45 protein-coding genes, 3 tRNA genes and 2 rRNA genes (2 of these 50 running past the window's edge) are annotated in these 57,671 nt (G+C 56.6%); 34 read left to right on the top strand and 16 right to left on the bottom strand.

Going from position 1 to position 57,671, the window contains the following annotated elements; all coding sequences use genetic code 11:
- Together WCX49_RS11395 and miaA are read right to left on the bottom strand one after the other, a co-directional pair.
- Positions 1 to 383, bottom strand: the start of a protein-coding gene (locus WCX49_RS11395; RefSeq protein ID WP_345985205.1) for a diguanylate cyclase. 802 nt of this gene lie to the left of the window's left edge; only the first 383 of its 1,185 coding nucleotides appear in the window; the start codon lies at positions 381 to 383; its stop codon lies beyond the left edge, outside the window.
- Positions 384 to 471: 88 nt separating this feature from the next.
- Positions 472 to 1,368: a tRNA (adenosine(37)-N6)-dimethylallyltransferase MiaA gene (miaA, locus tag WCX49_RS11390; RefSeq protein ID WP_345985204.1), complete on the bottom strand. Its 897-nt coding sequence runs from the start codon at positions 1,366 to 1,368 to the stop codon at positions 472 to 474.
- A 62-nt stretch (positions 1,369 to 1,430) separates the two neighbouring features.
- Here miaA and WCX49_RS11385 point away from each other — a divergent pair, with 62 nt between their 5' ends.
- The 3 genes from WCX49_RS11385 (at position 1,431) to mqnP (ending at position 5,168) form a co-directional block, all read left to right on the top strand.
- Positions 1,431 to 2,300, top strand: a complete 870-nt coding sequence (locus WCX49_RS11385; protein ID WP_345985203.1) for an alpha/beta hydrolase — start codon at positions 1,431 to 1,433, stop codon at positions 2,298 to 2,300.
- 229 nt (positions 2,301 to 2,529) lie between these two features.
- On the top strand, positions 2,530 to 4,167 hold the full coding sequence (locus WCX49_RS11380) for a hypothetical protein (protein WP_345985202.1): 1,638 nt from the start codon (positions 2,530 to 2,532) through the stop codon (positions 4,165 to 4,167).
- 140 nt (positions 4,168 to 4,307) lie between these two features.
- Positions 4,308 to 5,168: a menaquinone biosynthesis prenyltransferase MqnP gene (mqnP, locus tag WCX49_RS11375; protein ID WP_345986810.1), complete on the top strand. Its 861-nt coding sequence runs from the start codon at positions 4,308 to 4,310 to the stop codon at positions 5,166 to 5,168.
- Between the two features lie 163 nt (positions 5,169 to 5,331).
- On the opposite strand, the gene WCX49_RS11370 is transcribed toward mqnP, so the two are convergent.
- Positions 5,332 to 5,628 carry a c-type cytochrome gene (locus tag WCX49_RS11370; RefSeq protein ID WP_345985201.1) on the bottom strand — a complete coding sequence of 99 codons (297 nt, stop codon included), beginning with the start codon at positions 5,626 to 5,628 and terminating at the stop codon, positions 5,332 to 5,334.
- 181 nt (positions 5,629 to 5,809) lie between these two features.
- Between WCX49_RS11370 and rfaD the strand changes: the two genes are divergently transcribed.
- Genes rfaD through WCX49_RS11355 form a run of 3 tightly spaced genes read left to right on the top strand, consistent with a single transcriptional unit; the run spans position 5,810 to position 8,846 of the window.
- Positions 5,810 to 6,817, top strand: a complete 1,008-nt coding sequence (gene rfaD, locus WCX49_RS11365) for an ADP-glyceromanno-heptose 6-epimerase (protein ID WP_345985200.1) — start codon at positions 5,810 to 5,812, stop codon at positions 6,815 to 6,817.
- Positions 6,814 to 8,250: a D-glycero-beta-D-manno-heptose-7-phosphate kinase gene (gene rfaE1 / locus WCX49_RS11360; protein ID WP_345985199.1), complete on the top strand. Its 1,437-nt coding sequence runs from the start codon at positions 6,814 to 6,816 to the stop codon at positions 8,248 to 8,250. The genes rfaD and rfaE1 overlap by 4 nt, the downstream gene beginning before the upstream one ends.
- Positions 8,244 to 8,846 (top strand): YfaZ family outer membrane protein, encoded by a 603-nt coding sequence (locus WCX49_RS11355; protein WP_345985198.1) that lies wholly within the window; start codon positions 8,244 to 8,246, stop codon positions 8,844 to 8,846. The genes rfaE1 and WCX49_RS11355 overlap by 7 nt, the downstream gene beginning before the upstream one ends.
- A gap of 21 nt (positions 8,847 to 8,867) precedes the next feature.
- Here WCX49_RS11355 and waaF read toward each other — a convergent pair whose 3' ends face one another.
- Together waaF and WCX49_RS11345 are read right to left on the bottom strand one after the other, a co-directional pair.
- Entirely contained in the window at positions 8,868 to 9,839 is a 972-nt protein-coding gene (gene waaF, locus WCX49_RS11350; RefSeq protein WP_345985197.1) for a lipopolysaccharide heptosyltransferase II, read from the bottom strand.
- Positions 9,836 to 11,098 carry a glycosyl hydrolase gene (locus WCX49_RS11345; RefSeq protein ID WP_345985196.1) on the bottom strand — a complete coding sequence of 421 codons (1,263 nt, stop codon included), beginning with the start codon at positions 11,096 to 11,098 and terminating at the stop codon, positions 9,836 to 9,838. Before WCX49_RS11345 ends, waaF begins: the two co-directional genes overlap by 4 nt.
- Before the next feature lie 116 nt (positions 11,099 to 11,214).
- Between WCX49_RS11345 and WCX49_RS11340 the strand changes: the two genes are divergently transcribed.
- The 5 genes from WCX49_RS11340 (at position 11,215) to WCX49_RS11320 (ending at position 17,484) form a co-directional block, all read left to right on the top strand.
- On the top strand, positions 11,215 to 12,537 hold the full coding sequence (locus WCX49_RS11340) for a UDP-glucose/GDP-mannose dehydrogenase family protein (RefSeq protein WP_345985195.1): 1,323 nt from the start codon (positions 11,215 to 11,217) through the stop codon (positions 12,535 to 12,537).
- Between the two features lie 3 nt (positions 12,538 to 12,540).
- Positions 12,541 to 13,410: a glucose-1-phosphate thymidylyltransferase RfbA gene (gene rfbA, locus WCX49_RS11335; protein WP_345985194.1), complete on the top strand. Its 870-nt coding sequence runs from the start codon at positions 12,541 to 12,543 to the stop codon at positions 13,408 to 13,410.
- The gene (gene rfbB / locus WCX49_RS11330; protein WP_345985193.1) at positions 13,407 to 14,420 is read left to right on the top strand and encodes a dTDP-glucose 4,6-dehydratase; all 1,014 of its coding nucleotides are present in this window, start codon (positions 13,407 to 13,409) and stop codon (positions 14,418 to 14,420) included. The genes rfbA and rfbB overlap by 4 nt, the downstream gene beginning before the upstream one ends.
- On the top strand, positions 14,417 to 16,348 hold the full coding sequence (locus WCX49_RS11325; RefSeq protein ID WP_345985192.1) for a YrbL family protein: 1,932 nt from the start codon (positions 14,417 to 14,419) through the stop codon (positions 16,346 to 16,348). Before rfbB ends, WCX49_RS11325 begins: the two co-directional genes overlap by 4 nt.
- 122 nt (positions 16,349 to 16,470) lie before the next feature.
- A complete protein-coding gene (locus WCX49_RS11320) occupies positions 16,471 to 17,484 on the top strand; it encodes a glycosyltransferase family 9 protein (RefSeq protein ID WP_345985191.1) in 1,014 nt (337 codons plus the stop codon).
- Positions 17,485 to 17,488: 4 nt separating this feature from the next.
- Here the strand turns inward: WCX49_RS11320 and WCX49_RS11315 are convergent, their stop codons facing one another.
- Positions 17,489 to 18,541 carry a glycosyltransferase family 4 protein gene (locus WCX49_RS11315; protein WP_345985190.1) on the bottom strand — a complete coding sequence of 351 codons (1,053 nt, stop codon included), beginning with the start codon at positions 18,539 to 18,541 and terminating at the stop codon, positions 17,489 to 17,491.
- Between the two features lie 134 nt (positions 18,542 to 18,675).
- On the opposite strand from WCX49_RS11315, the gene WCX49_RS11310 reads away from it, so the two are divergent.
- On the top strand, positions 18,676 to 19,710 hold the full coding sequence (locus WCX49_RS11310) for a glycosyl transferase family 90 (RefSeq protein ID WP_345986809.1): 1,035 nt from the start codon (positions 18,676 to 18,678) through the stop codon (positions 19,708 to 19,710).
- 6 nt (positions 19,711 to 19,716) lie between these two features.
- On the opposite strand, the gene WCX49_RS11305 is transcribed toward WCX49_RS11310, so the two are convergent.
- On the bottom strand, positions 19,717 to 20,460 hold the full coding sequence (locus tag WCX49_RS11305; RefSeq protein WP_345985189.1) for a lipopolysaccharide kinase InaA family protein: 744 nt from the start codon (positions 20,458 to 20,460) through the stop codon (positions 19,717 to 19,719).
- A 68-nt stretch (positions 20,461 to 20,528) separates the two neighbouring features.
- On the opposite strand from WCX49_RS11305, the gene WCX49_RS11300 reads away from it, so the two are divergent.
- The 4 genes from WCX49_RS11300 to rffA are packed head-to-tail and all read left to right on the top strand — an operon-like array spanning position 20,529 to position 24,040.
- Positions 20,529 to 21,296, top strand: a complete 768-nt coding sequence (locus WCX49_RS11300) for a glycosyltransferase family 2 protein (RefSeq protein WP_345985188.1) — start codon at positions 20,529 to 20,531, stop codon at positions 21,294 to 21,296.
- A complete protein-coding gene (locus tag WCX49_RS11295; protein ID WP_345985187.1) occupies positions 21,293 to 22,348 on the top strand; it encodes a TDP-N-acetylfucosamine:lipid II N-acetylfucosaminyltransferase in 1,056 nt (351 codons plus the stop codon). The genes WCX49_RS11300 and WCX49_RS11295 overlap by 4 nt, the downstream gene beginning before the upstream one ends.
- A gap of 2 nt (positions 22,349 to 22,350) precedes the next feature.
- Positions 22,351 to 22,923: an acyltransferase gene (locus WCX49_RS11290; RefSeq protein WP_345985186.1), complete on the top strand. Its 573-nt coding sequence runs from the start codon at positions 22,351 to 22,353 to the stop codon at positions 22,921 to 22,923.
- Complete coding sequence (rffA, locus tag WCX49_RS11285; protein WP_345985185.1) at positions 22,910 to 24,040, top strand: dTDP-4-amino-4,6-dideoxygalactose transaminase; 1,131 nt, start codon at positions 22,910 to 22,912, stop codon at positions 24,038 to 24,040. The genes WCX49_RS11290 and rffA overlap by 14 nt, the downstream gene beginning before the upstream one ends.
- Positions 24,041 to 24,057: 17 nt before the next feature.
- On the opposite strand, the gene WCX49_RS11280 is transcribed toward rffA, so the two are convergent.
- Positions 24,058 to 25,881, bottom strand: coding sequence for a sulfatase-like hydrolase/transferase (locus tag WCX49_RS11280; RefSeq protein WP_345985184.1), 1,824 nt, complete (start codon positions 25,879 to 25,881; stop codon positions 24,058 to 24,060).
- A 74-nt stretch (positions 25,882 to 25,955) separates the two neighbouring features.
- On the opposite strand from WCX49_RS11280, the gene WCX49_RS11275 reads away from it, so the two are divergent.
- The 4 genes from WCX49_RS11275 to WCX49_RS11260 all read left to right on the top strand — a co-directional run bounded on the left by WCX49_RS11275 (position 25,956) and on the right by WCX49_RS11260 (position 33,462).
- Complete coding sequence (locus WCX49_RS11275; RefSeq protein WP_345985183.1) at positions 25,956 to 27,962, top strand: LTA synthase family protein; 2,007 nt, start codon at positions 25,956 to 25,958, stop codon at positions 27,960 to 27,962.
- Positions 27,959 to 29,668, top strand: coding sequence for an ABC transporter ATP-binding protein (locus WCX49_RS11270; protein WP_345985182.1), 1,710 nt, complete (start codon positions 27,959 to 27,961; stop codon positions 29,666 to 29,668). Before WCX49_RS11275 ends, WCX49_RS11270 begins: the two co-directional genes overlap by 4 nt.
- 222 nt (positions 29,669 to 29,890) lie before the next feature.
- Complete coding sequence (locus WCX49_RS11265) at positions 29,891 to 31,864, top strand: fused protease/ribonucleoside-triphosphate reductase (RefSeq protein WP_345985181.1); 1,974 nt, start codon at positions 29,891 to 29,893, stop codon at positions 31,862 to 31,864.
- 284 nt (positions 31,865 to 32,148) lie between these two features.
- Entirely contained in the window at positions 32,149 to 33,462 is a 1,314-nt protein-coding gene (locus tag WCX49_RS11260) for a DUF5074 domain-containing protein (protein ID WP_345985180.1), read from the top strand.
- 138 nt (positions 33,463 to 33,600) lie between these two features.
- Here WCX49_RS11260 and WCX49_RS11255 read toward each other — a convergent pair.
- The 6 genes from WCX49_RS11255 to gyrA all read right to left on the bottom strand — a co-directional run bounded on the left by WCX49_RS11255 (position 33,601) and on the right by gyrA (position 39,854).
- Positions 33,601 to 33,675, bottom strand: a tRNA-Asn gene (locus WCX49_RS11255).
- Between the two features lie 42 nt (positions 33,676 to 33,717).
- Positions 33,718 to 34,662 carry a radical SAM protein gene (locus WCX49_RS11250; RefSeq protein WP_345985179.1) on the bottom strand — a complete coding sequence of 315 codons (945 nt, stop codon included), beginning with the start codon at positions 34,660 to 34,662 and terminating at the stop codon, positions 33,718 to 33,720.
- Positions 34,663 to 34,685: 23 nt separating this feature from the next.
- Positions 34,686 to 35,735: a uroporphyrinogen decarboxylase gene (gene hemE / locus WCX49_RS11245; protein WP_345985178.1), complete on the bottom strand. Its 1,050-nt coding sequence runs from the start codon at positions 35,733 to 35,735 to the stop codon at positions 34,686 to 34,688.
- A gap of 34 nt (positions 35,736 to 35,769) precedes the next feature.
- Positions 35,770 to 36,285, bottom strand: a complete 516-nt coding sequence (locus tag WCX49_RS11240) for a YqhA family protein (RefSeq protein WP_345985177.1) — start codon at positions 36,283 to 36,285, stop codon at positions 35,770 to 35,772.
- Complete coding sequence (locus WCX49_RS11235; protein WP_345985176.1) at positions 36,278 to 37,312, bottom strand: aspartate-semialdehyde dehydrogenase; 1,035 nt, start codon at positions 37,310 to 37,312, stop codon at positions 36,278 to 36,280. The genes WCX49_RS11240 and WCX49_RS11235 overlap by 8 nt, the downstream gene beginning before the upstream one ends.
- A 22-nt stretch (positions 37,313 to 37,334) precedes the next feature.
- Complete coding sequence (gene gyrA, locus WCX49_RS11230) at positions 37,335 to 39,854, bottom strand: DNA gyrase subunit A (protein ID WP_345985175.1); 2,520 nt, start codon at positions 39,852 to 39,854, stop codon at positions 37,335 to 37,337.
- A gap of 235 nt (positions 39,855 to 40,089) precedes the next feature.
- On the opposite strand from gyrA, the gene WCX49_RS11225 reads away from it, so the two are divergent.
- From WCX49_RS11225 to WCX49_RS11210, 4 genes are all read left to right on the top strand, one after another.
- A complete protein-coding gene (locus WCX49_RS11225) occupies positions 40,090 to 41,400 on the top strand; it encodes an ammonium transporter (RefSeq protein ID WP_345984635.1) in 1,311 nt (436 codons plus the stop codon).
- A 67-nt stretch (positions 41,401 to 41,467) separates the two neighbouring features.
- Complete coding sequence (locus WCX49_RS11220; protein WP_345984634.1) at positions 41,468 to 41,806, top strand: P-II family nitrogen regulator; 339 nt, start codon at positions 41,468 to 41,470, stop codon at positions 41,804 to 41,806.
- Positions 41,807 to 41,950: 144 nt separating this feature from the next.
- A complete protein-coding gene (locus tag WCX49_RS11215; RefSeq protein WP_345985174.1) occupies positions 41,951 to 42,289 on the top strand; it encodes a P-II family nitrogen regulator in 339 nt (112 codons plus the stop codon).
- Positions 42,290 to 42,297: 8 nt separating this feature from the next.
- Complete coding sequence (locus WCX49_RS11210) at positions 42,298 to 43,479, top strand: ammonium transporter (protein ID WP_345985173.1); 1,182 nt, start codon at positions 42,298 to 42,300, stop codon at positions 43,477 to 43,479.
- 254 nt (positions 43,480 to 43,733) lie between these two features.
- Here WCX49_RS11210 and glmS read toward each other — a convergent pair whose 3' ends face one another.
- Positions 43,734 to 45,548 carry a glutamine--fructose-6-phosphate transaminase (isomerizing) gene (gene glmS / locus WCX49_RS11205; RefSeq protein WP_345985172.1) on the bottom strand — a complete coding sequence of 605 codons (1,815 nt, stop codon included), beginning with the start codon at positions 45,546 to 45,548 and terminating at the stop codon, positions 43,734 to 43,736.
- Positions 45,548 to 48,064 carry an HD domain-containing protein gene (locus tag WCX49_RS11200; RefSeq protein ID WP_345985171.1) on the bottom strand — a complete coding sequence of 839 codons (2,517 nt, stop codon included), beginning with the start codon at positions 48,062 to 48,064 and terminating at the stop codon, positions 45,548 to 45,550. The genes glmS and WCX49_RS11200 overlap by 1 nt, the downstream gene beginning before the upstream one ends.
- A 100-nt stretch (positions 48,065 to 48,164) precedes the next feature.
- Here WCX49_RS11200 and mqnE point away from each other — a divergent pair, with 100 nt between their 5' ends.
- The 10 genes from mqnE to WCX49_RS11150 all read left to right on the top strand — a co-directional run.
- Complete coding sequence (mqnE, locus tag WCX49_RS11195; RefSeq protein WP_345985170.1) at positions 48,165 to 49,214, top strand: aminofutalosine synthase MqnE; 1,050 nt, start codon at positions 48,165 to 48,167, stop codon at positions 49,212 to 49,214.
- 14 nt (positions 49,215 to 49,228) lie between these two features.
- Positions 49,229 to 49,798 (top strand): aminodeoxychorismate/anthranilate synthase component II, encoded by a 570-nt coding sequence (locus tag WCX49_RS11190; RefSeq protein WP_345985169.1) that lies wholly within the window; start codon positions 49,229 to 49,231, stop codon positions 49,796 to 49,798.
- Entirely contained in the window at positions 49,795 to 50,988 is a 1,194-nt protein-coding gene (locus WCX49_RS11185; RefSeq protein WP_345985168.1) for a hypothetical protein, read from the top strand. Before WCX49_RS11190 ends, WCX49_RS11185 begins: the two co-directional genes overlap by 4 nt.
- Positions 50,989 to 51,074: 86 nt before the next feature.
- A complete protein-coding gene (locus tag WCX49_RS11180) occupies positions 51,075 to 52,394 on the top strand; it encodes an ATP citrate lyase citrate-binding domain-containing protein (protein WP_345985167.1) in 1,320 nt (439 codons plus the stop codon).
- Between the two features lie 10 nt (positions 52,395 to 52,404).
- Positions 52,405 to 54,222: a citrate/2-methylcitrate synthase gene (locus tag WCX49_RS11175; RefSeq protein ID WP_345985166.1), complete on the top strand. Its 1,818-nt coding sequence runs from the start codon at positions 52,405 to 52,407 to the stop codon at positions 54,220 to 54,222.
- A 163-nt stretch (positions 54,223 to 54,385) separates the two neighbouring features.
- Complete coding sequence (locus WCX49_RS11170; RefSeq protein ID WP_345985165.1) at positions 54,386 to 54,991, top strand: type II secretion system protein; 606 nt, start codon at positions 54,386 to 54,388, stop codon at positions 54,989 to 54,991.
- Positions 54,992 to 55,321: 330 nt separating this feature from the next.
- A 16S ribosomal RNA gene (locus WCX49_RS11165) occupies positions 55,322 to 56,824 on the top strand.
- A 127-nt stretch (positions 56,825 to 56,951) separates the two neighbouring features.
- Positions 56,952 to 57,028: transfer RNA gene (locus WCX49_RS11160), tRNA-Ile, on the top strand.
- Between the two features lie 12 nt (positions 57,029 to 57,040).
- Positions 57,041 to 57,116: transfer RNA gene (locus WCX49_RS11155), tRNA-Ala, on the top strand.
- A gap of 189 nt (positions 57,117 to 57,305) precedes the next feature.
- Positions 57,306 to 57,671 (top strand): 23S ribosomal RNA (locus WCX49_RS11150) (it continues 2,500 nt past the right edge of the window).
- The 16S and 23S rRNA genes sit together here with 2 tRNA genes alongside, the layout of an rRNA operon.

The raw sequence follows: 57,671 nt of genomic DNA, 5'->3' as shown, positions 1-57,671 counted from the left end.
GGATAGGGGGCATTCCCGGCGCGGATCGGCTTGAGGCTGGTAATATGGATCTGCACTCCGTCGTAGTTTTCCGCCAGTTCGGAGAGCTGGCGCGTCATATAGGCGGGGTTTACGAGGGTCAGCGTCCGGTTGTCTTCGAGAGGGATATCCCGCAGTACACCTTTGAGGTAGGGGTTGGGCGGTGTCGAAGCGTCGGCGAAGACGTAGACGCCGCCGTGGCGTGCATTCCACTCCCGTGTGAGAAGGATCTGCTGGAAGAACGCCCGTCCGCTTTTGAGCATGGCCTCCTCGTCGAGTTTTTTGTGGTGGGCGAACTCCCATGCCCATGAAAAGAGAACAACGAGTATCCACCCCGTCGCCAGCAATGTTATCTTCCCTATCATCTTCTTCCCTGTAGGTTCATAGTATCTGATGTATGTATATCTATAGATTATAGCTTAGATCGTGATGAAAGGAGGCGTTGAGTCTGTTTCAGTTTGAGAGCGCGGCAGTGAGGTGCGGGAGCAACACGTCGTACGGCAGAACTGTCTTGGCGGCAAACTGGTTCCGGTTAAAGGTCTGCTGCCGCTTGGCCAGTTGTGCCGTGTGGGTAATGATCTGCTGCGTCATCTCCGCTTTGGAGACTTTCCCGTCAAGGAACTCCAGCACTTCGGTGATGCCGATCGCCTTCATGGGGTTGGGCGTGCGCCCGTATTGCTGCTCGAGACGGGCAACTTCATCGATGAGGCCGGAGGCAACCATCTTCTCGGTACGCCTCGTGATACGCTCACGCAATACGTCGCGCGGTACGTCGATTGCGAAGAGGGGCGCGTCGGCCAGGACCGGTTCGGGGGGGTGGACTGCGAACCATGCCGAGGGGGGCGTGCCCGTCTGCAGGTAGATCGTCAGCATCTTTTCGGTGCGGTAGCGGTCGTTGGGGTCAATCCCGGCCATATAGGCAGGATCGACGCGCTGCAGCAGCCCGTAGGCATTCGCCTGATCCTGCAGCATTGCCGCGACCTTTTGGCGGGTGCTCTCATCGGTAACGGGGGTTTCGGAAATCCCTTCCAAGAGGACTTTGAGGTAAAAGGAGGTGCCGCCGACGATGATCAGCGGGACACCGGCGGCTTCGCAGTCTCTGAGGGCCTGCCGGTAGAGGTCGACGAAGGTCGTGACGTCAAAAGGCCGGTCCGGCGTCAGGACGTCGATGCCGTAATGGATGATCTCCCCGCGCTCTTCTACGGTGGGCTTGGCCGAGGCGATGTCGATCCCTTTGTAGATGCTGAGAGAATCAAGCGAGAGGATGCGCGCGCCCGTGACGGCGGCGGCCTGCAGGGCGAGGTCGCTCTTGCCCGAGGCCGTGGGTCCGATGAGGGCGATCGTTTTCATGACGACAGTATACGCTACAATCGCTGTTAAAGTTGCGTGCAACGGGCACAAGGAGAAGCAGGATGAAACTGGCTGCATACGCGGTTGCAATTGCGGTATTGCTGGTGTTGTCGGGGTGCGAAGCGATGGTGTTCCAGCCCGATTCGAGGGTCTACGCGACGCCGACGGATCTCAATCTCAGCTACCGTGAAGTGCGCTTCGACTCCCGGGACGGTACACGGCTGTCGGGCTGGTGGCTTGAACCCGGCGGCGTACCGCGTGGAACGGTGATGGTCGTACACGGCAATGCGCAGAATATCTCGGCGCATTTTTTGGGATTCGACTGGCTGGTACGGGCGGGATACGAGGTGTTCATCTTCGATTACCGGGGGTACGGCGCCTCGGAGGGAAGCCCGGGGCTGGAGGGGGCGGTGGAGGATACCGAGGCCGCCCTGGCCTACGTGCTGGCCCGGCGCGGGGGCAGGGTGACCGTCATCGGGCAGTCGCTGGGGGGCGCGCTGCTGTTCAATGCCCTGGCACGGCAGGGGACGGAGCGCATCGCGCTGGCCGTTTTCGACAGTACCTTCGCCTCGCTGCCCCAGGCGGGCAGGGAGGCGCTTGACCGCTCCGTCGTGGGGTGGCCCGTGCAGTGGGGTGCGTCGCTGGCCCTGACGGACCGCTTTGATCCCATCGGGATCGCCCCGTCGCTGGCGGTTCCGAAGCTCTACATTGCGGGCAGCAAGGACAGCATCATCTCCCCCAACCACAGCTGGCAGCTCTTTGACGCCTCGACCCGGCCGCGTGCGTTCTGGCTGGTGACGGAAGCGGGACACATCGCAACGTTCAACGCCCCCCTTGTCCGGGCGCGCTTTCTCGCCTTTATACGCCGCCCGGTTTTCGACCCGGATGCCTCGGCCATGCTGATTTTCGACCGTTCCGAGCCTGCGCGTTAGACGGAACAGCTTCGGCGCGACGACAGCTTTCTGTTATAAGTTATTACAATTTTATACGCGCCGATTAAGTCAAGAGGGACTATAGTGAATTATTAGGAAAAAGCCAAACCGCGTGTGACGGTACGGAAAGCCACGGAGCAAGTTTTGAAACGCCGGGCTGCCCTTTAAAAAAGAGGCAGTAGTGTTGAGATGAGTGTAACCGAACTGCCTATTTCAAAAGGAGTTCACAATGTGTTGCGCAACGCGTGTATCCAAAGTGGCTAAAACGTTAATGGTGGCGGGGAGTCTTTTAGTCGGAAGTGTGGCTGTATATGCATCTGATTATGTTCCCGGATCAGCCCAGGTAGAACTGGATGGGAATGTTGTAGATAACAGTGGGCCGGGTGATCCTGTAGACTGGGTCAATATCGGGACGGGTACGAATGAGTACCAGACGACTGTCATTCAAGACAATGGTCCCACAACAGACAGGGTTGACCAAGACATCTTCGATAAAGGTTCGAAAGATGATATGTATATAAGTAAAGCCGAAGCGGAAGCAGCGGGGGGTGGAGGTTATTGGCAGTGGAAAATTCCGAATAACCATAAGGCGACGGACAAAGTCGATATTGTGCATGCCTCCGCATCCATCTACGAAGAAGATGGAGACATGATCATTTATCTCCAGGCTGACCGTTTTGACAACAGAGGGGATGCCTATCTGGGCGCTTGGCTCTTCAAAGATAAAATCATCCCTGTTAGCACAGGGCCTGACAAGGGAACCTTTTACGGCAGCCATCAACCGGGTGATGTCTTGATGCTGTTGAATTTTATCAACGGCGGTGCTGAGTATACGATTCAATTCTTTGTCTGGACAGAAACCGGACTGGATACAACAGGCGTAGACGGGACGCTGTTTGGGAGTGTAAACACTAATCTTTCACCTGTCAGTACAGGAGGTCCAACGAGCCCCTATTATAACTATGTCACCAAAGACAAGTCTGCGCCGGCCGGGGAGTTTCCGACGTTTACGTTTTTCGAAGGGGGCTTCAATCTCTCCAAATTTTACCGATATATTGAACAGGACGTACCCTGCTTCACGACGGTCATGATCGAGTCACGCAATTCATCCTCCATCGATGCAGCATTGGAAGACTTTGCGATCGATAACGACTTCAGTACCTGTAGCTTCAGTGTGGCTAAAACTTGTGTCGGCTCTGCGATCAATGCGACCGGTACCGGAGTAGACTACGACTATAACATTACCCTTACCAATACAGGTTTCGGTACACTGGATGTGAATTGGACCGACGATTACGGTACGCCAAATAATGGTAGCGATGACCCCAGCGGGAGCGTGTCGGTGTCTAATGCTTCACCTGCAATTATCGAAGTATCAATCCTGGGTGCTCCGCTTGGTATAACGAACGGAGTTAAAGCAACAGGACTGGGAGTGGAAAAAACAGCTTCTGCAGATGAGCCGAATGAGTGCCCGGTTGCGGTTGACCAGAATGTGACGGTAACCAAACAGTGTAAAACGACACTGGATGGCAATGAAAGTAGCGGTTATACGGTGGTGAGAGTCGACTTTGACGGTACCGTATGTAATGACGGGAATACGAAAGTGGGGAACCTCAGTCTGAGTGACTCAACGGAAAGTGAAACAGGCTATACAGCCGATCTGAATCAGACTGAATTGTTACCGGGAGAGTGTGCGTCGTATAGCGGTACATACTATCCGAATACACCGGGTATTACCTGTGCGAAAGATAATGCGCATTCGGATGTAATCACGGTATATTATGATGAAAATCTGACGGGCGAAAGCAATTCGACATTGCCGGTGTCCTCGGGAACATGTCCTCTGTGTGATGAGAACTGTCAGTGATTAGAAGGCGGCATTCCGCCGCTCTCCGTCTATTCTTTTCTTCAAGGGTTTCTTTCCGAGAGTTTTTGCAGCCTATCTAGAGGCTGATACCTCGGCTATGCTGATTTTTGATACAATTAAACAAAAAAGTGAGTAGCCGGGTGAAACGCATCGTCGCCAAACTGCATGATTTCAATGAGCTGGTGATGTTCCAGCACTCCATCTTCTCTCTCCCCTTCATCTTTATCGCGATGATCGTCGCGGCCGAAGGGTGGTTCGGTTTTTCGCTGCTGCTGCTGGGGATCCTTGCGGCAATCTCGGCGCGCAACTTCGCCATGGGGGTCAACCGCTACGCCGACCGTGATATCGATGCGCAGAACCCGCGGACCCAGGGGCGCCCCAATGCCGACGGCAGGCTTGACAGTACGACGATCCTGCTCTTTTCCGCCGTCAATGCGCTCGTCTTTATCATTGTCGCCTACCTGATTAACGATCTGGCCTTTACGCTGGCGATTCCGGTACTGGCGGTGCTGGGGAGCTACTCGTATTTCAAGCGTTTCAGCGAGCTGGCCCACGTCGTGCTGGGAATCTCCCTGGGCCTGGCACCCCTGGCCGGGGTGGTCGCCGTGAGCGAGAGCGTACCGCAGTGGTCCGTGCTGCTCTCCCTGGGGGTTCTCTTTTGGGTCGCAGGGTTCGATCTGCTCTATTCGCTGCAGGATATCGAGTTCGACAAGCTGCACGGCCTGCACTCCGTTCCCTCCGTGTACGGTCCGAAGGCGACGCTGTTCATCTCGACCCTGTTTCATCTCAACACGGTGCTGTTCTGGTGGATGTTCGTCTGGGCGGCGGAGCTGGGCTTTTTCGCATGGATGGCGGTCGCGGTCAGCACAGTGATGCTGGGGTATGAACACTATCTTGTCCGCAAGGACTTCACGAAGATCGACCGCGCTTTCTTTACGGTCAACGGCTACCTTGGGATCGTTTTCCTGGTGCTGATCATTCTGGATCAGTGGCTGGGCTAGACTTTTATTGCTGAAATCGTTTCGGTAGGCATCGCTTCGGGTCAGGTGTGATGATGGATGAGGTCTGTACCGGTTCGGTTGAATGTTTCGTTAAAGCAGATCAGGGAAAAAAATGGGGTGGTAGAAAAGAGGTGTTCCGCAGGAGCGCGGAACGGAGCCGGAATTACTTCAGGCCAGCGATGTAAGCTGAAACAGCTTTGATGTCTGCTTCAGAGTACGGAGCAACCTGACCTTTCATCAGTGCACCCATACCGTGAATGTTGCGTGTACCGGCTTTGTATTCAGTCAGAGCCGCTTCAGTTTTAGCAGCATCCCAGCCTTTAATGATCTCAGATTTACCGAGGGCTTTTTTCTCGCCGCTTGCACCGTGGCATGCAGCACATTTTTTGTACAGAGCAGCACCGTCAGCCGCCATCAGAGATACGCTAGCAACAAGCAGAGTCAGAGCGATTTTTTTCATTTTTAGGTCTCCAAGTGAAAATTTCGGGGTTCATTATACAGATTTGACTCTTAAACATTGTTAATCATTCCTATTAGTTTCGCTTAACGAGATGTTCACTTCTGCTGAACAAAAGGGGCTCTTAGAGGGTTGTTACGTTCAAAATGGTAAAATCCCCATTATTTTTAACATGGGGAAAACGATGCGCTATATTGATGACGACCTGAAAGACAAGACGATTCTGATCACAGGGGGCGCGGGCTTTATCGGCGCGAACCTGGCCTTCTATTTTCAGGAGAATCATCCCGATGCCCATGTCGTCGTCCTCGACAGTTTCCGCAGCGGCGAGACGCTCAGCAACGGCAACCTCAAAAGCTTCGGCCACTTCAAGAACCTGGTCGGCTTTACGGGCGAGGTGATCAGCGGCGACATCAACGACAAGGCGCTGCTGGCCAAGCTGGAAAACGATTACGATTTCGACTACATCTTCCACGAAGCGGCCATCTCCGACACGACGGCGCTGGAGCAGGACCTGATGATCCGCACCAACCTCAACGCCTACAAAGACCTCCTGGATATGGCGGTGCGCCAGGGGGCGAACATGATCTACGCCTCTTCGGGCGCGACGTACGGCGATGCCCCCTCGCCGCAGCGCGTCGGGGTCGAGGCACCGCAGAACGTCTACGGCTTCTCCAAGCTGATGATGGACCACCTCAGCCGTGACTACATGAAGCGCGAGAAGATCGGCATTGTCGGCCTGCGTTACTTCAACGTCTACGGGCCGCGGGAGTTCTTCAAGAACAAGACCGCGTCGATGGTGGTGCAGTTCGGCCACCAGATCCTCGCCGGCAAGAACCCGCGCCTCTTCGAAGGCTCGGACAAGATCGTGCGCGACTTCATCTACATCGAGGATATCATCCAGGCGAACATCCTCGCGATGCAGCCCAGGGAGAACGGGATCTACAACGTCGGTACGGGTAAGGCGCGCTCCTTCCAGTCCATCGTCGACACACTCCAAAAAGAGCTGGGGACTTCCATGCCGTGCGAGTATATCCCGAACCCCTTCGTCGGGCGCTACCAGTTCCACACCGAGGCGGATATCGAGAGCACCAAGCAGGGGCTCGGGTATGCGCCGCGCTATGAACTCGAAGACGGTATCAAAGCCTATATCCCCGAGATCAAGCGCCTCTTTGAAGAAGAGGTCAAATGATCCCGATCCTGCGTGACAGCCGTCCCAATATTCTCGTCATCGGGGACCTTATGATCGACCACTACCTTTGGGGCCGGGCGGAACGCATCTCGCCCGAAGCGCCGGTACAGGTCGTCGACGTCGCCAACGAGACGACGGTGCTGGGCGGGGCGGGCAACGTTATCAACAACCTGATCGCCCTGGGTGCCTCCGTCAGCGTCGCCTCGGCCATCGGGGATGACGCCAACGGCAAGGAGCTGACGCTGATGCTCAAAAGCATCGGCGTGAAGACGGAGGGGCTGGTGACGCAGGCCGGCCGCAAGACGAGCAAAAAGAGCCGCGTCATCGCCGCGAACCAGCAGATCCTCCGTTACGACAAGGAGTCCAAGGACGCCATTACGGAGTCCTCCGAGGCGAAGATCCTCGCCGCCGTGGAGAAAGACCTTTTTCTCTACGACATCATTATCCTCTCCGACTACGGCAAGGGAGTCCTGACCCCGGCACTGGCCCAGGGGATTATTTCCCGCGCACGCCGGGGAGGCAAGAAAGTGCTCGTCGACCCCAAAGGGCGCGACTACTCGAAGTACCGCGGCGCGCACCTGCTGACCCCCAACAAAAAAGAGGCGATCGAGGCGACCGGCATCGAGATCACGGACAGTGAAAGCCTGCAGGCGGCGCTGCTGTGGCTCAAGAACGAATGCGACCTCGACCGCTCCATGATCACCCTCTCCGAGGACGGGATCGCGATTTTCGACGAGAAGCTCAAGCGTTTCCCGACCGTGGCGCAGGAAGTTTACGACGTGACAGGGGCGGGCGATACGGTCATCGCCTCCATCGCGTTCGGCCTCAGCTCGGGCCTCAGCATCGACGATGCGGCCCGCTTTGCGAACCTTGCCGCCGGCGTCGTCGTCGGCAAGATCGGTTCGGCCACGGTGACCCTCGATGAGATCGAAGAGTACGAGGCGATGCTGCACCAGAGCAGCTCCGATGCGCACATCAAGAGTTTCGAGGAGATCGACCGGATCGTCAACCGCTGCCGTGCGGGCGGCAAACGCATCGTCTTTACCAACGGCTGTTTCGACATCCTGCACGTCGGCCATGTCAAGTACCTGCAGGTGGCCAAGAGCTTCGGCGACATCCTCATTGTCGGGCTCAACTCCGACGCCTCCGTCCGCGCGCTCAAAGGGCCGTCCCGCCCGGTCAACAGTGAAAACGACCGCGCCTATATTCTCGCCGCGCTCGAGTCGGTGGATTATGTCGTCAAGTTCGGCGACGACACGCCCTACGAGCTGATCAAGATGCTCCGCCCCGACGTCCTTGTCAAAGGGGGGGATTACGAGGGCAAAGCCGTCGTCGGAACCGAATTTGCAGGGGAACTCAAACTCGTCGATTTCGTCGAAGGCAAAAGTACGACGAAAACCATAGCCAAAATCCAGGAGGGAACAACATGCTGAAAACTTTGGTAGCTACGCTGGCGCTCGGCTGCTCGCTGTTCGCGATGCACGAAGCGGAACTGAACCTGAACAACTACGATCTCAATCTGAAACTCGATCTTGATATGGGGCAGTTCAACGATGCCGTTGATCCGGATACCGTCTTTGTCGGTGCGCGTTATCTGCACGGTTCCTACCACCACAGCGACGAACTGCGCGACAAGGATCATGATCTTGTCGACCTGCATTTTGCCGTCGGGGAGCACCTGGATGCCAACCGCGCGCTCAAGCTCGGGCTCGGGGCCAAACTCGTTTACACCTCTATTGAAGGGTATGACTATTACGCCATGCCGCTCGGACTCTTCGCGCGCTACACGCTGCCGCTGAACCTGCCGATCCCCTTCGTCGTGGGAGCCGATCTTTACTACGCGCCGCAGGTGCTTGCCTGGCAGGATGCGAAGAACTACCTGGAGTATGACGTGTCGCTCGATATCCAGATCATCGAACGTGCCGCGGTGACGGCGGGGTACCGCAAGATCGATACGGACTTCGACCTTCCCGGCGGGGATTTCACTTTCAATGAAGCCTGGTTCGCCGGCGTCAAGTTCCGCTTCTAAATCTCTCTGCTTTCGGCGGGCTCAGCCGATGAGCCGTTCCGCCGCCTCGATCACTTCATAGGCCTCAATCGATTTCATACATTCGTGATGTTTGAGGGGACATTCGCGCTTCATGCAAGGGGCACACTCCATGTCGTGGCGGACGATGGCGCTTTTGGGGTTGCCCCACTGGCAGGTCTCTTTGTGGCGCGTCGGGCCGAAGATGGCGACGGTGGGCACGCGGTAGGCGGCCGCGACGTGCATGGGACCGCTGTCGTTCGTGACGAAAAGCGAAAGGCCCCCGATCGCTGAACAGAGTTCCGGGATGGTCGTTTTTCCCGCGAGGTTGCGGTAGTTCTCAACCCCCTGTTCCTGCAGATCCTTTTCAATCGCCTCCGCCATCGCCGTTTCACCGGGACCCCCGAAGATAACGATGTCGTAGCGGTCTGAAAAATGGGCGGCAACGGCGGCGAACTTTTCGGGATACCACCGTTTGGCCGAACCGTAGGTCGCTCCCGGGTTGATGCCGAGCGTCGGTCTGTCAAAGGTCTGCGGTGTCATGAAAAGGCGCAGCGGTCCCGGTGTTGTTTCGCCGCCGCAGAGACGGTCGGCGAGCCGCTGGTACTGCCGGGTGAGATGCTCTTCGCGGGAGAGGGCAACAGCGTCGCTGAGCAGCAGCTGCGCATGCCAGCTTTTACGGGCGACGGTCCTGGGGGTTCCTGTCCAGCGCAGCAGCAGCGAGGCGTGCAGCTGGTTACGGAAACTGACCGCGGCGTCATGGCGGCCGATCGTTTTGGCGAAGCGGTAGGTGTTGGCGAGGCGGTTTCCTCCCTTTTTCGTCTCGTCAACGTAGGCATTGACACACATAGGGTGGTATTTGAGGGCCTCGACGGAGACGAAGGAGCCGACCAGGGTCAGCCGCGCCTGGGGGTAGCATTCGCAGAGCGACTCGATGGCGGCCGTGGCCATCACCGCGTCGCCGAGCCAGTTGGGGAGGATGACCAGCAGCTTCACGCTTCGTCCTTTTCAATGAGATAGACCGGGGCGCCGGTGACAGTCAGGGCATTCGTCGTAAAAGTGTTGCCGTCACGGTCGATAAAGTGGCGGGGTTCGGCAAAGTGCCGGGTATACGACTCCCCGTTCGTCCAGAAGATGCGCATCAGGCCTTCGGGGCGCTGCAGCAGCATTTCAAACTGTTCTCGCCGCTGCTGAAGTGCGATATGATGCGCATCTTTCAACAGGGAGATCATGGTCTTGAACGCACGAAACGCAGGACGCTCATGCCACCCCTCACGGGTATCGACGAGGCCGTAGCCGGGGGCGGCGAGCTGGTGCCAGTAGACGGTGGCAACCTGCTGCGTTGCCAGGGCGAGCAGGTAGTAGCGCACCATGTACGAGGCGTAGGTCTCCTCGTCGACGCACTCCTTTTCGCTGGTCGGCGCGTAGGGGGCCGTCCCGCTCAGGGGCCAGTTCGTCTCGGTGAGATAGAGGGGGTATTTCGCCCGGGGGGAGAGCATCACCAGTGAAGAAAGGAAATTGATCTTGCACGGCAGGTCGCACCCCGCCTGGGTGTTTTCCGGGGCCCCGCGGCGGTCGACGTAAAGAAGGGCATTGACGGCGTCGAACCGGACACCGCGGAGGTTGAAAAGGGCGTGGGCGGCGAAGTGGTATTCAAAATCGATCACGCCGGGGCCGATCAGCTTCAGCTCCGGAAAACGCTCGTCGCGGAGCTGCTGCGCCGTTTTGAAAAAGTCCAGGTATTCGTTGACGCTTGCAAACCCCCATTTGGCACGGTTGATGGTTGTGCCGATCTGGAAGCGGTCGCCGAAGGGGGCGAGGGCGCTAAAGGTGCGTTCGAATGCTTGCCGTCGCAGCGCTGTATCTTCAATGTGCTCGCGGTCCTGCATCAGCACGAAGAGCAGTTGCTTTCCTTCGAGTTTCCGGGCAAAGGCGGTGATCTGCTCCAGGGTGTCCGGCTCCCAGAGTTTGACGCGGATCAGCAGCTCGTCGACATCAAGCTCGGCAACGGCGTCGAACGTGGCATCGGGCTCGCGGAGAGGGTCGATGACGAGGCCCGTAAAACGGGAGGACTCAACCGGGCGGCGGCGCAGGAAAGGCATGGCCAGCAGCCCGAGCGGCAGCCAGAACAGGCCCGAGAGCGCCGTTTTGGCAAGGGAACTCCGCTGCGCTTTTCGTAGGCGGCGTTTGAGGGCGCGGTCTTTGAGCTGATAGGGCTGGTCGGAGTGGAAATCCCAGGCGTACGGCAGTTTCATGTCGGCATTATATCGTGTATCGCACGGCCTTCGTAACCGCGGAGTAATCGCCTCAATGGGCTTCTAACCGGGGATGAGATAAAATATCCCCCATTAAAACAGCAGCAAGGACACTCATGAAAATCTCCGTCATCGGAACGGGCTACGTCGGACTGGTCAGCGGGACCTGTTTTGCACAGATGGGCAACAGCGTCACCTGTGTGGATATCGATGAGGCGAAGATCGCGAAACTGCGCGAGGGGATCATTCCGATCTACGAACCGGGTCTGGAAACGATGGTCCTGGAGAACCATGAGAAGGGGACGCTGACGTTCACGACCGACATCAAAGCGGCGATCGCCTCGACGGATGTCGCCTTTATCGCCGTCGGTACCCCGATGGGCGAAGACGGCAGCGCGGACCTGCAGTACGTCCTGGCCGTCGCCAAGAGCATCGGCGAGCATATGCAGCACTACATGGTCGTCGTTGACAAGTCGACGGTGCCCGTCGGGACGGCGGACAAGGTCAAAGCCGCGATCCGGGCGGAACTGGACAAGCGCGGTGCCGACATCGATTTTGACGTCGTTTCCAACCCGGAGTTCCTCAAAGAGGGTGCCGCCATCGAGGACTTCATGCACCCTGACCGCGTTGTCATCGGCGCCGAGAGCGAGCAGGCGATGGCGGTGATGCATGACCTCTACGCACCGTTCATGAAGAAGAGCGACCGCTTCATCGGGATGGACATCAAGAGCGCCGAGATGACCAAGTATGCCGCGAACGCGATGCTGGCGACGAAGATCAGCTTCATGAACGAGATGGCCAATATCTGCGAACGCGTCGGTGCGGACGTCAACAAGGTGCGCCACGGTATCGGCAGTGATGCCCGTATCGGCTACAGCTTCATCTACCCGGGCTGCGGCTACGGCGGCAGCTGCTTTCCCAAGGACGTCCAGGCCCTCGCCAAGACCTCCAAGGACTTCGGTTATACCCCGAGGATTCTCGACGCCGTCGAGGCCGTGAACTACGATCAGAAGATGGTCATTGCGAACAAGGTGATCAAGCGCTTCGGCGAGGACCTCTCGGGCCTCACCTTCGGCATCTGGGGCCTGGCGTTCAAACCGGAAACCGACGATATGCGTGAAGCCTCCGCCATCACGATCATCAATGCCCTGACAACGCGCGGCGCGAAGATCAAGGCGTACGATCCCAAAGCCCGCCACGAGGCGGAGAGCCACTACCTCAAGGGCAATGAAAGCGTCGAATACGTGGACAGCAAATACGACGCCCTCACCGATGCCGACGCGCTGATCCTCGTCACCGAGTGGCAGGAGTTCCGCAGCCCGGACTTCGACGAGATCGACAAACGCCTCAAAAGCCCCGTCTTCTTCGACGGCCGCAACCAGTTCGATAAAGAGCGCATGGCGCGTCTTGGATTCGAATATTTCCAGATCGGGGTCTAAAGCGTGAAAGGCATCATTCTGGCCGGCGGCAGTGGGACGCGGCTCTACCCTATTACGAAGGGCGTTTCCAAACAGCTGCTGCCGGTCTACGATAAGCCGATGATCTACTATCCGCTCTCGGTCCTGATGCTCGCCGGGATCCGCGAGGTATTGATTATCTCCACCCCCAAGGACCTGCCGCGGTTTCAAGAGCTGCTCGGCGACGGCAGCGATATCGGCATGCGTTTCGAATACGTCGTACAGCCCGAACCCGAAGGGCTGGCGCAGGCGTTTATTCTCGGAGAAACATTTATCGGTAGCGACAGCGTCTGCCTCGTTCTGGGGGACAACATCTTTTTCGGACAGAACTTTACGAATATTCTCAGAAGAGCGGCGGCGCGTCAAAACGGTGCGACGGTCTTCGGTTACAAGGTCAAAGATCCCAAACGTTTCGGCGTCGTTGCTTTCGATGAGAACAACCGCGCCGTTTCGATCGAGGAGAAACCGGAGAAACCGAAGTCGAATTTTGCCGTGACGGGACTCTATTTTTACGACAACGATGTCGTGAAGATCGCCAAGGGGATCACCCCCTCGGAACGGGGGGAACTGGAAATTACCGATGTCAACAGGGCCTACCTTGAGCGGGGGGAGCTACAGGTGGAACTGATGGGACGGGGCTATGCCTGGCTGGATACGGGTACCCACGACAGCCTGCTCGATGCGGGGCAGTTTGTACAGACCATCGAACACCGGCAGGGGTACAAGATCGCCTGTATCGAGGAGATCGCCTATGCCAACGGCTGGATCGATGCCGGGCAGGTCAGAAAACTCGCCGAGCCATTGAAGAAGACGGAGTATGGTCAGTACCTTATCGAACTGGTGGAGGAGATATGACAACGCTTCTCGTCACCGGATGCGCCGGCTTCATCGGCAGCAACTTCGTCCCCTATTTTCTCGAGAAATACCCGGAGTACAACCTCGTCAACCTGGACCTCCTTACGTATGCCGGTAACCCTGATAATCTGAAAGAGGTGGAGGGGCATGAACGCTACACCTTCATCGAGGGTGATATCTGCGACCGGGAATTGGTCGGGCGGATCTTTGAGGATTTCGATATCAGAGGTGTCATCCATTTTGCGGCGGAGAGCCATGTGGACAACTCCATCGCTAACCCGGGGGTCTTTATCGAGACCAACGTCAACGGTACTTTTACCCTGCTTGACGTCGCCTATAAAAAGTGGATGCAAAAACCCTTCGTCTACAAAGCGTCGTACGAGGCGTGCCGCTTTCACCACATCTCCACGGACGAGGTCTACGGCACGCTGGGAGAAACAGGATTTTTTACCGAAGAGACGCCGTACGCTCCCAACTCTCCCTACAGCGCCTCAAAAGCGGGCAGCGACATGGTCGTGCGCAGCTACCACCACACTTACGGAATGAATACCGTGATCACCAACTGCTCGAACAACTACGGGCCGAAACAGCATGACGAGAAGCTGATTCCGACGATTATCCGCAAAGCCCTCGCGGGGGAGGCGATCCCCATCTACGGCGACGGCAAGAACATCCGTGACTGGCTCTATGTACTCGACCACTGTAAAGGGATCGACCTGGCCTACCACAAAGGCAAAAACGGAGAAGTCTACAATATCGGCGGCCGCAACGAGCGCACGAACAACTACATCGCGGACAAAGTGTGTGAGATCCTTGATGCGCTCAGACCGAAAGCGCAGGGGAGCTACAAAGCGCAGATCCGTTACGTCGAGGACCGGGCCGGGCACGACCGACGCTACGCGATCGATGCGACGAAGATCGAAACGGAACTGGGCTGGAAGGCCGATGAGAATTTTGAAAGCGGGATCGTCAAAACGGTCGAATGGTATCTGCGTCGGGAGTCACGATGAAAGTGCAGAATGAGACTCTGGAGCTGTTTCAGGCTTTGCTTGCCGAGGTCCGTCGTAAAAAGCTCTCGCTGGTCCAGCTGCGTCACCGTCCCATCAGCGAGGAGTTCGCATTTCACGGTGATTATGACTTTCTCCTTCCGCAGGAGCAGCGCGAGGCCTTTCTGACACTGCTGTTTGAGATGGCGAGCGATGCCGCTATCGCGTTCGGTATTGACCAGACGAAGAGCGGGAAACTGAAACTGCTTCTCTACGATACGGAATCACCGGCGTATATCACGCTGGAGATCTGGAACCACCTGCAGGTCCATGACCCTGAAGGCGCGTCGCTCAAGCGCATATTCTGGGAGGACCTCGCGCCCATGCTCGGTGCAACGGAAGCGGGAAGGATGACACTTCCTTTTCCCATAGAAGCCCTCTATTACCTTTCGCACCTCTATACCAAGAACAAGCGCCTCGATGCGGAAGAGGTGGCGCGGCGTGTCGCGTATTATCTGCAGGAAGCGGAAGCGCGCGGCGAGGAAGTGATCGTGGCACTCTTCCGGGAATTGCCGTCGCGGGGCATCAAGGCTGTTGCTCACGAGGCGAACCGCGAACTGATGGCACTGGGCATCCTGCGGAGCAGCGGTGATAAAACACGCTACTGGGAGGAGAAACGTGCGCGCTTCCTCGAGGAGTGGCACCGTTTCCGGATGAAAAAATGCACCAACCGCAGGCTGATCCCCTTTGTCGGGCCCGACGGTGTCGGAAAAACAACACTGATCGAAGCCGCTTGCAGCGTCACACTCAAGGCCTCGTATTACCGCTTCAAGAAGATGTTCCGCAAGGCTCTGCTTTATAAAGCGGCCCTGCCCTTCATGCGCCTGCGGACGAAAAAAGCGATGGGGATGAAACCGGAGAAGAACCAGGTCGACGACTATTGCGGCGGCGCGGTGCTGGGGATCGCACTGCTTCGCTATCCGTTGCTGTGGCTGCAGACACGGCTGAAAGGCTACCTGCTTGCCGACCGGTACTATTTCGACTTTCTGCTCAAAAACAGCCGTTTCGAGGGACATGAGAGCGGACTGAGAGAAGGGTGGCAGCGCTGGCTCGGTCTGTTGCCGACGCCGGGGCTGCTCGTACAGCTTGACGCCCCCGCTTCCGTGATCCGTGCCCGGAAAGAGGAGCTCTCAGCGGAAGATATAGGCCGCTACCGGACGCTGATGTTCCGCCTCTACCTGGAAAAACCGTCGGCGCGTTACCTCTACCTGAATACCTCACGTCCCCTGGAATCCTGCTCGCAGACACTGATGCAGGCGATGGAAGGCGTCGGCGTCAAAAAAAAAAGCAGCGCGCAGCAGCTTGATCTGAGCCGGGCCCAGCTTTTGGGCAGCGGGAATGAACGGTTGTGCTATGTCCACCCCGGGGACCCGTCGAAGGTCATCAAGGTCAACCGCAAGGGGGTCAAAGGAAGGGAGCAGAACCGCATCGAGGCGGTTTACTACCGGAACCTGCGGTGGTGGGAAGTCTCTTTTCATCATCTCCCCAAGTGCCGCGGCTGGATCGAAACGTCCGAAGGAAAAGGGTTGATGTTCGACCGTATCACCAATGCGGACGGTACGGCGCCCGTCACCTTTGACGAAGCGCTCCGTTCGGGCACCGTTTCCGAGCAGGAGGGGCGCCAGATGTTGCATGCGCTTGGGGACTATCTGCTGGAAAACTCCATTCTTTTCGCCGATGTCGCACTGAGCAATGTCATCTACCGGCAAAGCGAGGAGGGGGGAAAACTGATCATTGTTGACGGTCTCGGCTCAAGGCACTGCGGACCGAAGTTCTGGCTCTACCGCAACGTCCGTTTGCTCTCGCGCATGCGTATCCGCCGGCAGCTGGCGCGTCTGCAGCAGAATTTTGACACGCTGGTGAAAACACTCGGCCGGAGCGCTGACACCTGAGTTACTTCGTATCGACAGTTACCGAAGGGTAACCGTTTCGTGACGGGAGCATGTCCTTTGCTCCTGTAGTATTGCTTATTCTAAAATGTCCCGCCGTTATGGGTAGGGCAGGAGCAGAGGCAATGCATTTCCCCCCTTTCGCCTGGAACGGTTTCCGGGAACCTTTCAAATTCTTCACGGCACCGACGGCCGGGCGCGTAACACAGGCGTACCGTCCGGCTGACGGAAAACAGCGTCACTCCGTTTCGCAGGCGAAAAATATCGTGGTTTTTTTGCAGAACCGGGACTTCTTCGGTGCCCAGATCTGCCATATCCCGCTGCTGGAAGCGTTGCGGAAGGTCTATCCGGGACGGAAGATTCATCTTGTTTCGAAGCACAAGATCTCCAACCTGTTAAAAGAGCTTGGATTGGCGGATGAGGTGATCCTTGAATCGGGTAAATTGGAACTTGCATCACGCTACTTTGCGCTCGCGCCGGAGATCACCCTGAACCTTCGGCGCCAGTCGGGTTTCGTCAATACTCTTGTCGGTCTGGGGAGCGTTCAGACGAAAATCGGGTTTGCCTCCCCGATCAGCAAAAAGCTCTTTACACGGACACGGACGCATGAGACTGGCATCTACCGGGCGCAGAACTATCTGCGTCTGCTCGACAGGAAGATGGAAGAGGCGCATTTTACCGAGGGCAATGAGATCCTGATTATGCCCGGTGCGGGCGGTGAACACAAGATCTGGCCGCTGGCGAACTATCTCGAGGTCGCGCGGGTACTCTCTGCACGCCACCCCGTTCTCAAAGTAGCGTTTGTCCTGGGCGCCAAAGAAAAAGGGATGCGGCAGGCGATTGAACAAAGCGGTTTCGCGGTCTATGATAATCTGGACATCCGGACGCTTGTCGGGACAGTGAAACGCGCCAAGTGCGTCATCGCGAACGATTGCGGTCCCTCCCACATTGCACAGATCTATAAAAAGCGGAGCGTCATTCTTTTCACCGACGAGACTTACTCTGCGCGCGGAACGATCAATGAGTGGTTTCATCAACATGACAGGGCCGTTGCCCTGATCGGTGAGGCCGGTGCGCCGATTGACACTATTTCTGTTACGGAGGTCGTGGCGAACGTTGAGCAGCTGCTGTGCTGCTGAGGGGCTACTGATTGAGGCAGGGACCGTAGAGCTGCTCGTACCGGTCGGTCATCGCGGTGGGCGAAAAGTGCTCAAGCTGCGTGCGTGCCGCTTCGACAAGGCGTTCCCGCAGCGCAGCATCCAGGTACAGACGTTCAACGGCCACAGCCAGCGCATCGGCGTCGCCCGGCGGAACGAGCAGCCCGTTCTCTTCATGGTGTATGATGTCGGGGATGCCGCCGACGTCCGAGGCGACGATGGGGACGTCGAACTGCATGGCGTCGAAGAGGATGGAGCCCAGTCCTTCATAGCGTGAGGGGAAGGCGAAGAGGTTGAAGCATTTGAGGTAGTCGCCGACGTTGTTGACGAACCCCTCGAAGGTGACGTTTGCGAGGTCGGCCGCCGCCGCTTTCAGCTGTGCTTCGTCCTGACCGCCGCCAAGCAGCACTACTTGGATGTCCGGTTGTGTCTGCGCCAGGAGACGGGCCGCTTCGATGAGCACGGCCTGGCCTTTGTGCGCATCGACGAGCGCGCCGATATGCCCCACGACGAATTTTCCCTCAAACCGGCTTTTCAGTCTGCTGACACTCTCCCCGTCGAATGCGAGGCGGCTCCAGGCGCTGGGGATGATCGCGACATCGGTATCGGGAACGAGTTTGTGTATCTCCGTTTGAATGGCGCCGGAGAGGGCGACGCACTGTGCGGCGGAAGCGTAGATCGCGCGGTTGAAGCCGTTGTTCGTGATGGCATGGTCGACCCGCCGGGTGACAATGTAGGGGATGCCGAGAAGCTTCCTGCCGAAGAGGGCGAACTGCGCCGCCTTTGTTTCGTGCGCATGCAGCAGGGCCGCCCCTTTGAGCCGGCGGAGGTGAAAGGCGTAGGGTTTGCCGATCTCGAGGACGGTGAGGTTCTCGATCTCCCGGCAGCGCCGCCCCAGTTCCGAGCCTTTGCGTACCAGCAGCCGCTGACGGTAGCCCCGCGCTGCGAGGGTTTCGATCAGCAGCTGCGTCTGCCGCTCGCCCCCGCGGAACCCTTTGGCAAAGTTGGCGTGGGCGATAAGCGCTCCGGGATGCTCCATCGTAACTGTCCTCTCACTGCATATTCCGGACGTATCCGAAGGGTAACCGGATCGTGTCGGAAGGATGTCGTATGGTACTGTAACATTGCCAAAAATCACGATGCCCCGCTGCCGGGGACGAAGGATGATTGGTGATGCTTAACCGCCGTTACCTCCGGATCGATGCGGACAGAAACAGCAAGTTTACCTACTATATGCGCAACGTGCTTTCCTATCCGCTGCCGGGGGTCCTCTTCCGCCGGCACCGCGATTCACTTCTGGAGCGGGGGAAAGCGGATGCGGAAGTGCAGGAGCGGCTGCATTACTATAACCGCTGCGACACGGCATTCCGCCTGGGAAGCGAAGCCGACACCCTCGATGCTTTCAGAAAGGCGAAAAAAAAGACCTATTTTTTCGATCTTTACGGCTGGTGGCGCTATTTCCGTCCCGAATGCCGCAGCGCCTACCTCTTTGGGGATATCACCCACGTGCCGCCGCAGCCGACCCTGGTCAAAAGCCGCCCCATCGACGGTGACAACCGCAATTCGGTGCTGATGAACCTGAACAAAGTACGTCACTTTGTTTTCGTGAACGACAAGGTTCCGTTCGAGGCTAAAAAGAGTATGGCGGTCTGGCGCGGCAAGGCATACGGAGAGCACCGCAAGGCGTTCGTGAAACGTTTTTACGACCACCCGCTCTGCAACATCGGACAGACGAATACGAAGTTTGAGATGGACGTGCCCTGGCAGAAGGGGCGAATGACGCTCAAAGAGCAGCTGCAGTACAAATTTATCGTCTCGATCGAAGGCAACGATGTTGCCTCGAATCTCAAGTGGATCATGTCCTCCAACTCACTCGCGTTTATGGCCCGGCCCAAATACGAGACCTGGTTCATGGAAGGCAGCCTTCTCCCCGATTACCACTATGTTTTGCTAAAGGATGACTATTCCGACCTGGAGGAGAAGATCGCCTACTACAGTGAACATCCCGAGAAGGCGAAGGCGATCATTGCCAATGCCCACCGCCACGTGGCACGGTTCCGGGACAGTGAACGCGAGGCGATACTGTCCGTGTCGGTATTGGAGAAGTATTTCGAACGTTCGGGGCAGCTGGAAGCGGAGCGTCAGCGTCCGCGTGCACAGAAAAGACGGCGTACGGTCCGCCCGGTCCCGGCGCTGTTCGGGGTATAAAAGGGTTTACTTTTTCCCTTTGAGGCGTTTTTTGAAGTTGACGACCGCTTTGGTCTTGCGGTCGAACGCGGCGATGGCTTTCAATGCCAGCGCTTCGTCGATGCCGCGCAGTTCGGCATAGACCCTTCCCATCAGGGCGAGGTCATCGGGCTGTGCCCAGAGCTTGCTGAAGTTTTTCAATCCTTCAAGGGGCCCGATGGGACGGAACTGCATGCGGTTGATATCGACGAGCATGAAGGTGTAGGAACCGTTCTCTTTCCGTATCAGGATATTCCCGGGGGAGTAATCCTCGTGCCAGACCCCCTTGTCGTGCAGGCTGCAGGTGAAGGCCGTAAAAGCGCGGAGGATCGCCTCCACATCCTTTACCTCATGGTGCAGCACCTCCCGGATCGTAAAATCGTAGGGCTCGTATTTCGAGATGAAGAAGCTTTGCGCGAAGAGGCCGCCCTCGAAGAACTCGATGTAGCCGATGGGCTGGGGGGTCGGGACATCCAGCGCCTGCAGCCTGACGGCGTTGTTATAGGACTTTTTGGCCTTCGAATCGCGCAGGTAGGCGTAGACGAAACGGTTGAGCAGGTGGGGGACCTTGAACGCCTTGATGACGGTCCGGATGCCGTGCAGGGGGACGATCCGGAGTTCGTTGCGCGCCTTGTGGATGCTCTCGTCCGAGGAGGCAAACTGTTCCTTGACCGTGAGCAGCGCGTTTTCAAAGTCGGCATAGTCGGGATGGATGATGTGTTTGGCAGGCAACCGAGGCCCCTTTTTTATGGGAGTGTAATGGTGATTCGGTTAAGATTTTCATCATTTTCGGGGACACGATGAAAAAACAGATTACGGCCAATATTATAACACTCAACGAGGAAAAGAACATTGAAGCGGTGATCCGTTCGGTGCTGCCCGTGTGCGATGAGGTCCTCGTTATCGACTCGCAGAGCAGCGACCGTACCCGCGAGATCGCCGAAAGCCTCGGTGCGAAAGTCGTCGTGCAGCCCTACCTCGGGGACGGTCCCCAGAAGGCCTTCGGCGCCCCGCTGGCGTCGAATGACTGGATCCTCAGTATCGATGCGGATGAACGTCTCGATGCGAATGCCATTGCGGCGATCGCAGCACTTGACCTCGAGCAGACCCCCTATGACGCCTTCTCATTCAAGCGAAAGACCTTCGTCGGAAAGCACTTCATCAAGGTCTGGTACCCCGACCGCGTCGCCCGGCTGTATGACCGGCGGAAATGCGGCTATTCGCAGGCAATCGGGCACGCGCGGGTTGAAACAGCAAACATCAAGGATCTTGATGCGGATATGCTGCACTACTCCTTCGATGATTATGCCCACCTCATGCGCACGACGGAGAAGTTCGCGGCGCGGGGGGCGAAGATGCTGTACGAGAAAGGAAAGCGGGCATCCTGGTACGACCCTTTTACGCACGGCTTTTCCAACTGCTTCAAAAAGCTCGTGATGAAGGGGGGAATGTTCCACGGCATTCCGGGCTGGACCGTCTCCATCAATTCCGGCTATCACACCTATATGAAATACGTGATGCTGCTGGAACTGCAGGAAAACGGGCAACATAAAGACGGTACAGTGTGAAATACCTGCACATCATGAAGAACGAAAAGTTCATCGCTTCGTTCATTGATTTTATCGATACCCGTTTTGATGCAGACGAGCACCAGTTCATCGTGCTCGGCGGTTTGTCGGAACAGAAGCACCCGCTTCCGAAACACCCGAACGTGCTGGTGTTCAAAAAGATGAACAATCCCCTGCGCTACCTGCAGACTTCCAAACAGCTCAAACCCTATTTTGACCGGGCGGAAAAGGTGATCGTTCACAGCCTCCTTATCCGGGGAATCGTGGATTTTTTTTTCCACAACCTTCGCTACTGCGCCAAGGCTTACTGGGTGATTTGGGGCGGGGACCTCTACGACTATCCTGCAAAACGAAAACAGCTCAAACGGCAGTTCTACCTCTACAAAAAAAAGCAGGTGATCCGCCGTTTTGCGGGGCTCGTTACCTATGTAGACGGTGACGTTGATCTGGCACGGGAGTGGTATGGGGCGACGGGGAAACATTTCGAGTGCCTGATCTATAAAAGCAATATCTACTCTTCGGTTCCGGTGCAGAGCGCGGCGCCGAAGAAAGAGGCCTGCATACAGGTCGGCAATTCAGCCACCGCATCGAACCATCATCTGGAAATTTTTGACAGACTGGCGTGTTTTGCCCGGGAAAATATCAGGGTTGTCTGTCCGCTCTCGTACGGCAACAGAAATTATCGCGACAGGGTCATGGCACGCGGACGGGAGCTGTTCGGAGACAAGTTCGAGCCGTTGGTGGAGTTTATGCCTTTTGAAGAGTACCTGCAGCTTCTTTCGGAAATCGATATCGCGGTCTTCAACCATAAGCGCCAGCAGGGGATGGGCAATATCATCACACTGCTGGGGCTTGGCAAAAAGGTTCACCTCCGCAGGGATGTCGCAACGTGGTCCCTGTTCGAAGCGCTGGGGATCAAGGTTTTTGACGCGGCTGAGATTGACCTGCAGCCGATGGATGCGGAGACAAAGGCGGAGAACGAGACGAAAGTCAAAGCCTACTTCTCCGAGGCAAATCTCAAACAGCAGCTCGAAGAGCTGTTCAAAGGATAGATATGGCCTACTATACGGATGAAGAACTTCGGGCGATGGGGTTCAAATCCCTTGGAAAACATGTCAAGATCAGTACAAAAGCAAGTATTTACGATTGCGGGAGTATTGCCATCGGGGACGACTCCCGGATCGACGACTTCTGCGTCGTCTCGGGCAACGTGACGATCGGCGCACATGTGCACATTACTCCCATGTGCCTTCTGGCCGGAGGCGAACCGGGGTTGGAGATCGGGGATTTCTGCGCATGCGCCTATGGCGTCAAGGTGTTTACACAGTCTGATGATTACAGCGGCAGAACGATGACAAACTCGACGGTACCGAAAAAGTACAAAAACGAGACGATGGCGGCAGTGCGTATCGGGCGCCACTCCATTCTCGGGGCCGGTGCGACGGTCATGCCGGGTGTGACGCTTGGTGAAGGGAGTTCCGTCGGCGCGATGGCACTGGTGCTCGCTTCCACGGAGCCCTGGGGCATCTACGCAGGCATACCGGCCAGAAGGATCAAAGAGCGCAGCCGCGAACTGCTTAAACTCGAAGCACAATTTATGAAAGAGGCGTCAAATGATTCCGTTTAACAAAGCTCCCTATACGGGTAATGAAGAGCCCTATATGCTCGAAGCGGTCGCCAGCGGAAAGATCTCCGGCGACGGTATGTTCACCAAGAAGTGCCATGAATGGTTTGAAACCGCACTCGGATGTCCCAAGGCCCTCCTGACGACATCATGCACGCATGCGTTGGAGATGGCAGCGATCCTACTTGATATCCAGCCGGGCGATGAGGTCATCATGCCGAGCTATACCTTTGTTTCGACGGCCAACGCATTTGTGTTGAGGGGGGCGACAATCGTTTTTGTCGACGTTCGGCCCGATACGCTCAACATTGACGAAACAAAGATCGAACCGGCGATTACCGACAGAACGAAGGTAATCGTTCCGGTGCATTACGCCGGCGTCGGTTGCGAGATGGATACCATTATGGCGATCGCGGAACGCCACGGTCTCTATGTCGTCGAGGACGCCGCTCAGGGTATGCAGGCGACTTACAAGGGGCGGCCCCTCGGGACCATCGGTCATATGGGGACGTACAGTTTCCACGAGACGAAGAACTACACGGCCGGCGGTGAGGGCGGATTGCTCATCGTCAACGACGCGCGTTTTGCGGAGCGTGCGGAAATTATCCGGGAGAAGGGGACAAACCGCAGCCAGTTCTTCCGGGGCATGGTGGACAAGTACACCTGGGTCGACATCGGTTCGTCCTATCTGCCGGCGGAGATAAACGCGGCGTACCTTTATGCCCAGCTCGAATCGGCCGATGCCATCAATGCAGACCGTCTGGCGAGCTGGCGGGACTACTACGAATCGTTTGCCGCGCTGGCGCAAAAAGGGGTTGACCTGCCGACGGTGCCGGCGGAGTGCGAGCATAATGCCCACATGTTCTACCTCAAGTGCCGCTCTTTCGAAGAGCGCACGGCCCTGCTGGAGCGGTGTAAAACGGAAGAGATCCTGGCCGTATTCCACTACATCCCGCTGCATGCATCGCCGGCGGGCAAACGGTTCAGCCGTTTTCACGGCGAAGACCGCTTTACGACCGTCGAGAGTGAACGTCTTGTCCGTCTGCCGCTTTACTATGGGATGGACGAGGCAACGCGACAGCGCGTCATTGATGTCGTCAGCTCTTTTTACGGTGACTAGGCCGTTCCGCTATCGCATCACCGGCTGAACTGCCGGTTCTCCTCCAGGCTTCTGACGAGGATCTCGTTCATCTTTTGTCTGTCTTTCAGTTTGACCTTCTTGTAGCTCTTCGTATCGCGTATCTCGTTGTTGAATGCCTTTGAGAGGACGTCGGAGATGACGAAGGTCTCGTTGTCGCAGATGATGGCGTTCTCGTTCCAGTTCCCGACGAAGGCGCACTCACGGTTGTAATGAGGGGCGAAGAGGTCGTAGCCGTGGGCGTAGTCGCTTGCAGGGTTGTCTGCCCCCAGCATCGCCATCAGCGTCGGGGCGATATCGAGGTGCGAGGTGAGGCGGGTCACTTTTTTCGGTGCCGTGCTCGGCACGCGGATATAAAGCGGCGTACTGACCTGCTCGCGGTCGTAGGCGGAGTTGTGGCCGTAGTGGCCGTGCTCGAAGAACTCCTGCCCGTGGTCGGAAAGGACGATGATGACGGCGTCGTCGTAGAGCCCCTTTGCCTTGAGTGCGGCGATAAAGCGGGCGAAGCGGTCATCGACCTGATACGCGGCGTTTTTGTACATGTTGAAGAGCTCCGTCCGCTTCTCGGCGGTCGCCGTCAGGTACTGGCTGCTGACCTGGTCCGGGGTGTACTTCCGGAAAGCGTCGTCGTAGGCGCGGCTGTGGACCGCGTCGAGCCAGACGAAGGCGAACATGGGTTTGTCCACTTCCTGCTTCCCGAGCCACGCGTCGAAATAGTTTACGGTGGCCAGGTCGTTTTCTGTCTTGGTGCCGTTGTAGTCATCCTTGATAGCGTCCTGGACGTCGTAAAAGATCGTCTGCCGGAACTCCGGCCACGCCGTGTTGACGCTGGAGTCGATGCTGATCTGGTAACCCAGTTTCTTGAGGGTCTCGAAGAGTACCGGCCCCTTCTTGGCATTGAGGAAACCGAACCAGTAGCTGGAGTTGATGCCGTAGAAGATCGAGAAGAAGCCGAAGCGGGTATTGTTGCCGCCGCTGTAGTGGTTTTCGAAATCAACGGCGTCGCGTTTGAACGAGGCCATATTCGGCATGTTGTCGTCACTGACGATGTCGGGGCGGAGGGCATCGACACCGAAGATGAAGATATTGGGCGTTTTGGGCTGGGTGACGCTGATGGGGTGCAGCGGGTAGCGGATATTGGTGATCTTTTTGATATTGACGTTGATCCCGTCGTTCTGGGCTTTTTCCATCCCGAAGGTGCCGATAAGGAGGTCGTCCATCAGCAGCGGCTGGTAGAGGGGGACGACCTTCGTGCGTTCGAGGATGTCGCCGTTGAGGTGCAGGTTCGCGACGGCATAGGTCACTTTTTCGCCGACGATGACGAGGAAGAGCAGGGGCACGAGGGAGCGGTTCAGCCGGCGGTTGACCCGAGACGCTTTCCCGGCGTCGATCCGGGCAATCCGTTTCAGAGTGTATAGCAGCAGCGCCGCCAGCGCGGCGATGACGACGAAGACGATCGCAACGGCCTGGCCCGTCATCTGAAGGCTGTCGTAGGCAGCCGGGGAGAAGAGGATATTGAGGACCATGCCGTTGATATGGAAATTCCAGATGCGGTAGATGGCAAAGTCGGTCATGAGCAGCAGATCGGTCAGGAAAAACAGCACAAACAGCAGGACCGCCGTCACACGGGTAAAACGGAAAAAAAGCCGCAGGAGCAGCCAGTAGACGAGGTAGAGCGTTGCCGTCGTGGAGAGTAGGGCGGCCAGGGTGAAAACAAAGGCGGATGCGGTGTAGTGGCTGTTAAAGAGGGCAAAAGCCAGTGAAAGCAGCGCGCTCAGAAGCAGGTTGGCTTTGAAAAAAAGGGAGAGATGCTGCGGTGTCATAGTGTCGCTTTTTGGTGAAAGTATACCAAAGCGGCGCAACACTGTATAATACGCCTTAAAAAGGGTATTGACGCTTGAACGATTCGCCGACGCAATACTATTTCGGCCTGCTGCGGCAGACGGTGAAACTCCAGCTCCTTTTCCTGGGGCTGCTTTCGCTCTTCCGCCTGCTCTTTTTCTGGCAGTTCTCCCCGGCGAAGGTGACTTTCCCCGCGCAGGAACTGGCCGAAGCTTTCTTCCTCGGCCTGCGTATCGATCTGGTGCTCGTCTGCTACCTCTCTGCACTTCCCCTGCTGCTCATCATCCTGAACCATCTGGCCCGCAACGTCGTACCGCTGCCGTGGCTGACACGGTTCATCCGGGGCTATTTCACCCTGACGTACCTGATCGTCAGCGCCCTGGTCGGGATCGACTTCGGTTTCTACTCCTATTTCGGCGAGCACATCACGATCATGCTCTTCGGCTTTTTCGACGACGACACCTGGGCCCTCGTTCAGATCGGGCTTAAAAACTACAATGTCACTTTGATCATCGGTCTGGTTCTTTTTTACGCTGTGGTCCTGGTCTGGCTTGTCGGCCGTTTTTTCCGTAACGTCCGCCCGACGGGCGCGGCGGCCGGGCCGTTCAGCGCGGCAGCCGTCTACCTGATTTTGCTGCTATTGGTCGGGGTGGGTGCGCGCGGCAGCCTCGGGCTTTTCCCCCTGCTTAAAGACATCCCGGAGGTCTCGACGGACGTCTTTGTAAACGCCATCCCGCGCAGCGGCGTCTTCGCGTTCGAGAAAGCGCTCAAACAGTACCTCAAAGACAAAAACGGCGGCTACGATCTGATCAAACGCAGCGGCTACAAAGGCAAGGTGCCGCAGGCTTTCAGGGACTACCTCGGGCAGGACCGGATCAATACGGCAGATCTCGTCTCGAACCTGCGTCGTATGACGCCGAAAAATAGCGCCGCGGCAGCGAAACCGCCCCATGTCGTCGTCGTCATGGTGGAGAGTTTCGGGGCGCCCATCCTGCAGTACCAGAGCCCTATGTTCGATATCCTGCGACGCCTGAAAAAACATTTTGATGAAGACATCCTCTTTACCGATTTCATCTCCGGCGCCAACGGGACGATCGCGTCGATGGAACCCTTTCTGCTCAATGTCGTCGCCCGTCCCGGCAGCATCGCCTACGGGCAGAGTCGTTACCAGGGTACCCCCTTCCCGCAGGCGGCAGCGAGGGTCTACAAAGCAGCGGGCTACGAGACGAATTTCGTCTACGGCGGGGACCTCTCGTGGCGCAACGTCGGCAGTTTTTTCAAACGCCAGGGGTTCGACCGTGTCGAGGGGAAAAGCGATATAGAAGTGCTCTTTCCCGGGGCGGAGGAGCATGATTACGGTGTGTATGACCAGTACACGTACGACTTCGTGCTGCGTAAGCTGGAGCAGGCGGAAAAGCCGCAGTTCGTCTACATTCTGACAACGAACAACCATCCCCCCTATATCCTCTCCAAAAGCTACGACTCCAAGCCGCTGCAGTTCACGGAAGCACTGCAGGCGCATATTACCGGGGATATGGAGCTGGCGCACCGGCGGCTGCAGGATTACCAGTACGCCCTCGATATGGCCGGGCGTTTTATGGACGGGGTCAAAGCCTCCAATTTAGGGGAGCGGACCGTCGTCGCGATCACTGCGGATAACAACACCATCGAGGGGATCATGCATTACGACAACCCGCTGCAGGAGGGCAAGCAGGTACCGTTCTACCTCTACCTGCCGCCGTATCTGAAGAGCGAACCGTTCGACCGTCACGTCAGCGCATCGCATAACGACCTCTTCCCGACGCTTTACGGCCGCACCCTTTCCAACGCGGCCTATATAGCCGTCGGGGAGGACCTCTACGATCCTGAGGCGCTGCACTGCGGCTATAACGACGCGGGGGTCATCGTCTCGGCAGGGGGAGCGTTCAAAACCGGCCATGCCGTCAATGCGCTGCAGCGTGCCTGCGAGCAGAAGTACAACGCCGCACTGGCGGTGACCGAGTACCTGGTGCGGCAGGCGTATAAAGCGGCGAAACCCGTATGGGAGAAGGGGAGTGAATGAAACAGACTTTTAGGCGGTTCTGGCCGTATATCAAGGGGTATAAAGGCTACTATCTCATCGTCCTCATCGGGATCATCATGACGGTACTCGCCACCGTGGCGACGGCGCAGATCATGCAGCCGCTGATGGACAAGATGTTCATCGAGAAAGACCCGCAGATGCTCTACTACATCCCTTTGATGATGATTGTCATCTACGTCGTCAAGTCCGTCGGGCGCTACCTGCAGGCCGTCTTTATGAACTATATCGGCCAGCATATCATTACCCGGCTGCGTTCGCAGCTGCTCGACCATATGCTGCACCTGGACATGGCATTCCTGCACGCCAACCGCAGCGGGGAGCTGATCAGCCGCATCACCAACGATATCAACCGGGTGCAGTACTTTGTCTCCAACATGCTGCCCGAACTGGTCCGGGAGTCTCTGACGGCACTCGGCCTGATCGTCTACGTCATCTACCTCAACGCCGAACTGGCCTTCTATTCACTGGTTGTCCTGCCGCTGGCGATCTACCCGCTGATCCTCATCGCCAAGCGCCTGCGCCGCCTTTCGCACCGTTCGCAGGAGAAGAACGCCGACGTCGTCACCCGCCTGACCGAAGTGTTCAACAACGCCGAGATCATCAAGGCCAACGGTACCGAAGCCTACGAGATGGGGCGCTTCGATGCGGAGAACAACAAGTTCTTCAAACTGAACATGAAGGCGGTCTATACGAACGAGATCGTGTCCCCGATGATGGAGGTCCTGGGGGCCACGGGGCTGGCCGCCGTCATCTTCATTGCCGGGCAGCAGGTGTTCAACAACCAGATGACCGTCGGGGAGTTCACGGCGTTTTTGACGGCCGTGGGCCTGACCTTCCAGCCGATGCGTCGCGTCAGCTCCATCTACGGGAAGATCCAGAACGCCATCGCCGCGAGCGAACGGATCTTCAACGTGCTTGACCGCAAAAGCATGATCGAAGAGGGAACAGAGCCCCTGGAAGAACCGATCCGGGAGATTGCATTCAGCCATGTCTCGCTTGATTACGGTGAGAAGCGGGCCTTGCGGGATGTGTCGCTCGCCATCCACCCCTCCGAGCAGATCGCCCTTGTCGGCGACAGCGGGGGCGGGAAGAGCTCACTGGTCAACCTGCTGTTGCGTTTTTACGACCCGTCCGAGGGGGTGTTGCGTATCAACGGCCGGGATGTGCGGGAGTATGATCACCGCTCCCTGCTCAAACAGATGGCCGTCGTCTCCCAGCGCGTTTACATCATGCAGGACAGCCTCGCCGAAAACGTCGCGTACGGCCTCGAACTGGACGAAGAGAGGGTCATCGAGGCACTGGAGTTGGCCGACGCCTACGACTTCGCCCGGGGCCTGCCGGAGGGGATCCATACCCCGATGGAAGAGGGGGGCGTGAACCTTTCGGGCGGCCAGCGCCAGCGCATCGCCATCGCCCGTGCCATCTACAAGAATGCGTCGGTCCTGATCCTCGATGAAGCGACCAGTGCGCTGGACAACGAGAGCGAATACCGCATCCAGAAGGCGCTGGCGTCCTACTCGAAAGACAAGATCACCATCATGATCGCCCACCGCCTCACGACGGTGGAGCACGCCGACCGGCTCTACTTCTTCAAAGCGGGCGAGATCACTGACGCAGGAAGCTTCGCGGAACTGATGGAGCGTTCGGAAGATTTCCAGCGCATCGCGCGCAGCTACGAAGGGTAGTCCGGACAGGATAGCCGCTCCTGGACGAACGGCAGTGCGCTCCCGGCCGCACCAACAGCTCTTTCACACCGTTTTCATTCCCCCTCCCCAATGACGCTGCCTTTCCTGACGATCGTCAGCACTTCCGCCGATATAGATGTCGTCTGACAGATTGATAGAACTAACGGACGTGGTATGAAAATCCCACTATACTTGTGATAGATGCTTGCAAGGAGGGTTGGGATGGACGACAGTGACGACAATATGATGATCACGGAACGGTTCGAGCTGAAGGCAAAGGTCTGTGCCGAGTTGCGGCAGCGCACCCCGGATTTCGGTTTCGGCGGCTTTGGGGAGGCAACCTACTACCGCACCTACAGCCGACGCAAAGAGGACGGTTCGCAGGAGCACTGGGCCGATACGGTCATCCGGGTGATGAACGGGGCGATGTCCGTGCGAAAGCACCATTACGCGACGAGCAGGCTGCATTGGGATGAAGCGCATTGGCAGTCCTATGCCGCCGAAATGGCCGAAGCGATGTTCGAGATGAAATGGCTGCCGCCGGGACGGGGGCTATGGGCCATGGGAACGGCATACGTCTATACCCGCGGCGGTGCGGCGCTCAACAACTGCGGTGCGGTCGACACTGCCGACCTTGCCGCCGCGGCCGACTGGACCATGGATATGCTGATGTGCGGCGTCGGTGTCGGTTTCAATACCGCCTGGAAGGGCAGGGGTGCGGCCGTGCCGGACAAGTCACGCCCGGTGCCCTTTGTCATTCCGGACAGCCGCGAGGGGTGGGTCGCCTCGGTCAGGCTGCTGATCGAAAGCTACACCAGGGGCGGGGCGTGGTTCGCGTTTGATTACGATACGATCCGCCCTGCCGGTGCGCCGATCAGGGGCTTCGGCGGCACCGCTTCGGGACCGGAACCGCTCAAAACGCTGCATCGAAGGATCGAGGGCTACCTGGATGCCTTCTGTGCGGGGGAGACGGACGCGACGCGCTGCACGGCGGACATCTTCAATGCCATCGGGGCCTGCGTCGTCGCCGGCAATGTCCGGCGCAGTGCCGAGATCGCACTGGGCTCGGCGGACGACAGCACCTTCCTGGAGCTCAAAGATTACGAACGCCACCCCGAGCGTGCCGAGATCGGCTGGATGTCCAACAACACGGTGGTCCTGGAGAAGACGGACGATTTCAAGAAACTGCCGATGATCGCCAGACAGATCATCGCCAACGGTGAACCGGGGATCATGAACCTGATCAACGTGCAGAAGTACGCACGTTACGGCAGGGACGCCCACGACAACGCCTGGCTGGCGAACCCCTGTTCCGAAATCCCGCTGGAGAGCTTCGAGCTGTGTAACCTCGCGGAGGTTTTCCCGTCGCGTTGCGAGGATGAGAACGATTTTTACAAGGTGCTTGAATATGCCACGTTTTACGCGTCGACGGTCGCCCTGCTGCCGACGCACCGGCCCGAGACCAATACCATCGTCGTGCGCAACCGCCGCATCGGCATCAGTCTCTCCGGTGTGGCGGATATGCTCGATGCGCTTGGCGCGACCGAACTGACACGGCGGCTGCGGAAGGGCTACAAGGTCGTGCGTGCCGTCAACCAGCAACTGGCGGCGGATGCGGGGGTGCCTGCATCGATCCGCGTGACAACGATCAAACCGTCGGGCACGATTTCGCAGCTGGCGGGAGTAAGTTCGGGGATGCACTTCCCGACCTTCCAGTACGCGTTGCGGCGGATGCGTGTCGGCAACGACTCCGCCGTCTGCCGTGTGCTCAAAGCGGCGGGAGTACCGCATGAAGCGGACGTCTACAGCGACAATACGACCGTCTTCGCATTCCCGATCGACCAGGGGAAGACCCGCAAGGCGACGGAGGTTTCCGCCTGGGAGCAGTTCGCGTTCCTGGCGATGCTCCAGCGTGAATGGAGCGACAACATGGTCAGCTGTACCGTCTATTTCGACCCCGAAACGGAGGGGCACCAGGTCGAGCATATGCTGGCGCAGTTCGCCCCGGTGATAAAGTCCGTGTCTATGCTGCCGCACTCCGAGACGGGTGCCTACAAGCAGATGCCCTATGAAGGGATCTCCCGCGAAACCTATGAGGAGAAGCTCGCCGCCATGCCGCAGATCGACTGGAACCTTTTTGCGGACAGCGACGGGATCGAGAGCCGTTTCTGTTCGAACGACACCTGCGAACTTTAAAAGGGAGTCTTTTCATCATATAGGACGGGCCATATAAAAGAGTGACATTGATAGTAAGACCGGTATAGGAGACAGCGACACTGAAAACGTTGCGTATATTATGAAACTCTCATGACGATGGCTAGGAGGCTCCGGGAGCAGTGCCCCCTCAGACAACCTGTCGCTCTTTTCGAAAGTAGTTGGTATTTATTATAGTCCTCTCAAAGAAGTCGGGCATAATGGAGGCTTATTACCCACAACCGAATCTGTCGCGGCATGCATGTCTGTTGTGGAAAGGAGACGGCATGAAGGCTCTTTCCCGGATGAAAATGGTGCTGATCCCCCTTGCACTTCTCATTTTTAGCGCCTGCGGCGGAGGGGGATCGGCGCAGCACGCAACGCTCTCTTTCAGCGTCGTCACTCCGGCGGCACCGATCCCCCTTGTGCTTTCCAATACGGATGGTCCGGCCTCTGATGTTGTCCTCTCAGGTGATGGCAAAACACTGTATGTTGCCGAACAGGGCAGCGGCATCGCCATTTACGATGTAAGCGGCCCCGCCGGAGTGCTTCCGCTCAAAACCGAGGCGACTGCCGGCGATGCGCTGGGCGTCACCCTCTCAAGCGACGGTACACAACTTTATGTTGCCCAGAGTTCGGGCGTTGCCGTTTACGATGTCAGCGATCCCGCTGCACCGATCGTATTGGGTATAGCGAACATTGCAGGGGGGACAGCCCGCGGCACGGTCCTCTCAAAGGACAATAAACTGCTTTATGTTGCCGACGGCAGCAACGGTGTGGTGGTCCTGGATGTGAGCGATCCTGCCGCGATGGCGACAGTGGCGGTCTTCGACAGTGCTGGAGAGGCCATGGATGTGGCGCTTTCTCACGACGGCAGCATTCTCTATGTCGCCGACGGCAGTAAAGGCGTTGCGATTCTGGATGCGGGGACGTTGGCGGCTTTGGGGCTTTCCGATACGGCAGGTGCAGCGCTGGGCGTTTTGCCTTCCGGCGACGGTACGCACCTCTATGTCGCCGACGGCGCTAACGGCATTGTGGTGCTCAATGTCAGTAATCCGACGGCCCCTTTTCTGCGGGCACTTTTCAATACGACAGGCAGTGCCGGCGGGATGACACTCTCCAGCGACGGCACGACACTCTACGTGGCTGAAGGGAGTAGTGGCATCAGCGTTTTGGATGTGAGCGTTCCTGGAGGGCTTATACTGCTGAACACCTATGATAGTCCGGGAAGTGCCGGCAGCGTTGTGCTTTCCGGAGACGGCACGGTACTTTATATCGCAGACGGAACGGCCATTGTCGTTATGGCGACAACGGTCTATGCGGTGTCGGAGGCGCAGGACTTCGGTTCAACGACACTGGGCCTCAAGATACACAGCAGTGCAAGCCGCACGCTGGAGCTGACGGTGGCAGCGGACAGGAACGATATTATTGCGCTGGGGACCACCTCTGAAAGGCTGGAACCGCTGCAGTATGAAGATACAACGTATACGATCCCTGTCACATCCGTGCCCGGTGCTACCGGCGCGACTGCAGTCACTGTCACACTGAATGACGGCAGAAACACGGCGACAGCGAAAGTCAACTTCATCGTCACGCCATAGAAGATGCAATGGCACTTTTATTTGCGTAGATCTTTCATAGGCGATTTTTTCTAAAATCAAGGCGGAATAGTGCGAAGCGTACTATTGTACGTGAGTGCTGTGACAACGAAGAGTTTAGGAAAAAGCGTCTAATGAAAGTGGCTCCGGATACTGGATTCGAACCAGTGACCAAGTGATTAACAGTCACCTACTCTACCGCTGAGCTAATCCGGAATCATTAAGAGGCCGAAATTATAAAAGAAACTTCCTGAAAAGTCAAGAATTCTTGGTGCGTTTTCGGTGGAGGTTCCCGGCCGGGATGTAGAAGGTGATCCCCGAGCTGTCTTCGGCAACGATCCGGCCCGTCTCAACGAGGGTCCGGAAACGCGCCTGGCTCTCATTGTCGAAGAGCAGGGCGATGTCCTCCATGCTCAGCGGGCGCTTGTCGAGGGTGTTGAGGATCGCATCGTCGCTGTAACGTCCCTGGCATGATTCGGCATGGGTGCGCGAAGCGATGTGGACCGGCAGCTCCGGATCGAATCTGGAGGCGACCTCATGGAGTTCGCCGTAGCTGAGCCCTTGCACGGGGTAGGCCGGCGGCCGGTCGATCGTCCCGATATCGATCCGTTTGCAGGGGATGTCGTGCAGAACAGCGTTGAGCGCGGCGATCTCTTCATCGCTGTCGTTGAGGCCGTGGACGAAGAGGATCTCCAGGTAGAGGTCGCCGCGGTACTCACGGGCAAAGGCTTTGACGGCGTCGACGAGTGCGCCGATCTCGATCCCTTCGGCCGGGCGGTCGATCTTGCGGAAGACCTCCGGGGTGACCGCGTCGAGGGAGAGCTTGACCTGGTCGAACTTGAGCAGGGTCGCAAAGGTCTTCGGGTCGGTCAGGGTGGCGCTGTTGGTGAGGATGAGGGTCTTCGTATCGCCTTTGATAGCGTCGATGCGGTCGATAAGGGCATCCAGGTCCGGATAGAGGGTCGGTTCGCCGTTGGCGGTGACGGTGATGTCGTCGATGCCGGGATGTTCGGCCAGGGCGCTTTGCAGTTCGGCAATGATCTCGTCGACGCTGCTGCGCTGTGTCTGTATAGTGACCGGCGCGGCGGGGGCGAGCTCACAGTAGAGGCAGTCGAAATTGCACTGCTTGAGCCCGGGCGAGAGGTCGATGCCCAGGGAGGTGCCGAAGCGGCGGGAGTTGACCGGGCCGAAGATCGCGCTCATCGTTTAGACCGGCATGCCAGACGTCAGGCTTTGGTGCTGACGCGGTGGCACTCGTTGACGAAGTGGATGGCGTTTTCGACGGGAACGTCGGGGAGGATGCCGTGGCCGAGGTTGAAGATGTGGCGCTTGCCGCCCATCGTCTTCTGGATCACTTCGATACAGGCCGTCGTGGCTTCCTTGGAGTAGAGGCGGCACGGCTCCATGTTGCCCTGCAGGACGTACTTGTCACCGAGCTTCTCCTTGGCCAGGGCCATCGGCGTGCCCCAGTCGATGCCCATGACGTCAAAGTTGCCGTAGACGAGACCGCGTTCGATGAAGGCCGCGATCCCTTTGGGGAACATGATGACCGGGATGTGCGGGTACTTCGCTTTAAGGTACTCGGCGATCTCGACCATGTACTGCCAGGAGAACTCGTCGTATTTGCCCGGTTCGATCGCCGCGGCCCAGGAGTCGAAGATCTGCACGACGTCGACGCCGCTCTGGATCTGTTTCTCCATGTAGTACTTGACGACCTCGGTGACCTTTTTAAGGACGCTGTGCAGCAGTTCGGGGTTGGAGTACATCATCTTCTTGCAGATGTTGTACGTCTTTGTTCCCTGGCCTTCGATCATGTAGGTTGCCAGGGTCCACGGGGCACCGGTAAAACCGATCAGCGCCTTTTCGTCGCCGCGCGCGTCGAGCTGCTTGCGCAGCAGTTTGATGGTGTCATAGACGTAGGTGAGCTTGTCCGCTGCTTCCTCGCCGCCGAGGAGACGGTCAACGTCTGCCTGCGTTTCGATCGGGTCGCTGAATTTCGGCCCTTCACCTTTGACGAAGGAGAGGTCCATACCCATTTCATCGGGAATAACGAGAATGTCGCTGAAGAGGATCGCCGCGTCGACGCCGACGATGTCAAGGGGCTGGAGCGTAACCTCCGCCGCTTTTTCCGGATCGTGGCAGAGATTCAGAAAGCTGCCTGCTTTGGCACGGACTTCCATGTATTCGGGCAGGTAGCGGCCGGCTTGGCGCATCATCCAGACCGGGGTATACGGTGTCTCTTTTCCGAGGCAGGCATCGACGAAAATTTTACTCATTTATATTCCTATGGGTGTTGGATTTTGCGGGCGATCAGTGCTGATCGCCTTTATGCAGAAAATAGAGGGCGAGCGCCAGCAGCAGGATCGACCCCGAGAAGTAGAGCATCTCCAGCGCCCCGTTGAACTGGGTGTGCAGGACGCGCTGGAAGAAGTTGACGACGAGGACCATGACGATGACCTTGGCGATCTTGTCTTTGAGCTGGTCGAGGGAGTGGATCTGCAGCACCGAGGAGCTTTTGCCGTCCCCATCTTCGGCCGCATCGATCTTGGAGACGAAGAGTTCGTAGACCCCGAGGCTGAAGATCAGCAGTACGATGGCAATAAGATAGAGGTCGATGGCGCCGATGATGTTCGCCACGACATCTTCATGCAGGTGCTCCGGGTGGGCGTGGTGTGCGACAACGTCCCACACCATGACCAGGACATTCCAGATGTCGAGGCTGGCCACAACGAAGAGGATGATCGCGCCGATCAGCGAAAAAACAACGGCAAAGAGGGTAAAAAGGCGGCTGTTCCAGAGGCCGGATTCAAACATCTTCTCAAACATCCGCACCCCCCATCTCTACCCATTTCTGCGCGATGCGCACGGCATTGGTCGCGGCACCGACGCGGAGGTTGTCCGCGACGACCCACATGTGGAGCATATTGTCGCGGTAAAGGTCGTTTCTGATGCGCCCGACAAAGGTCTCGTTGCGGTCGACGCAGGCGGCCGGCATCGGGTAGATGCTCTCGGCAGGCTCGTCCTGAATGATGATGTTCGGGGCCTTGGAGAGGATCTCGCGTGCTTCGGCGGCATCGACGGCGCTGTCGAACGTCATCGTGAGCGCTTCGGAGTGGCCGCGCAGTACGGGGACGCGGACGCAGGTGGCGCTTAGTTCGACGGCTTTATGCATGATCTTCTTGGTCTCGTTGACCATTTTGATCTCCTCTTTCGTATAGCCGCTGTCGGTAAAGACATCGATCTGCGGAATGAGGTTCAACGCGATCTGGTGCGGGAACTTGTTATGTTCGCTTTCACCGAGGCGGAAGGCGAAGAAGTCCTGCATCTGCTGAACAAGCTCTTCCATGGCGGATTTGCCCGCACCCGAGGTCGCCTGGTAGGTACTGACATCGACGCGGACCAGGTCGAAGGCGTCGTCGAGGGGCTTGAGGGCCTGTACCATCTGGATGGTCGAACAGTTCGGGTTCGCGATGATCCCTTTTTTCTTCCATTCGCGGATATCTTCGGGGTTGACCTCCGGGACGACGAGGGGAACCTCTTCATCCATACGGAAATGGCTGGTATTGTCGATGACGACGGCCCCGGCCGCGGCGGCAAAGGGTGCGAATTTGGCCGAGACGGAACCGCCGGCACTGAAGAGGGCGATCTCGATCTCCTCTTCGTCAAAAACCGTTTCGGTCAGCTCCTTGATGACAAGCTCATCCCCGCGGAATTCGACGGTATTGCCGGCACTGCGGCTGCTGGCCAGCGGTACGAGCTTGGCCAGGGGGAAATCGATCTCTTCAAAAATGCGCAGGATCTCTTCGCCGACGGCACCGCTGGCGCCGACGACGGCTACGTTATATTTTTTCATGACTGTTTACTACCTCGTAAAATTATTCTAAATCAAATGATTGCTGTTCGGGCTCGATCTGGACATTTTCGATGTCGCCCTCTTCGCCGTCATCCTCTTCGTCTGTCACGGGCTCTTTTTTCGGACAGCGGGAGATGCTGACGACATCATCGCCTTTGACGATGTAGACGCCGCTCGTATTACGGCTCGACTTGGAGATGCTCTCCATGTCGACGCGGATCATCTTGCCGCCTTTCGTTAACGCCATCATGTCCATATTTTCGTTAACGATCACACAACCGACGACATGCTGGCCGGTTTTCGCATTGAGTTTCATTGCGATGACCCCGCTGCCGGCACGGTTGGTGAGGCGGTATTCGCCTGCTGTCGTCCGCTTGCCGATTCCCTTCTCACTGATAGTGAGGATCTCCTGCTCGTCGCTGTCGATGATGTTCGCATCAACGACGCGGTCGCCGTCATGCTTGAACTTGATACCGCGTACCCCGCGGGTACTGCGTCCCTGATCGCGGGTTTTCTCGATCTCGAACTTGATGCACTGTGCGTACTTCGTCAGGATGAAGAGGTACTTCGTCTCCGCGGTGGCGATTTTCGCCGTGATCAGCGTATCGTCGTCGTCGAGTACGATCGCACGCACCCCGTTGCTGCGGATGTTCGAGAACTCGCTGAGGTTGGTCCGCTTGACGATACCGTTCTCGGTAAAGAAGACCAGGGACTTCTCGTCGCTGAAGTCGGTCGTCGGGATGATCGACTGGATCTTTTCGTCCTGCTGGAGCTGGATCAGGTTGACGACGGCTTTTCCTTTGGCCGTACGGGAGCCTTCCGGGATACGGTAGACCTTCAGCCAGTGCAGCTGCCCGCGGTCGGTGACGAACATCAGCGTATCGTGGGTGTTGCAGGTGAAGAAGCTCTCGATGAAGTCATCCTCGTAGGTCGTGACGGCCGTTTTGCCTTTGCCGCCGCGGCGCTGTTTCTCGTAGTTCACCAGCGGCACGCGCTTGATGTAACCGCGGTGGGTGATGGTGACGACCATCGGCTCGTTCGGGATCAGGTCTTCGATATCGATGTCGTCGTAGTCATCTTCGATGTCGGTACGGCGCGGGTCGTTGTAGACCTCCATCACTTCGTTGAACTCTTCTTTGATGATGCCGCGGAGGACCTCTTCGCTGCGCAGGACGCTCTCGAGGTACTCGATGAGCTCGAGCAGCTCTTTGAGCTCGTTCTCGATCTTCTCGCGCTCGAGGCCGGTAAGCTTCTGCAGGCGCATGTCGAGGATCGCCTGGGCCTGGACCGGGCTGAAGTCGAACTCGCTAATGAGCCCCTCTTTGGCGGTTTCGGTGTCCTTGCTGGCGCGGATCAGCTTGATGATCGCATCGATGTGATCCAGCGCTTTCTTCAGACCCTCGAGGATATGCGCACGCGCCTTCGCTTTTTCGAGGTCAAAGATCGTACGGCGGATAATAACCGTTTTGCGGTGGTTGATAAAGTGGTTCAGCATCTCCAGGATCGGGAAGACTCTCGGCTCCTGGTTGAGGATGGAGAGCATGATGATCCCGAAGGTCGTCTGCATATTGGTCGACTTGAAAAGGTTGTTGAGGACGATCTCGCTCATCGCGTCGCGTTTGAGCTCGATGACGACACGGATCCCCTCGCGGTCGGATTCGTCGCGGATCTCGCTGATCCCCTCGATCTGCTTGTCCTTCACAAGATTGGCAATGCTTTCGATCAGGCGCGCCTTGTTGACCATGTACGGCAGTTCGTCGATGACGATGATCTCTTTTTTGCGGGTCTGCTCTATGTGGGTCTTCGCACGGACCTTGATGCGGCCGCGGCCGGTTTCATAGGCGTCGATGATCCCTTTTTTGCCGAAAATCGTTCCGCCGGTCGGGAAGTCCGGTGCCTTGATGTAGTGCATGATGTCCGGCAGCGTCGCTTTGGGGTTGTCGACAAGATGCACGAGGGCGGAGAGGACCTCTTTGGGGTTGTGCGGCGGGATGTTGGTGGCCATACCGACGGCGATACCGGAAGAGCCGTTGATCAGCAGGTTTGGGACGCGGGTCGGCAGGATCTCAGGCTCCTGCGTTGTCGCATCGTAGTTGTCGATCATGTTGACGGTCTCTTTGTCGAGGTCTTTGAGCAGTTCCCCGGCATACTTGGTCATGCGCGCTTCGGTATAACGCATCGCCGCCGCGTTGTCGCCGTCGATGGAACCGAAGTTCCCCTGACCGTCGACCAGGGTCATCCGCATGGAGAAGGGCTGGGCCATACGGACCAGCGCGTCATAGACTGCCGTGTCGCCGTGGGGGTGGTACTGACCGATGACGTCCCCGACGATACGGGCGGATTTCTTGTATTTTGCCCCGGCGGAGAGGTTGAGCTTGTCCATAGCGTAGAGAATTCGGCGGTGAACCGGTTTGAGACCGTCGCGTACGTCCGGAAGCGCCCGGCCGATGATGACGCTCATGGAGTAGTCGAGGTAGCTGCTCTGCAGACTCTCTTCAATATTGATATTTTCGATTTCGCTGTTGTCCAACAGTTCGCTCATTGCTTGTCCCACCTCGTACAGGAGCCTGCCGGCCCCGTGTTCTAAGATTTTTGGCGCTTATATTAACCTATATATACTTAAACACGACGGACAGGGGACGGGGACGGGATGGCGGTGATAAAACAGGAAGCGGCTGCCTAAAAAATAACCACCCATATCGAGTAAAAAGCCGACAAAATTGTATACTATTTTCATGAAACTTCCGCAGTCAAGGCTGCGAAAAAAGGATTAACCAATGAAGAAGTGGCTTTTGTCCATGATGATGCTTCTGCCGACGCTTGCGCTGGCAGAAGATGCTCCAACGCTCGATACAGGTGATACGGCCTGGATGATGGTGTCAACCGCATTCGTACTGCTGATGACGCCGGCAGGCCTGGCGCTCTTTTACGCCGGTATGACACGTACAAAGAACGTACTTAATACCTATGCAATGGTCATGGGTGCCTTTGTCGTTGCCTTCGTGGTCTGGGTCATTGCAGGCTACTCCATCGCCTTCGGTGCAAGCGAGAGCGCGGCACTGCAGAACGTGTTCGGCGGTTTCGGCAACGTCTTCCTTTCCGGTATCAACTGGTCTGACCTGTCCGGTTCCTACCCGACCTTCGTCTTCATCGCCTTCCAGGGTACGTTCGCAGCGATCACCGTTGCCATCGCATCCGGTTCCGCGATCGAGCGTATGAAGTTCTCCACATGGATGCTCTTCGTTGTCCTCTGGGGCCTGGTCGTTTACGCACCGATTACGCACATGGTATGGGGCGGCGACGGTGCCTACCTCTTCGATGAGGGTGCCCTTGACTTCGCCGGCGGTACGGTTGTCCACATGAACGGCGGTCTGGCCGGTCTGGTCCTGGCGATCATGCTCGGTAAACGTGCAGGTTACCCGAAATCTCCGATCAAGCCGGTGAGCATCATCCTCACTGCTGCCGGTGCAGCCCTGCTGTGGTTCGGCTGGTACGGCTTCAACGGCGGTTCCGCATTCGGTGCAAACGCCGTTGCAGGTCTCGCGGTTCTGACAACAACGATCGCTACGGCAGCTGCGGGTGTCACCTGGATGCTGATCGAGTGGTTCATGTTCAAGAAACCGACTCTGCTCGGTATCGCTTCCGGTATCGTTGCCGGTCTCGTCGCGATCACTCCGGCAGCCGGCTTCGTCGGTGTCGGCGGTGCCTTCATCGTCGGTATCGTCGGTGCACTCATCGGCTTCTTCGGTGTTGCTATCCTGAAAAAGAAACTGGGCTACGACGACAGCCTCGATGCATTCGGTATCCACTTCCTCGCCGGTCTGTGGGGTGCGATCGCTACGGGTATCTTCGCGCTCAATGACCAGGACCTCCTCTGGGACGGTCCGCTCAAAGCAAGCGGCGACCGTATGGGTCAGCTCTTCGTCCAGTTCGAGTCTGTCCTGATCGTCGGTCTGTGGACCCTGGTCGGTACGGTCATTGTCTACCTGATCTCCTCTGCGATCACCGGCGGTGCACGCGTTGATGAAGAGACGGAAACAATGGGTCTGGATGAGTCCATCCACGGCGAACGCGGATTCAACCTCTAATTGAACGGCTCGGGGGCTTCGGCTTCCGAACAGTGTTACAATACAAAGCACAAAAAGGATTGTCAGAATGAAAAAAGTAGAAGCGATCATCAAGCCGTTCAAGCTTGAGGATGTGAAGGATGCCCTGGCTGAGATCGGTATTACCGGTATGACGGTCAGCGAAGTGAAAGGGTACGGGCGCCAGAAAGGGCACAGCGAGCTCTACCGCGGTGCGGAGTACGTCGTTGACTTCCTGCCGAAAGTCAAAATGGAGATGGTCGTCGAGGCGGCATCGGTCGACCAGGTTGTCGACACGATCGTCGAAGCGGCACGCACCGGCAAGATCGGTGACGGCAAGATCTTCATCAGCGATGTCGAAAAGATTATCCGTATCCGTACCGGCGAATCCGGCTCCGAAGCGGTTTAAGCCTTTCATGGGCAGGCTTTTCCTGCCTTGAAAGTGAACACCGACTACCATTGTCAAGGCTTTGATGATTAATTAATAATCATGTGTCTAAAAAAAGATCATGGTTTTCTTGATAAGATTGCATTAGTCTTATGAGGAGAATACATGAAAAAAGTAGAAGCGATTATCAAACCGTTTCGTCTTGAAGAGGTAAAGGATGCGCTGGCGCAGATCGGGATCACCGGTATGACGGTCAGCGAGGTGAAGGGTTACGGACGCCAGAAAGGGCACAGCGAGCTCTACCGCGGGGCGGAGTACGTCGTCGATTTCCTTCCGAAGATCAAAGTGGAGCTGGTCGTTGACGACGAGCAGCTTGAGCAGGTACTTGATACCATCACGGAAGCGGCCCGTACCGGTAAGATCGGCGACGGCAAGATCTTTGTCAGCGGCATTGAAAAGGTGATTCGCATCCGTACGGGTGAAACCGGTTCCGAAGCGATCTAGGCGGCGCGATGGAAGATTTCGGTTATATTGTCGATACGCTCTTCGCCCTCTTTGCGATGACGCTGATCGTCTTTATGGTACCCGGTTTCGCGATGCTCGAAGCGGGGCTGGTCCGTACGAAAAACGTCACATCCGTTCTGACCGTCAATACGATGATCTATGCCGTGGCGTCGATGATGTTCCTGCTGGTGGGCTACGAACTGGCTTTCGGCAGCTGGGAAAACAGCGGGATGAGCATCTATGCCGCCTTCTTGTTCCAGATGGCCTTTGTCGGGAAGACGGTCAATATCATGAGCGGCGGGGTGAGCGAGCGGGTACGGATCCTGCCGATCGCGCTTTTTACCGTTTTGATGGGCGGGCTGATCTACCCGCTCGTTGTCAATGTCTCCTGGGGTGCCGACCTGCTGGCGGGGACCATGCTCGATCTGCATATGTACGACCTGGCAGGGTCGACCGTCATTCACTCGACGGGCGGCTGGGCGCTGCTGGCGGCCATCATGATCATGGGCCCGCGTAAAGGGCGCTATAAAGACGGCAAGATCCACGTCATCCCGGCGTCAAACATTCCCCTGGTCGTGCTGGGGGCACTGCTGCTGTGGATCGGCTGGTTCGGTTTCAACGGGGGCTCCGTCGGCTCTATCGCCAGTAAAGAGAATGCGGACACCGTGGCGCTGACGATCATGAATACCAATACGGCGGGCCTTTCAGGGGCGCTGATCGCCGGGATCTTCATGTATCTGCGCTACCGCAAGTTCGATATCACGATGATCCTCAACGGCGCACTGGGCGGTCTCGTGGCCATTACCGCCGGTCCGGATCTGTACAGCATCCATACGCCGATCCTCATCGGCGCCATCGGCGGGGCGCTGGTCGTTTTCGCCGTTCCGCTGTTTGACAAGCTGAAGCTGGACGACCCGGTCGGTGCCCTCTCGGTCCACCTGGTCAACGGCATCTGGGGGACCCTCGCGGTCGGTATTTTCGCCGCCGAACCCGAAGCGGGGATCACGTTCCTCGGACAGCTCAAAGGGGTCGCCGTCGTGGCGGTATTCGTCTTTACCGTCTCGTACGCGGCGATCTATATCATCAACAAGTTCCTGCCGTTCCGTGCCGGCGACGATGAGCAGGTCGAAGGGCTTGACGTCACTGAATGCGGTCTCGAGGCCTACCCGGAGTTCAAGCGGGCGTTCTAACCTTTTCGGGCATTCCCCGGAAACGGTACTCGCTTTTTTTCTTCAGGTTTTTTGTTCCCCTTCTTCTTTGCTTGTGCAAAGTAGAAGCCGAACCGGGAAGAAGAAAGCACAAAGGGCTGACGCCCTCGCCTATTCTCCATGCATCACGAATCTGCTCGATCCGCTAATGACCTTCTAAAACCTTGACAAAATAAATGGAAGCTGACAGGTTTCGCTTCACGCTTCACGCTTCACGCTTCACGCTTCACGCTTCACTATTCTACGGTCACGCTTTTCGCGAGGTTTCTCGGCATATCGACGTCGTTGCCGAGGCGGATGGCGATCTCCATGGAGAGCAGCTGCAGTACGACCATCATTTCGAAAAATTCCGGCATATAATGCGCGTGCGCGGCAATGGGGATGAAGTCGTCCGCCTTCTCAAACGGTTCATCGCTGATGGCACAGATCGTGGCGTCGCGTGCACTCAACTCCTCGACGTTGCTCTTTGTTTTGTCATAGAGCAGGTTCTTGGGCATCAGGGCGATCGTGAACAGTTCCGGGTCGGCCAGGGCGATGGGACCGTGCTTCATTTCGCCGCTGGGGTACCCCTCGGCATGGAGGTAGCTGATCTCTTTGAGCTTGAGGGCCCCTTCCAGGGCGAGGGGGAAGAAGATGTCGCGGCCGATGAAAAAGAAACCGTGCCCGTGCAGATAGCGCTTGGAGAGGCGGCGGATCCGTTCGTGCAGGTCGTCGTCGACTCTGACGACGGCCGGGATCTCGCGCAGCAGAGCGATCTGTTCGCGTATTGCTTCCGTGCCGATAATCCCTTTGGTCTGGGCGACGTAGAGGGAGAACATCCACAGTACCGCCATCTGTGTCGCGAAGGCCTTGGTGGAGGCAACTCCCTTCTCAATCCCGGCGCGGGTCAGGATGGCGGCATCCGCTTCACGGACCATGGAGGAGTTATCGACGTTGCAGATAACAAGGGTCTTCAGGCCCGCGGCCTTGGCCATCTTGAGGGTTTCAAGGGTGTCGGCGGTCTCTCCGCTCTGGCTGATGACGACGAAGAGCGTGTCGGAACAGAGCAGAGGTTCCTTGTAGCGCAGCTCGCTGGCGATTTCGACGGAGGTACGGATCTTGCCGAGGCGTTCGAAGAGATAGCTGGATGCGAGCGCGGCATGGTAACTCGTTCCGCAGGCACAGAGTTTGATTTCGTTGATACCGTCCAGCAGGGAAGGATCAAGCTCGTCGAAGACGATTGTTTCATCCGCAAGCCGCCCGATCAGGGTATCGGAGAGGACTTCGCTCTGTTCGTAGATCTCTTTTTCCATGAAGAATCTGAACCCCTCTTTCTGGGCGGAGAGTTTCGATTCCGGGAGGGCGGCGAAGCGCGGTACGACAGCGGTGCCGGTCGCATCTTCAAGGTGGATGGCTGTACGCGAGACAAAACCGAGCTGGCCGTCCTCGAGGTAGATGACCCGGCTGCATTTACCGATCAGTGCGGCGTCGGAGGAGCCGAAGAACTTCTCATCGCTTTCGTTCACCCCGACGATCATCGGGGAGCCGTGCTTGGCGAAAAAGATGGTATCGGGCATCTGTTTGGTGACGAGGAGGATCGCATAGGCCCCCTTGAGGCGGCTGACGGTTTCACGGAACGCCTGCATCGGCTCCATACCGCTGTTCATCAGGGATTCGAAGAGGTGAACGATAACTTCCGTGTCGGTCTGGCTCAGGAAGTGTACCCCGCCGGCGACCAGGGCATTTTTGAGCTCCTGGTAGTTTTCGATGATGCCGTTATGGACGACGTAGGAAGCGTCTCCCAGGTGGGGGTGGGCATTGATCTCGGTCGGTTTGCCGTGGGTCGCCCAGCGGGTGTGGCCTATTCCCGCGGCAAACCCGCTGGTGCTGAAGTCGGCCGTTTTGGCCTCCAGGTTGGCCAGCTTCCCGACCGCTTTGAAGTAGGAGAACTCATCGGCCTGCAGGACGGCGATCCCCGCGGAGTCGTAACCGCGGTACTCGAGCTCTTTGAGACCGTCGAGCAGAATGCCTTTCGTATCATGTTTTCCGAGGTAGCCGACGATGCCGCACATTACGCATTTCCTTTGCAGAGAAGGGGGATTAATCGATCGGCATTATTACACATATGCGGTGTTTTCTCGATTAAGAAATGGTCGCGTGCACGGCGCTTCGTCGTATGGATTTTGGCGGTGACGATCTGCATGTCCAGGGCATCGAGGCACTGGATGATAAAGGCCAGGAGTCCGCGCTGGTTCGCCGTGTGGACGGCAAGCTCGGCGAGGTTCTTGGAGTGTTCGCAGTCGATGGTGATCTCCTCGGGTTTGATGACGGGGGCCTCGAGGGCAACACTTCGCTGCATATCGAATGACTCTTCGACGACTTCACGGATGCTCTCATACATATCCGGTGTCGGTGTCTGGAGGAAATCGAGCTTGAAATACTTGACGTCGTCGAAGAGGGTGAAGACCTCCATCGAGACGACATCGAGGTAGCCCAGCCGCCCCAGCAGGTACGTGAGGTTCAGCGGGATCTTGCGCAGGATCTCGACGCTGAGCCCCGTACTGAAATCCAGCGCGTACTGGTACTCTTTCACTTCACGGGCACGCTGGGCGATCTGCAGGACCTCTTCCGGGCCGTGGAGGAAGAAGAAGATGTTCGATTCGACCGCGAGGATTTTTTTCTGCATCAGGCGGGGGAGGGCTTTGAAGGCGTCGAGCCGCTGGATGCGCTGTTCGACCTTGAGACGGCGTGCGGCATCGGTGATCCGCTCTTTTTCCTGGGCGACCTCAAGGGAGGAGTGGTAGAGCTCGTTGAGCAGTTTCGCATTGAATGCGTTGTAGGTCCCGGGCCCGACACCGCTCATATCCGCGTAGGTGAGAATGTAGAGCAGGGTCAGCAGCCGCGGCGTCCTGATGATGGACATGAATTTATAAAGCGTTTTTTCGCTGTGGATGTTGTGGCGCTGGGCGATGATGCTCATAAGGATATGGTGGCGGACCAGGAGGGTGGCATCGTCCGTCATTTCGGCACTGAAGCCCATCTTCTGCATGACCGGACGGATCAGTTTGACGCCGACCTCGCTGTGGTCGAGTTTCCTTCCTTTGCCTGCATCGTGCAGAAGCACGATGATCTTGAGCATCGTCCTGTCTTCAAGACTGATCGTGTCGTACAGGGCCTTGACATCGGGGTCATCGATGGATTCGAAGGCCTTGACGCACTGGATGGAGTGCAGGCCGACGGGGTAGTGGTGGTAGCCGTCGAACTGCGGCAGGAAAAGTGCCTTTTTAAGTGCGGGGATCAGTTCGGCGAGCACCCCGGCGTCGTAAAAGAGGCGGAGAAAACCGTAGGTGTGATCGCGTTCGAAGAGCTTGCGGAGCAGCTGTTTGACGGTTTTGCTCCGTGGATGCGGCACCGTCGTATAAGTGAACTGGCTGACAAAGCTGTCATCGAAACAGTAGGGGCGGTCTTCCAGGTTGATCAGGATGTTCAGCAGGGATTCGATCGGCTGTGCTTTGAGACGGAAGGAGGCAAACACTTTGTCCTCAGCGACGAAGATGCCGCGATGCACCCGCTGGCCCCGTAGTGCAGGCAGACGTGAGGAGTCGTAAAACATGGGCCTGATCATCTTGGCGACAAAGATGCTGCTGAAGTTGTGGATCCGCCACATCGCTTCGATGACCTGGGTGGCAAGCTTCATATCGTCGGAGAAGCCCAGCATTTTCCGTACCTTTGGCAGATACTCCAGGTTGAGCTGGTCGTTCTGTTTGCCGGAGACGAGGTGCAGGGCGCTGCGCACGCGGAAGATAAGTTCCAGTGCGATCCGGTACGCACGGTAGGACTCCTCGCTGAAGATGGTGCCGTCGAGCTCCTTGAGACTGGTGACGTCGAAGCGGGTTTTGGCAACCCAGTAAAGCAGCTGGGCATCGCGCATGCCGCCGACGCCCTCTTTGATATTGGGCTGCATGGAGACGGGGTATTTTCGACGGCGGCTCTGCGCTTCGGCGATCTTCGCCTCGATGAAACGGCGCGGCTCATAGCGGCGGATACGCCCGAGCTCTCGCTGGGTGGCGTGCCAGGTGTAGGTCGAGCCGACGATGAAGCGGGCCTCCATCATCGCCGTGCGGATGGTAATGTCCTCGTCGGCGGCATCGAAAAGTTCGGAAACCTTGTGGACCCGGTGGCCGAGCTTCAGACCGGCATCCCAGGCGAGGTAGAGGAACTTCTCGATGATCGCCTCGGTATTGTACCCCTCCAAGGGAACGTAGACGATCATCAGGTCGATGTCGCTGTAGACGGAGAGCTGTTCGCGCCCATAGCTGCCCAGGGCCATCAGGGAGATGGGGATGGCGTTGCGCATCGGCAGGTAGTTGCCGAACATCCGCCGGAGCACCGTTTTGTACATCTGGGTGATGAACTGGTCGAGGGCCTTGGTGTGGCGCACGAGGAAGTCTTTCCCCTGGGTCTGTTCGAAGAGATCGGGCAGCGAGTCGAGATAGACGCTGATCGCCTGCTTGAACCGTTTCGAGATCTCGAAGTCGCTGGCATTCTTCTCGATAAGGGTCTCAATATCTTCTACAAGTGTTTTCAAGGGGGCTGTTCCTCTGATGAAATCCTATTATTATAGTCGCTTTAGCCTTTGGAGGCGCTCATCTGGCTATAATGCGCGAAAAGAAAAGCAGAGAGTAAGCATGACGAAAATCGCAAACCGCCGGGTCGGCTTTGAAGAGGCGCTGGCGCTGTACGACGAAGATCTTTTCGCCCTGGGGGAACGCGCGGATGCACTGCGGCGCGAGCTGCACGGCGAGAAGACTTACTTCAATATCAACCGTCATATCAATCCGACCAACGTCTGCAAGGACGTCTGTAAATTCTGCGCCTACAGCGCCAGCCGCAAAAACCCCAACCCCTATACGATGAGCCATGAAGAGATCCTCGGGATCGTCGACGACATCGTTTCTCGCGATATCAAAGAGGTGCATATCGTCTCCGCCCACAACCCGGAGACGGGGCTGCAGTGGTACCTGGACATCTTCCGTAAAATCAAGGAGAAATACCCGCAGCTTCACGTCAAGGCGCTGACGGCGGCGGAAGTGCACTTCCTTGCCGAGGAGTACGGCAAAAGCTACGACGAGATACTCGACCTGATGGTCGAGAACGGCGTCGATTCGATGCCCGGCGGCGGTGCGGAGATCTTTGACGAGGGGGTCCGCGACTATATCTGCAAGGGGAAAGTGACCTCCGAACAGTGGCTGGAGATCCACCGCAAGTGGCACGAACGGGGCAAAAAGAGCAACGTGACGATGCTGTTCGGCCATGTCGAGGAGCGTAAGCACCGCATCGACCATATGATGCGCATCCGTGATCTGCAGGACGAAACCGGCGGCTTCAACTGCTTTATCCCGCTCGTGTACCAATCCGAGAACAACTTCCTGAACGTCAAAGAGTTCATCACGGCAAACGAGATCCTCAAAACGATGGCCATAAGCCGTATCGTCCTCGACAATGTCCCCAACCTCAAAGCCTACTGGGTGACGTCGACGGTGAACCTCGCCCTGGTGGCGCAGGAGTTCGGGGCAAACGACCTCGACGGTACGATCGAAAAAGAGTCCATCAACTCCGCCGCCGGCGCCAAAAGTGCCAACGGTGTCGACCTTGAGGAGTTCGTCCACCTGATCAAAGAGAGCGGATTCACCCCGGTTGAGCGCGACAGCCTCTATAACGAACTGAAAGTCTGGTAAGGTATAATCTTCGCATGGTATTAATGATCGACAATTACGACAGTTTTACGTACAACATCGTGCAATACTGCCTTGAACTCGGCGCGGACCTGAAAGTCATCCGGAACGACGAGATGACGGTGGAGGAGATCGCGGCGCTCCAGCCGGAGAAGATTATCATCTCACCGGGCCCGGCAACCCCGGATGAAGCGGGGGTGAGCCTGGCCGTCATCGACTATTTCAAAGATGAGGTACCGATCCTCGGTATCTGCCTTGGGCATCAGAGTATCGCGCAGGTTTTCGGCGGGAACGTCGTGCGCGCAGCAAAAATGATGCACGGTAAGACGTCGGTGATGGAGTGCGAGACCGGCTGCGCGATCTTCAAGCACCTTCCGGAGTTTTTTACGGCCACCCGTTACCACTCCCTGATCGTCGAAAAAGCGGGCCTGCCCGAGACGATCGTGCCGACAGCCTACAGCCAGGACGACCATGAGATCATGGCACTGCAGATCAAAGACAAGCCCATCTACGGCGTGCAGTTCCACCCCGAATCGATCATGAGCGAGTTCGGGCACGAGATACTGGACAACTTTCTCAAACTATGACCCCACGTCTGGCGCTCTTTCTCCTGCTCGGGATCGATGCGGCCATCCTGCTATTTGAGGCCTCCTCCCTCTCTCTGACCTACCACGGCGCCAAACTGCTCTACGACTACGAACCGTCCGTCATGACACGGATCATTCAGGGGTCGATTGCCCTCTTCGGTCAGAATGACGTGGCGCTGCGCCTGCCGATGATCCTGATGAACCTGGCAAGCGCACTGCTGCTTTACAAGGTGGCAAAGCCCTACGGTAAACACGGCAGGGAACGGGTCTGGCTTGTCGCCGTTTTCCTGCTGCTGCCGGGTGTGATCAGCTCTTCGCTGCTGGTGGATAATGCTGCGCTGGTGACCCTGGGCCTTTTCTTCTACCTTTACCTGGAACAGCGGTTTGGGAGGAGGGCGGATCTGCTCCTCCCGCTGCTGGCGCTATGCGATGTAGCCTTTACCCTGCTGTTCATGGCACTGGCACTGCAGGCATTCCATGCGAAACGCTACCGCTTCGTCGGTGCCTATCTTCTGTTGTCCGTTGTCACCGTATGGGCCTTGGGTTTCAATACGGGGGGCGTGCCGCAGAACCAGTTCCTCGATATGATGGGGCTATATGCGGCGGTCTTTTCCCCTGTCGTCTTCGTCTACCTGGTCTACGTGCTCTACCGCCGTTACGTGACGGGGCAGCTGGACCTTCTCCTGGCCATCGCGACGTCGGCCCTGGTGCTCTCCCTGCTGCTCTCTTTCAGGCAGCGTATCGAGATCGAGCAGTTTGCCCCCTTTATGATGGTGGCCCTTCCGCTGGGCATGCAGACTTTTTATCACTCCTACCGGGTCAGACTCCGGCCCTTCCGTAAACGTTACCGGCTGCTGTTTACGCTGGCGATGGCACTGCTGGTCGTGAATGCGGGTGCCGTTTTCTTTAATAAAGCGGCGTACCTTTTTATCGATGAGCCGTCGCACTATTTTGCCTACCGCACGCACATTGCCAAGGAGCTGGCAGAAGCGCTCAAAGCGCGCAATATCTTCTGTGCGACGCTCCCGAAGAACCGGGCCATGCAGCTGCGTCTGCGTTTCTACGGGATCGGAGAGTGCGAAGAGACGGTCATCCGCTCTGAAAGGCTCCCGGGACACAAAAGTGTAACAATTCGTTACTATAATGTGCCGGTAGCGACTTTTTATGTTACTAAATTACTCAAAAATTAATTCCACGACCTCCCGGGAAAGTCTCAAGCAGGGGTGAGAGATCATCCGTGATATAATCCAAACCAAAAGATTTTCAAGGAGTTGAAATGGCTCAAAGAGCGATTCGTGAATACGACGGTAAAGCCATCTTTGCCCGCCACTGGGAAAAATATTTCAGCGGTTTTCACTATGGATTCAAATCAGTTCTTGTCACCAGCGGTGCGGAACTGAAAGCGAAAGCCGAGGAGCACGGTTTTGAGTGGCTGAAGCAGGAGCCGCTCGTCGCGAAGCCGGATATGCTGTTCGGTAAACGCGGTAAAAACGATCTCGTTCTCTTCAAGACGAACAAGCCGGGTGACGTTACCCTGGCAGATGCAGCGGCATGGATCGATGAGAAGATGTCCCATGACGTCACGCTGCTTTCCGGTCAGCACGGACGCCTGACGCACTTCGTCGTCGAGCCGTTCACACCGCATACGCAGGAGCAGGAGTACTATATCTCCGCAACGACCGTCGGCGAAGACGACGTCCTTTACATGTCCGCAGAGGGCGGTATGGAAGTCGAAGAGGGCTGGGACGAGAAGGTCAACGAGGTCCACATCCCGATCAACATGAGCGATGCGGATATGGAGCATGCCGTCCGTGCTAACGTTCCTGCGGATATTCCGGCTGCAAACAAAGAGTCTTTCACCTCTTTCGCGATCGCATTCTTCAAGTTCTACCGTGACCTGAACTTTGCTTACCTTGAAATCAACCCGATCGTCATGCTCGCCAACAACGAAATGGCCATTCTTGACCTCGTTGCACGCCTGGACGATACAGCAGGCTTCATGATGGGTGACGCATGGTGCGATGCAGAGTACCCGACGGCATTCGGTATGGAAGACCAGTCCCCGGAAGAGAAAGCGGTTGCTGAAGCCGATGCGAAATCCGGTGCTTCCCTGAAACTGACGATCCTCAACCCGCTCGGCCGTATCTGGACGATGGTTGCGGGCGGCGGTGCGTCCGTCGTTTACGCGGACACCATTGCCGACCTCTCCGGCGACGTCAAAGACCTCGCGAACTACGGAGAATACTCCGGTGGTCCGACAACGGGTGAAACGAAGTTCTACGCCGACACACTCCTTGACCTGATGACACGTCACAAAGATGCCCAGGGCCGTGACAAGATCCTCATCATCGGCGGTGCGATTGCAAACTTTACCGACGTTGCGAAGACCTTCACGGGTATTATCCAGTCGTTCGAAGAGTATGCGGATAAGATGAAAGAACACAACACGCGTATCTATGTACGCCGCGGCGGACCGAACTACGAGAAAGGTCTCAAAGACATTAAAGAAGCGGCAGACCGTCTTGGCCTGTATATCGAAGTCTATGGGCCGGAAACACACGTAACCGATATCGTGCGTATGGCACTTGAGAAGTAAGGAGAGAAGAATGGGTGCACTGTTTACAAAAGACACACAGGCAATTTTCTGGAATAACAACGCAAGCGCGATCCAGCGTATGCTGGACTATGACTATGTCATCAATCGTGCAACACCGTCAGTCGCGGCGATCGTCGCACCGACTTCCAGCAATAAATTCGAGAAGTTCTTCTACGGGCCGGACGAAATTATGGTCCCGGTTTACCGCAACACGACCGATGCGGCGAGCGCGTTCCCGAACGCAGACGTCCTGCTGAACTTCGCCTCTTTCCGTACGGCGTATGACGTCACGATGGAAGCGATCGGTCTCAAGGGCCAGTTCAAAACGATCATGGTTACGGCCGAAGGTATCCCGGAGCGTCTGGCCCGCGGCATGAACCAGGCTGCACGTGACGCAGGTGTTACGGTTATCGGACCTGCGACGGTCGGCGGTATCGCACCGGGCGCATTTAAAATCGCCAACGTCGGCGGTACGATCGAGAACATCATCAACTCTAAACTGCACCGTGCAGGTTCCTGTGGCCTTGTCACACGTTCCGGCGGTCTGTTCAACGAGCTTTCCAACATTATTTCCATCAATGCCGACGGTATTGCGGAGGGTGTTGCGATCGGTGGTGACCGTTTCGTCGGTTCCGTCTTCATCGACAACCTCCTGCGTATGCAGAACAACCCGCAGGTCAAATACATGATCCTGCTCGGTGAAGTCGGTGGTACGGAAGAGTACAAAGTGATCGAAGCGGTCAAGTCCGGCAAGATCACAAAACCGATCATCGCATGGTGTATCGGTACGATCGCGAAGCACTTCAGCTCCGGCGTTCAGTTCGGTCATGCGGGTGCATCCGCAAATGCCGATGCCGAAACGGCAGCAGCGAAAAATGCGGCAATGGCAGAAGCCGGTATCTATGTACCGGAATCTTTCAACGATCTTCCGGCGAAGATCAATGAAGTCTATACAAAACTGAAAGCAGAAGGCGTCATCGGCGAAATCGAAGAGCCTGCACTGCGCGAAGTACCGAAAGTCCGCCGCAAGAAAGAGTTCATCTGTACGATCTCTGACGACCGCGGTGACGAAGCGACGTACGCAGGCTACCCGATCAGCTCTGTCGCAACGCCGGATACCGGTTTCGGCATCGGTGACGTTGTTTCACTGCTGTGGTTCAAGAAACGCTACCCGAAATGGGCGACGGACTACATCGAAACCGTCATGAAAACTGTTGCAGACCACGGCCCGGCGGTTTCCGGTGCACACAACGCGAAAGTCACTGCGCGTGCCGGCAAAGACGTTATCTCTGCGCTGGTCACTGGTCTTCTGACTATCGGACCGCGTTTCGGCGGTGCGATCGATGACGCGGCGCGCTACTTCAAGTATGCGAACGATAACGGTATGAGCCCGGCAGAATTCATCGCCTACATGAAAAAAGAGGGCAAAACGATCTCCGGTATCGGTCACCGTATCAAGTCCGTCCGTAACCCGGACCTGCGCGTTTCCGGTCTGAAGAAGTTTGCGGCAGAAAACTTCCCGGCGACTCCGCTGCTTGACTTCGCTCTTGAAGTCGAGAAGCTGACGACGTCCAAGAAGGATAACCTGATCCTGAACGTCGACGGTACGATCGGTATTCTTATGGTCGACATGTGGCGTGCGCTCGGCTACTCCGAAGAGGAAATCGACGGCTTCATCGACGCGGGTGCGCTTAACGCATTCTTCGTGGTCGGCCGCTCGATTGGCTTCATCGGTCATATCCTGGACGAAAAACGTCTCGGGATGCCGATGTACCGCCACCCGATGGACGACATTCTTTACAACGTCGAAAAAGCGGAAGAGCTCTAAAAAGCACCGTTCGACAAAATGTAATGCCTCCGGGGAAGCGCAACGCGCACTTCCCCGGATTTCTTCCCACAATCTTCACCATCCCCGCTTCTGTTTTCTTATGTTATAATGACCTATCATCCAAATAAAGATAGGAACCTCAATGAGAAAATCTGCTTTTACAATGATCGAACTGGTCTTCGTTATTGTTGTCGCCGGAATACTGGCAGCGGTGTTTATTCCACGTATGGAGCGAGATAACATTGCAGAAGCTGCTTACCAGGTTGCCAGACATATCAGACTGACACAACACCATGCAATGGTTGAAGACCGTTTTAATGATGCACCTGCAGGTGTGGACTGGAGAGAGACAAACTGGCGAATCACCTTTGTGAATGGTACAAGCGGCGAATGCTACCAGATCCATGCAGACCGGGATGGTAACGGAGGGACTCCGGCAAGTAGTGAAATGGCAGTCGATCCAATGACCAAAAAAGGTCTGTTCGGTGGATCATCCTGTAATGGGACAAATGATGATGTATTGTTGTGGAAAAGCTTCGGCATTAATGCAGTGACGGTATGTGGGGTGGCGACATCCTCCGCGGGTATAAAGAATCTGGCTTTTGATCACCTGGGCAGAGTCGGACAGATCAGTGGCAATACGATGAACCTGCTGGCAAATGATTGTACCGTCCATTTGACCACAAGCGACGGACACAGTGCGGATGTTCTGGTGACCAAAGAAACGGGCTTTGTCAAAGTGGCAAATATTGACGGAACTGCACTGTAAAAGAGTGTATTTTCGGAATTTCGAAAAAAAATGAAAATTTCCGCAAAAACCTCTTGACATTGCTTTTGAAATCCCCTATAATTCCCGTCCACAAACGATGAGAGGCATCGAAAAGAGGCCTATCTAGCGGGACTTCGGGTTGAAGATCGCGAAAGTTTGAGATCATTGAAAACTAAGCAAGTGGGATGGACAGACAAGGTCTGGAAGTCTTACTTAGATAAGACACAATTTAACCGTCTATTACTATTTATAGTGATAGACACTATACAGCCAATGATTTTATATCTTGGGCTGGATCAGTAATCGCTTCATTTATGAAGCGTCTTTTCAATTATGGAGAGTTTGATCCTGGCTCAGAGTGAACGCTGGCGGCGTGCTTAACACATGCAAGTCGAACGGTAGCAGGATAGTGCTTGCACTATTGCTGACGAGTGGCGCACGGGTGAGTAATGTATAGGTTACGTGCCCCATAGTCTGGGATAGCCACTGGAAACGGTGATTAATACCGGATACTCCTGTTCGCAGGGAAAGTTTTTCGCTATGGGATCGGCCTATATTGTATCAGCTTGTTGGTGAGGTAAGAGCTCACCAAGGCGATGACACATAGCGGGTTTGAGAGGATGATCCGCCACACTGGTACTGAGACACGGACCAGACTCCTACGGGAGGCAGCAGTGAGGAATATTGCACAATGGGGGAAACCCTGATGCAGCAACGCCGCGTGGAGGATGACGCATTTCGGTGTGTAAACTCCTTTTATTAGGGAAGAAAATGACGGTACCTAATGAATAAGCTCCGGCTAACTCCGTGCCAGCAGCCGCGGTAATACGGAGGGAGCAAGCGTTACTCGGAATCACTGGGCGTAAAGGACGCGTAGGCGGGTTTTTAAGTCAGGTGTGAAATCCAATGGCTCAACCATTGAACTGCACTTGAAACTGGGAACCTAGAGTATGGAAGGGGCAGATGGAATTAGTGGTGTAGGGGTAAAATCCGTAGATATCACTAGGAATACCGAAAGCGAAGGCGATCTGCTGGGACATAACTGACGCTGAGGCGTGAAAGCGTGGGGAGCAAACAGGATTAGATACCCTGGTAGTCCACGCCCTAAACGATGAATGCTAGTCGTCGGGGTACTCGTTACTTCGGTGATGCACTTAACAGATTAAGCATTCCGCCTGGGGAGTACGGTCGCAAGATTAAAACTCAAAGGAATAGACGGGGACCCGCACAAGTGGTGGAGCATGTGGTTTAATTCGAAGATACACGAAGAACCTTACCTGGCCTTGACATTGATAGAATTCTGTAGAGATACGGAAGTGCCAGTTTACTGGAGCTTGAAAACAGGTGCTGCACGGCTGTCGTCAGCTCGTGTCGTGAGATGTTGGGTTAAGTCCCGCAACGAGCGCAACCCTCGTCCTTAGTTGCCAGCAGTTCGGCTGGGCACTCTAAGGAGACTGCCTTCGCAAGGAGGAGGAAGGTGAGGACGACGTCAAGTCATCATGGCCCTTACGGCCAGGGCTACACACGTGCTACAATGGGACGTACAGAGAGTTGCGATACCGCGAGGTGGAGCCAATCTCATAAAGCGTCTCTCAGTTCGGATTGTACTCTGCAACTCGAGTGCATGAAGCTGGAATCACTAGTAATCGTAGATCAGCTAAGCTACGGTGAATACGTTCCCGGGTCTTGTACTCACCGCCCGTCACACCATGGGAGTTGATTTCACCCGAAATCGGGAAGCTAAAGTAGCTACCGCTTACGGTGGAATCAGCGACTGGGGTGAAGTCGTAACAAGGTAACCGTAGGAGAACCTGCGGTTGGATCACCTCCTTTCTAGAGTAACCGGGCACCATTCGTTTGGTGGCCCGAAGAGAAAATCTCACATTTCAGATTGTGTCTGTCCGCTTGCTTGCTTAGTTTTCAGTGATCTATGTTCTATTGAATTAGAAATGCCGAGAAGGGGCCTATAGCTCAGCTGGTTAGAGTGCACCCCTGATAAGGGTGAGGTCGGAGGTTCAAGTCCTCCTAGGCCCACCAGGATCACTATGTGGGGAATTAGCTCAGCTGGGAGAGCGCCTGCTTTGCACGCAGGAGGTCAGCGGTTCGATCCCGCTATTCTCCACCACGAAGCCTAATACGAGTACTTGATGAAGTATTCATATTAGACTTCTTAGTGTATAAGAGTCTAAAACGTTCATTGAATTATCATTGTTAAAGTCAACAAATATTTATGAAGATTACTTCGTAAGTATTGCAACTACAATTAAATATTACAGTCTTATTCATATTGAGTAAGGCAGTAAGCGCTAATTAGAATAAAGATATTAAGAGCTATAGGTGGATGCCTAGGCTGGTAGAGGCGATGAAGGACGTACTAGGCTGCGATAAGCCTCGGGGAGCTGCCAAGAAGCTTTGATCCGGGGATTTCCGAATGGGGCAACCCGGCATGGCGCGAGTCATGTCACCCTGCGGGGAGCGAACCAAGGGAAGTGAAACATCTCAGTACCTTGAGGAAAAGAAATCAACCGAGATTCCCAGAGTAGCGGCGAGCGAAATGGGACTAGCCCTAAAGCGTGTAGTGTGTTAGCAGAATCCTTTGGAAAGAGGAGCCATAGAAGGTGATAGCCCTGTAAGCGAAAACTATCTACATGTTATTCGAGTAGGTCGGGACACGTGTTAT

Source organism: Sulfurimonas sp. HSL-1656 (assembly GCF_039645585.1).
Classification (GTDB): domain Bacteria; phylum Campylobacterota; class Campylobacteria; order Campylobacterales; family Sulfurimonadaceae; genus Thiomicrolovo; species Thiomicrolovo subterrani.
Note: the sequence above shows the minus strand (reverse complement) of the source record. Positions and strands in the feature narration are given on the sequence as shown.

What these genes read in the sequence shown, in the direction of transcription:
- WCX49_RS11235 (WP_345985176.1), bottom strand. Translation starts at nt 37,312, where the DNA reads ATGAAAAAATATAACGTAGCCGTCGTCGGCGCCAGCGGTGCCGTCGGC.
- WCX49_RS11280 (WP_345985184.1), bottom strand. Translation starts at nt 25,881, where the DNA reads ATGACACCGCAGCATCTCTCCCTTTTTTTCAAAGCCAACCTGCTTCTG.
- WCX49_RS11170 (WP_345985165.1), top strand. Translation starts at nt 54,386, where the DNA reads ATGATCGAACTGGTCTTCGTTATTGTTGTCGCCGGAATACTGGCAGCG.
- WCX49_RS11225 (WP_345984635.1), top strand. Translation starts at nt 40,090, where the DNA reads ATGAAGAAGTGGCTTTTGTCCATGATGATGCTTCTGCCGACGCTTGCG.
- WCX49_RS11370 (WP_345985201.1), bottom strand. Translation starts at nt 5,628, where the DNA reads ATGAAAAAAATCGCTCTGACTCTGCTTGTTGCTAGCGTATCTCTGATG.
- WCX49_RS11210 (WP_345985173.1), top strand. Translation starts at nt 42,298, where the DNA reads ATGGAAGATTTCGGTTATATTGTCGATACGCTCTTCGCCCTCTTTGCG.
- WCX49_RS11290 (WP_345985186.1), top strand. Translation starts at nt 22,351, where the DNA reads ATGGCCTACTATACGGATGAAGAACTTCGGGCGATGGGGTTCAAATCC.
- WCX49_RS11270 (WP_345985182.1), top strand. Translation starts at nt 27,959, where the DNA reads ATGAAACAGACTTTTAGGCGGTTCTGGCCGTATATCAAGGGGTATAAA.
- WCX49_RS11385 (WP_345985203.1), top strand. Translation starts at nt 1,431, where the DNA reads ATGAAACTGGCTGCATACGCGGTTGCAATTGCGGTATTGCTGGTGTTG.
- WCX49_RS11220 (WP_345984634.1), top strand. Translation starts at nt 41,468, where the DNA reads ATGAAAAAAGTAGAAGCGATCATCAAGCCGTTCAAGCTTGAGGATGTG.
- WCX49_RS11190 (WP_345985169.1), top strand. Translation starts at nt 49,229, where the DNA reads ATGGTATTAATGATCGACAATTACGACAGTTTTACGTACAACATCGTG.
- WCX49_RS11260 (WP_345985180.1), top strand. Translation starts at nt 32,149, where the DNA reads ATGAAGGCTCTTTCCCGGATGAAAATGGTGCTGATCCCCCTTGCACTT.
- rfaD (WP_345985200.1), top strand. Translation starts at nt 5,810, where the DNA reads ATGCGCTATATTGATGACGACCTGAAAGACAAGACGATTCTGATCACA.
- hemE (WP_345985178.1), bottom strand. Translation starts at nt 35,735, where the DNA reads ATGAGTAAAATTTTCGTCGATGCCTGCCTCGGAAAAGAGACACCGTAT.
- gyrA (WP_345985175.1), bottom strand. Translation starts at nt 39,854, where the DNA reads ATGAGCGAACTGTTGGACAACAGCGAAATCGAAAATATCAATATTGAA.
- WCX49_RS11380 (WP_345985202.1), top strand. Translation starts at nt 2,530, where the DNA reads ATGTGTTGCGCAACGCGTGTATCCAAAGTGGCTAAAACGTTAATGGTG.
- rfaE1 (WP_345985199.1), top strand. Translation starts at nt 6,814, where the DNA reads ATGATCCCGATCCTGCGTGACAGCCGTCCCAATATTCTCGTCATCGGG.
- WCX49_RS11265 (WP_345985181.1), top strand. Translation starts at nt 29,891, where the DNA reads ATGGACGACAGTGACGACAATATGATGATCACGGAACGGTTCGAGCTG.
- miaA (WP_345985204.1), bottom strand. Translation starts at nt 1,368, where the DNA reads ATGAAAACGATCGCCCTCATCGGACCCACGGCCTCGGGCAAGAGCGAC.
- WCX49_RS11175 (WP_345985166.1), top strand. Translation starts at nt 52,405, where the DNA reads ATGGGTGCACTGTTTACAAAAGACACACAGGCAATTTTCTGGAATAAC.
- WCX49_RS11325 (WP_345985192.1), top strand. Translation starts at nt 14,417, where the DNA reads ATGAAAGTGCAGAATGAGACTCTGGAGCTGTTTCAGGCTTTGCTTGCC.
- rffA (WP_345985185.1), top strand. Translation starts at nt 22,910, where the DNA reads ATGATTCCGTTTAACAAAGCTCCCTATACGGGTAATGAAGAGCCCTAT.
- WCX49_RS11315 (WP_345985190.1), bottom strand. Translation starts at nt 18,541, where the DNA reads ATGGAGCATCCCGGAGCGCTTATCGCCCACGCCAACTTTGCCAAAGGG.
- WCX49_RS11180 (WP_345985167.1), top strand. Translation starts at nt 51,075, where the DNA reads ATGGCTCAAAGAGCGATTCGTGAATACGACGGTAAAGCCATCTTTGCC.
- mqnE (WP_345985170.1), top strand. Translation starts at nt 48,165, where the DNA reads ATGACGAAAATCGCAAACCGCCGGGTCGGCTTTGAAGAGGCGCTGGCG.
- WCX49_RS11340 (WP_345985195.1), top strand. Translation starts at nt 11,215, where the DNA reads ATGAAAATCTCCGTCATCGGAACGGGCTACGTCGGACTGGTCAGCGGG.
- WCX49_RS11240 (WP_345985177.1), bottom strand. Translation starts at nt 36,285, where the DNA reads ATGTTTGAGAAGATGTTTGAATCCGGCCTCTGGAACAGCCGCCTTTTT.
- WCX49_RS11185 (WP_345985168.1), top strand. Translation starts at nt 49,795, where the DNA reads ATGACCCCACGTCTGGCGCTCTTTCTCCTGCTCGGGATCGATGCGGCC.
- glmS (WP_345985172.1), bottom strand. Translation starts at nt 45,548, where the DNA reads ATGTGCGGCATCGTCGGCTACCTCGGAAAACATGATACGAAAGGCATT.
- WCX49_RS11320 (WP_345985191.1), top strand. Translation starts at nt 16,471, where the DNA reads ATGCATTTCCCCCCTTTCGCCTGGAACGGTTTCCGGGAACCTTTCAAA.
- WCX49_RS11345 (WP_345985196.1), bottom strand. Translation starts at nt 11,098, where the DNA reads ATGAAACTGCCGTACGCCTGGGATTTCCACTCCGACCAGCCCTATCAG.
- WCX49_RS11310 (WP_345986809.1), top strand. Translation starts at nt 18,676, where the DNA reads ATGCTTAACCGCCGTTACCTCCGGATCGATGCGGACAGAAACAGCAAG.
- WCX49_RS11300 (WP_345985188.1), top strand. Translation starts at nt 20,529, where the DNA reads ATGAAAAAACAGATTACGGCCAATATTATAACACTCAACGAGGAAAAG.
- WCX49_RS11355 (WP_345985198.1), top strand. Translation starts at nt 8,244, where the DNA reads ATGCTGAAAACTTTGGTAGCTACGCTGGCGCTCGGCTGCTCGCTGTTC.
- rfbB (WP_345985193.1), top strand. Translation starts at nt 13,407, where the DNA reads ATGACAACGCTTCTCGTCACCGGATGCGCCGGCTTCATCGGCAGCAAC.
- WCX49_RS11250 (WP_345985179.1), bottom strand. Translation starts at nt 34,662, where the DNA reads ATGAGCGCGATCTTCGGCCCGGTCAACTCCCGCCGCTTCGGCACCTCC.
- WCX49_RS11215 (WP_345985174.1), top strand. Translation starts at nt 41,951, where the DNA reads ATGAAAAAAGTAGAAGCGATTATCAAACCGTTTCGTCTTGAAGAGGTA.